Below are 52,107 nucleotides of genomic sequence, written 5' to 3'. Positions count from 1 at the left end.
AATGTCCGACGGACGGGGTATCAACATATCTGGCGTTGACTTTTGGCACGCTGTTGAGTTCTCAAGGAACGGACGCTTCCTTTGTACTCACCCTCGCGGGCTTTCCTCCGGGCGCTTCCCTTCGGTCTTGCGTTTCCGACTCTATCAGATCCTTTCGGCATCCGATTCCCGGTCGGCGGGATTTGTCTGGGGCTTCCGGCTTTCGCCTGTCGGCCTTTCGACATTCACCACGTTAGCCGATCCTCTCGGCAACTCATAATCGAGCTCCGCGGGCTTGAATTCGGGCATGCGGGCACGCCGAAATTCGCCCCGGTCGAGGGGAAGTAGCAGGTAGTGGGTTGGCCGCTCCGGCTGCTGGCGATTGCCGTACCCGGTTCAGCGGCTCGGGCCACATTACGCACCTTCCAGGGACGCGTCAACTTGAGCGGCGCCTGGGGACATGGGCCCGATAGGGGCTCACCGTCGGGTCGTTGGCGACCCAGAAACGCCAGGGGTGGACGCCTCCGTCGCCGGCCACACCCGTGCGGGGGCCGTTGCGTACCTGGTCGGAGGGCACAGCGGTGCCGGTGAGCATCCTCAGTGGGGTCTCGCCGGAGGCGCACGCGTCCGTGCCGCTGAGTGCGCGGTCCACGTCCAGGGCTGTGGCCAGGCGTGCCGGTCCTTTGGCCAGTTCCTTGTCATTTCGGGCCGAGAGTCGACGTTTACGCGCGAGCTCGGCGCCCTCGACGACCTCCCCCGCGCGGAGCAGGACGGCGCTCGCCGAGCCTTCCGGACCACAGACGAGGTTCATGCAGTGCCACATGCCGTAGGTGAAGTAGACGTACACGTGTCCGGCCGGACCGAACATCACGTCGTTGCGGGGTGTGCGGCCGCGATAGGCGTGTGAGCCGGGGTCGTTAGGGCCGTCGTATGCCTCGACCTCCGTGAGGCGCACCGCGATCGGGCCGTCCGGGGTGCTTCGTACGAGGATCCGGCCGAGAAGGTCGGGGGCGACTTCCAGCACAGGGCGGTCGAAGAACGACCTGGGCAGTGGCGTACGGTCCGGGGGCGCGATCATGTCGTACGAGCGTAGTCCAGACGTGTCTGTGCCAAGGGGTGGTCAAAGGATCCCCCGCTTGCCAGGGTGTGGCGCGGAACCGGTCGCGTCCGGATCGCGTTTGTAGGGATCAGGGATCCATACGTAAAGGGAGAGTCATGGGGTTCAAGAAGCTGCTCGCGAGTCTGGGCGCCGGCGGGGCTTCGGTCGAGACGGTGCTGACCGAGGTCAACGTCGTTCCGGGTGGTGTCGTCCAGGGCGAGGTGCGCATCCAGGGCGGGTCCGTGAACCAGGACATCGAGGGGCTGTCCGTGGGCCTGCAGGCGCGGGTCGAGGTGGAGAGCGGCGACGAGGAGTACAAGCAGAACATCGAGTTCACCAAGGTGCGGCTCGGTGGTGCCTTCCAGCTGCAGGCCGGTGCCGTGCACACCGTTCCGTTCGGGCTGGAGATCCCCTGGGAGACGCCGGTCACGATGATCGACGGGCAGGCGCTGCGCGGTATGCACATCGGTGTGACCACGGAGCTGGAGATCGCCCGTGCGGTGGACTCCGGTGACCTGGACCCCATCAACGTGCACCCGCTGCCGGCGCAGAAGGCGATCCTGGACGCGTTCATCCAGCTGGGCTTCCGCTTCAAGAACGCGGACATGGAGCGCGGTCACATCCGGGGCACGCGGCAGCGGCTGCCGTTCTACCAGGAGATCGAGTTCTACCCGCCGTCGCAGTACCGGGGCCTGAACCAGGTGGAGCTGAGCTTCGTGGCGGACGAGCAGGCCATGGACGTCATCCTGGAAATGGACAAGAAGCCGGGTCTGTTCAGCGAGGGTTCGGACACCTTCCGGTCCTTCCAGGTGGGTCTGCACGACTTCCACGGGACCGACTGGGCGGCATACCTCAACCAGTGGCTGTCCGAGGTCGGCAGCAAGCGCAACTGGTTCTAGGCTCGGTTCCTACTGAAGGAACCGATCAGGAGGTACCGAGGTGACCGAGCTCAAGCGGCGGCCGCTCCCCCATGACTTCCACCCGCCCGTGCCGTCGTTCACGGTGACGAGCGAGGACGTCGAGCCGAACGCGAGGCTCAAGGAGGCTCAGGTCCACGCGGCCGGCAACACCTCCCCGCAGCTGCGGTGGGAGGGGTTCCCGGCCGAGACCAAGAGCTTCGCCGTGACCTGCTACGACCCGGACGCCCCGACCGGCAGCGGTTTCTGGCACTGGGTCCTGTTCGACATCCCGGCCTCCGTGACCGAGTTGCCGGTGGGTGCGGGCAGCGGCAAGTTCGAGGGTCTGCCCGAGGGTGCGGTGCACGCGCGCAACGACTACGGGTCGAAGGACTTCGGCGGTGCCGCTCCGCCGCCCGGGGACGGGCCGCACCGGTACGTCTTCACGGTGTACGCGGTGGACCAGGAGAAGCTCGGTCCTGATTCCGACGCTTCTCCGGCCGTCGTCGGTTTCAATCTGCGGTTCCACGCGATCGCGCGTGCCCAGCTCATCGGTGAGTACGAGAACCCCGCCGAGGGCTGACGCGGCGCCGATTCAGCCCAGCGTTCATCGAACGTTTGCCCGCCTCCGGTCATGGAAGTGATCAGAGGCGGGCATTTTTTATTGCGTTGTCCATCTCGGCGCGCCCGTACAGAGTTGATCCGAGCCCGCCGGGGGGTGGGCAGGTGCACACGGGAGGTGGGCTGGATGCGGGACACGCTGGTGCTGAACGCGAGCTTCGAGCCGCTGTCGACGGTGACGCTGAACCGAGCTGTCGTTCTGGTACTGCAGGACAAGGCCGTCGTCGAGCAGGCCCACCCCGAACTGCGTATGCGGGGCGCCGCTGTGGACATACCCGCGCCCCGGGTGATCAGGCTGTGCAGATACGTACGGGTGCCGTTCCGAAGACAAGCGCCGTGGTCGAGGCGGGGTGTGCTGGTGCGGGACCGGCACCGGTGCGCGTACTGCGGGCGGCGGGCGACGACCGTGGACCATGTGGTGCCGCGGGCGCAGGGTGGCGCGGACTCGTGGCTGAACACGGTCGCCTCGTGCGCGGAGGACAACCACCGCAAGGCCGACCGGACTCCGGAGCAGGCGGGCATGCCGCTGCTGCGGCAGCCGTTCGAGCCGACGCCGCAGGACGCGATGCTGCTGGCGCTGGGGCAGGAGGACTTCGAGGCGCTGCCGGAGTGGCTGGCCCAGTCGGCCGCGTAGCGGGTATGTGAGAGGGGCTCGCCTTCCTGGGAAGGCGAGCCCCTCGTCGTATCACGGGTGTATCAGTCGATCGACGGCTTCTCGCGGCGGTCGTTGCCGTTGTTCTGCTGCGGGACGGAGGCTCCGCCGCCCGAACCGCCCGCCAGGGGGCCGAAGTTGCCCATGGCGCCGGACAGGCCCTTGAGGGCGTCGCCGATCTCGCTGGGGACGATCCAGAGCTTGTTGGCGTCGCCCTCGGCGATCTTCGGGAGCATCTGCAGGTACTGGTAGCTGAGCAGCTTCTGGTCGGGGTCGCCGGCGTGGATCGCCTCAAAGACCGTGCGGACGGCCTGGGCCTCGCCCTCGGCGCGCAGGGCGGCGGCCTTGGCCTCACCCTCGGCGCGCAGGATCTGGGACTGCTTCTCACCTTCGGCGGTGAGGATGGCCGCCTGGCGCGTACCTTCCGCGGTGAGGATCGCGGCGCGCTTGTCACGGTCGGCGCGCATCTGCTTCTCCATCGAGTCCTGGATGGAGGTCGGCGGCTCGATGGCCTTGAGCTCGACGCGGTTGACGCGGATGCCCCACTTGCCGGTGGCCTCGTCGAGCACGCCGCGCAGAGCCGCGTTGATCTCCTCGCGGGAGGTCAGGGTGCGCTCCAGGTCCATGCCGCCGATGATGTTGCGGAGCGTGGTGACGGTGAGCTGCTCGATCGCCTGGATGTAGCTGGCGACCTCGTAGGTGGCCGCGCGGGCGTCGGTGACCTGGTAGTAGATGACGGTGTCGATGTTCACGACCAGGTTGTCCTGGGTGATCACCGGCTGCGGCGGGAACGGTACGACCTGTTCACGCAGGTCGATGCGGTTGCGGATGGTGTCGATGAACGGGACCACGATGTTGAGGCCCGCGTTGAGTGTCCGTGTGTAGCGGCCGAAGCGCTCGACGATGGCGGCGCTGGCCTGTGGGATGACCTGGATCGTCTTGATCAGGGCGATGAAGACCAACACCACCAGAATGATCAATACGATGATGACCGGTTCCATCGTGGCTCCCCGTACCCTTCTCCGCCTCGGCGCCTTCGGCAGATCTTATGGCTGTTGAAGATCTTGCTGGACGAGTCTGACAGACCGTCGCACAACTCGTGGGGTGTTCGGTTCAGTTGAGTCCTGCGAGGTCACATGACGATTGCCGTTGCCCCGTCGATCTCCACGACGTCGACTTCCTCCCCCACTTCGTAGGCGAGGTCGGTGTCGAGCGAACGGGCCGACCAGATCTCCCCGGCGAGCTTGATGCGGCCGCCGGAGCCGTCGACGCGTTCCAGTACGACGGCCTGCTTGCCCTTCAACGCATCCACGCCTGTGGCGAGTTGGGGGCGTTGGGCGCTGTGCCGGGCCGCGATGGGCCGTACGACGGCGATGAGCGCGACCGAGACGACCACGAAAGCGAGTACCTGGACCACGATGTCGAAGCCGAGGCCCGCGGCGGCCGCGGCCGCGACGGCACCCACGGCGAACATGCCGAACTCCGGCATCGCCGTGATCACGAGCGGGATTCCGAGCGCCGCAGCGCCGACGAGCCACCACACCCACGCGTCGATGTCGTTCACATGGTCATGCTAGAGCCGCGGACGGTGCCGCGGACAGGGCGCAATGGGGGTCAGGACAGCGGCAGGCCCTGAGCGGTCCAGCGGTCGCCGACCTGCTCCACGACGAGCGGGAGGCCGAAGCAGAGGGAGAGGTTGCGCGAGGTCAGTTCGAGCTCCAGCGGGCCCGCGGCGAGGACCTTGCCCTGACGGAGCATGAGGACGTGGCTGAAGCCGGGGGCGATCTCCTCGACATGGTGGGTGACCATGATCATGGAGGGGGCGATCGGGTCGCGGGCGAGGCGGCCGAGGCGGCGGACCAGGTCCTCGCGGCCGCCGAGGTCGAGGCCGGCGGCGGGCTCGTCTAGCAGGAGCAGCTCGGGGTCGGTCATCAGGGCGCGGGCGATGAGGGTGCGCTTGCGCTCGCCCTCGGAGAGCGTGCCGAACTTGCGCTCCAGGTAGTCGCTCATGCCGAGGCGGTCGAGGAAGGCGCGGGCACGCTGTTCGTCGACCTCCTCGTAGTCCTCGTGCCAGTGCGCGGTCATGCCGTACGCGGCGGTCAGCACGGTCTCCAGGACGGTCTGGCGCTTGGGGAGCTTGTCGGCCATGGCGATGCCGGCCATGCCGATGCGGGGGCGCAGCTCGAAGACGTCGGTACCGGGCGTGCCGAGGGTCTCGCCGAGGATGGTGGCGGTGCCCTTGCTGGGGTAGAGGTAGCTGGAGGCGACGTTCAGGAGGGTGGTCTTGCCGGCGCCGTTGGGGCCGAGGATGACCCAGCGCTCGCCCTCCTTCACCGACCAGGAGACCTGGTCCACCAGAGCCCGGCCCTCGCGGACCACGGATACGTCCTGAAGCTCCAGAACATCGCTCATGAGCGCGTTGTCTCCCCTTGCAGTGTGGCCGGTCTCGGCTGTGGCGTACGCCTGTGGCTCGGTCCGCCGCGCCGGTGGGCGCAGCCCGTACGAAATCTACGCCACCGGTGGCGCGGTCCATTCCATCGGTCCGGTCCTTAGGGTGGGGGCATGCTCTCGGAACCGCGTTCAGGACGCCTCGCCGCTTGGGGAAATGCCCTATTGGCCGGACTTGTCTCGCCGGATGACGCTGCACTCGCCATCGTCGGCGACGACGCGGTGCACCGGGTGGAGGGGCTGCCGGGTGAGTCGGCGCCGGTCGGGCTCACCCTCGCGCTGGGGCGGCTGCGGACACTCGGGGCGATCGGGCTGCGGGTGGCGCTGCCCGCGCCGGGGCATCCGCTGGGGCTGAGCGGGCCGCCGGAGTTCAACGCGCGGGCGCTGGAGGCCGAGGAGGCGGTGATCTGCCACGGCGCCGCGTTCGGGCTGGTGCCCGAGTTGTACGAGGCCGGGCCCGCCGGTGATGTGCATGCCGAGGTGGTCTGGCACTGTCTGCCGGTGCGGGAGGCGCCGCCCGCGGATGTGCCGTCGCTGGGCGAGGCCGAGCGGGAGCTGGCGGAGGCCCTGCGGGACGCGACGGCGGTGCTCTCGCGGCTGGACGTCGCGGGGTCGGGTCCGGTGGCGGAGGCGGCGATCGGCGCGTACCGGGCGCGGGCCGAGCGGGGGAACGAGGTGCTGGCGCCGGGGTATCCGCCGCGGGCGGTGCGGGTGTTGGAGCTGGCCCAGCGGGTGGGGCTGCTGATTTCGCTGGCCCATGAGAACGGCCACGGGGGTGCGGTGAGCGCGTCGGAGATGGCGGCGCGGGGGGCCGCGCTGCGGCCGGTGGAGCGGACGGCACGGCGGGCGCAGGTCGCGGCGTACAACTCCGTCGTGGAGGAGCGGGAGCGGGGGCGGTGAGCGCCGGCCGGTGGTGACCGGCGCCGATGAGTGACCGGCCTCCCGGTGAGGTGTCGGGAGGCCGGAGGTCCACGGGGGTGGGCTCAGTGGTTGAGGCCCACGTTGCCGAAGGCCGGGTTCAGGGCGCCGATGACGTTCACGCTGTTGCCCACCACGTTCACCGGGACGTGCACCGGGGCCTGGACTACGTTGCCCGAGACGACGCCCGGGGAGCCCTTGGCCTCGCCGCCGGCCCAGGAGCCGTTCGTGGCGGAGGCCATTCCGGCACCGGCCGCCAGCAGGCCCCCGGCCACCATCGTCACGGCCGCTGCCTTCTTCAGGTTCTTCACTTTCAACCCCTCCTTGGCGATCACCGCGGCAGTCGCCGCGGCACGCACTGGAGAACGGCGGAGATCGCCGGAGGGTGCGCCGTCCGGGTGACATTCCCCCGACGGTATGAATCTCACCCTGTCACACCGTAACGAACGGCCCACAGCGCCGCCTGGGTCCGGTCCGCGAGGTCGAGTTTCATCAGGATGTTCGAGACGTGCGTCTTGACGGTCTTCTCGGACAGGACGAGGGCGCGGGCGATCTCGCGGTTGGAGCGGCCGTCCGCTATCAGGCCCAGCACCTCGCGCTCCCGCTCGGTGAGTGAACCTCCCCTGCCCTGGCCCGAGTTGGCGTCCTCCTGGGAGAGCAGCGCGCCGGCCACCTCCGGCTGGAGGAGGATGTGCCCGGCGTGCACCGAGCGGATGGCGCCGGCCAGCGCGTCGGGGTCCACGTCCTTGTAGACGTATCCGGCGGCGCCCGCGCGCAGGGCCGGAACCACCGTGCGCTGCTCGGTGAAGCTGGTGACGATGAGCACGCGCGCGGGGTTGTCGAGTTCGCGGAGTCTGCGCAGCGCGTCGATGCCGTCCATGCCCGGCATCTTGACGTCCATGAGGACCACGTCGGGCTTCAGTTCCTCGGCGCGGGCGACCCCTTCGGTGCCGTCGGCCGCCTCGCCCACGACCTCGATGTCGTCCTGCACCTCCAGGAAGGTGCGCAGTCCGCGGCGGACGACCTGGTGGTCGTCGACGAGCAGCACCCTGATTGCGTCAGCCACCGGGGACCTCCATCTCGATCGTGGTGCCCTTGCCGGGCGCGGACTCCACCGTGAGCGAGCCGCCCACCCCGCCGGCCCGGTCCCGCATGGAGACCAGTCCCAGATGCCGTCCCGCGCGGCGGATCGACTTCGGTTCGAAGCCGCTGCCGTCGTCGGTGACGCGCAGGACGGCTCCGCAGGCGTGGCGGCCGAGGGTGACGTCCACATGCTGGGCCCCGGAGTGCCGCAGGGCGTTGTGCAGGGCCTCCTGGGCGACGCGCAGCAGCGCCTCCTCCTGTGCGGCGGGCAGGGCACGGAAGCCGCTGGAGGCGAAGGACACGCGCGCGCTGTGGGCGCGGTCGAGGACCTGGATCTGGGTGCGCAGGGTGGCGACCAGGCCGTCCTCTTCGAGGGCGGCGGGGCGCAACTCCACCACGGCGGCGCGCAGTTCGTCGGCGGCCTCGGCGGCGAGCCGGGCCACCTGGTGCAGCTCGCCCTTGGCGCGGGAGGGGTCGCGGTCGACCAGGGCCGCGGCCGCCTGTGCCGTCAGGCGCAGGGAGAACAGCTTCTGGCTCACCGCGTCGTGCAGTTCGTGGGCGAGCCGGGAGCGCTCCTCGGAGATCGTCAGCTCGCGGCTGCGCTCGTACAGACGGGCGTTGGTGAGGGCGATCGCGGCGTGCTGGGCGAGGATGGCCAGCAGATCCTCGTCCTCCTGTGTGAAGCCGCAGCTTCCCTCGGGCTTGGCACAGCGCTTGTTCGCCAGGAACAGCGCGCCGATGATCTCGTCGCCGTCGCGGATCGGCAGGCCGATGAAGTCGGACATCTCGGGGTGGGCGGCCGGCCAGCCCTCGAAGCGGGGGTCCTTGCGCACATCGGCGAGGCGCTCCGGGCGGGCCTCCTGGAGCATCGCGGCGAGGATGCCGTGCTGACGCGGGAGCGGGCCGATGGCCTTCCACTGTTCGTCGCTGACCCCGTCGACGACGAACTGGGCGAAGCCGCCGTGGTCGTCCGGGACCCCGAGGGCGGCGTACTGCGCGTCGAGCAGCTCGCGGGCCGAGGCGACGATCGTCTTGAGGACGTCGCGCACCTCCAGGTGCCTGCTCATGGCCAGCAGCGCGGAACTCACCGCGGTGAGGCCGGACCGGGGGCCTTGACTCATGCCCTCACGGTACCGGCGGGGTGTGACAGTGCGGATCGGACCTGTGGCGGCCGGACCTGGGCCGGTGGTCCTGGTCCGCACGACGTAGGTCTGCGGCCCCGGACGTGCGGCTTAGGGCGAAGGACCGCGCCCGTTTGCGGCCCGCGTCCGAGGCGGCCGGAGCGGTGCCGTTCCTAGGTTGATGCCACCGCCGATCGGAGGTCGGCGCGGCAGAGGGGACGGTTGTCATGCCGGTAGCGATCATCACGGGGGCCTCGAAGGGGCTGGGACGGGCGCTCGCCGAGGCGCTGGCCGCGCGCGGTTGGGATCTGGTGCTCGACGCCCGGGGCGCCGACGCGCTCACGGCGGCGGCCACGGCCGTGGCCGGGTACGGCACGCGGGTCGAGGCGCTGCCCGGGGACGTCACGGACGCCGGGCACCGGGCGGGGCTGGTGGCGGCGGCGTGGCGGCTGGGCGGTGTCGATCTGCTGGTGAACAACGCGAGCGCGCTGGGCGCCGAGCCGCTGGTGCGGCTGGCGGAGCTGCCCCTGGAGGGGCTGCGGCGGGCGCTTGAGGTGAATGTGGTGGCGGCGCTGGGCCTGGTCCAGGAGGCGCTGCCGCTGCTGCGGGAGTCGCCGGCGGGCGCGGTGGTCGCGGTCAGCTCGGACGCGGCCGCCGAGGCGTACGAGACCTGGGGCGGCTACGGGGCGTCCAAGGCGGCCCTGGACCAGCTCGCGGCGGTGCTCGCCGAGGAGGAGCCACGGCTGCGGGTGTGGGCGGTCGACCCCGGGGACATGGCCACGGAGCTGTATGCGGCGGCCGTACCGGACGACGACGGTCCACGGCCGGAGCCGGCGCGTGTGGTGCCCGCGTTCCTGCGGCTGCTGGACGAGCGTCCGGCGAGCGGCCGCTATGGGGCACCCTCCCTGCTGGAGGGGCGATGACGCCGGCGCTGAGGGTGCCCGAGGAGCTGTCGGCGCGGGTGCCCGCCGAGCAGCGCGGGCCGGGTCTGGGGCGGGATGCCGTACGGCTGCTGGTGTCGCGCGGGACCGAGGTGTCGCACCACGTGTTCGCCGAGCTGCCGCGGCTGCTGCGGGCCGGGGACCTGCTGGTGGTGAACACCTCGCCCACGCTGGCCGCCGCGGTGGACGGGAGGATCGGGCACGCGCGCGTGGTGGTGCACTTCTCCACGCTCGGGGACGACGGGCGGTGGGCGGTCGAGCTGCGGGATCCGGACGGTAAGGGGACCACGCGCGCGCGTGCGAGCGGGCCCGCGGGTACAGGGGTGCGGCTTCCCGGGGGTGCGGGGCTGGTGCTGGAGGAGCCGCTGAGCCCTCGGGGGGTGCGGCTGTGGTGGGCGCGGGTGGCCGGGGCGGACGTCCTCGGGCTGCTGCGGGAGCACGGGCGGCCCATTCGCTACTCCTATACGGAGCGGGACCAGCCGTTGTCCGTGTACCAGACGGTGTTCGCGCTGCCGTCGGCCGACGGGGCGGGCAGTGCGGAGATGCCGAGTGCCGCCCGGCCCTTCACAGCGCGGCTGGTGACGGAGCTGGTGAGCCGGGGTGTGCGGTTCGCGCCGGTCACGCTGCACACCGGGGTGGCGTCGGCGGAGGCGCACGAGCCGCCGTATCCGGAGCGGTACGCGGTGTCCGAGGCGTCCGCGCGGCTGATCAATGACGTGCGGGCCGGGGACGGCCGGGTGGTCGCGGTCGGTACGACGGCGGTGCGGGCCGTGGAGTCGGCGGCCGGGGCGGACGGGACGGTGCGGGCGGTCGAGGGGTGGACCGATCTCGTGGTGACGCCCGGGCGCGGGGTGCGGGTGGTCGACGGGCTGCTGACCGGGCTGCACGAGCCGGAGGCCTCGCATCTGCTGATGCTGGAGGCGATCGCGGGGCGGGCGGTGGTCGACCGCGCGTACGAGGAGGCGCGGCGCGGGCTCTATCTGTGGCACGAGTTCGGCGACGTGCATCTCCTCCTGCCGGAGGAGGACCCTGACACAGGGCGTTGCTTTGGCAACTTTCGGTGAGGATTCATCGTCCGCGGTGTGAGCCCGCGCATAGGGTGCGGATCACGTACGAACGGACATAGGAGATATACCGACACGTCCCGAACGGGGCAGACGCTCCAGTCTGTCCCGTTTTGCCCTTCCCTGATCCACTATCCAGGGTCGTACGTCACACCTTTGCCAGCCGATTTTGCGGCCGCTAAGAATTGCTCCTGTCGCCGGACGCCGTGGGTTTCGCCCCACGGCGTTCGTACGGGCCGGACCGGTTCCCCCGTCGGACAGAAGGCGACTCCGCGCTATTCGAAGAGGTCGATCTGCCATGCTCAAGAACACCACCACTCGTCTCAGTCGTCGCCTGACCAAGCACCGCAAGATCGCGATCGCCGGCGTCGCCGCCCTCGGTACCGCCGCCATCGCCTTCTCGGCGGTTCCCAGCAGCGCCGAGACGATCACGGCCGGGGCTCCCTCCACCGAGGCCCGGGTGGCGTACAGCACCGAGCAGATCAAGGACGTCAAGGGCACGGTCACCGACCAGCTCGCCACCGAGACCGTCAAGATCCAGCAGATCGCGGCGCAGAAGAAGGCCGCCGCAGACGCGCTCGTCAAGAAGCAGGCCGAGACCGCCGCCAAGGCGAAGACCGCCGCCGCCGAGGCCGCCAAGAAGGCCGCCCAGGAGCGCGCCGCCGAGCAGACCGCGAGCCGGTCCGTCGAGCGCGCCGCGGCCAAGCCCGCGAAGTCCTACCCCAACAACCTGGACGGCTGGATCCGGGAGTCCCTGGACATCATGAAGGCCAAGGGCATCCCGGGCTCGTACAGCGGCCTGCACCGCAACATCATGCGGGAGTCCTCCGGCAACCCGATGGCCATCAACGGCTGGGACATCAACGCCATCAACGGCATCCCGTCGAAGGGCCTGCTCCAGGTCATCCCGCCGACCTTCAAGGCGTACCACGTGCCCGGCACCTCGTGGAACATCTACGACCCGGTCGCCAACATCACGGCCGCCTGCAACTACGCCGCCGACAAGTACGGTTCGATGGACAACGTCAACAGCGCGTACTGAGGCCGCGCGGACCTCTTCTCGCGTACGCCGAAGGGCGGCACCCCCAGCCGGGGTGCCGCCCTTCGGCGTCGTACGCGCGCGGTTACTTGCGCATGACCTCGGGCTCGTGGCGGCGCAGGAAGCGGGCCACGAAGAAGCCGCAGATCACGCCGAGGACGATCAGGGCGGCCATGTCCACGCCCCAGGCGCCGACGGTGTGGTCCCACAGGGGGTCGGTGCCCGCGCCGTCCTTCGGCGGGCTGATCTTGTTGAAGTCCAGCGTGGCGCCCGCGGCTGCGACCGCCCAGCGGGACGGCATCAGATACGAGAACTCGTTGACACCGATCGAGCCGTGCAGCGTGAACAGACAGCCCGTGAACACGACCTGGATGATCGCGAACATCACCAGCAGCGGCATGGTCTTCTCGGCCGTCTTCACCAGCGAGGAGATGATCAGGCCGAACATCATCGAGGTGAAGCCGAGCGCCATGATCGGCACGGACAGCTCGATGATCGTCGCGCTGCCGAAGACCAGGCCCTCCTTCGGGATCTCACGGCTGGTGAAGCCGATCACACCGACCAGCAGACCCTGGAACACGGTGATCATGCCGAGCACGAACACCTTGGACATCAGATACGCCGAACGGGACAGGCCGGTCGCGCGCTCCCGCTCGTAGATCACCCGTTCCTTGATCAGTTCACGGACCGAGTTCGCGGCACCCGCGAAGCAGGCGCCGACCGCGAGGATCAGCAGGACCGTGGTGGCCGTGCCGTTCGGGATGATCCGGCCGGTCTGATTCGCCGGGTTGGGCAGCAGCCCCTTGTCGGCGTCGATGAGCAGGCTCACCGCGCCGAGCACGGCCGGCAGGATCACCATCAGGGCGAGGAAGCCCTTGTCGGACGCGATCACCGACACATAGCGGCGCACCAGCGTGACGAACTGCGACATCCAGCCCTGCGGCTTCGGCGGCTTCATCGCCTGCATCGGAGGCATCTGTACGGCCTGCGGCGCAACGGCGTCGATGTCCGCGGCGTACATCTGGTAGTGCTGCGAGCCCTTCCAGCGGCCCGCCCAGTCGTAGTCGCGGTAGTTCTCGAAGGCGGAGAAGACATCGGCCCAGGTGTCGTAGCCGAAGAAGTTCAGCGCCTCCTCCGGCGGGCCGAAGTAGGCCACCGAGCCACCCGGCGCCATCACGAGCAGCTTGTCGCAGATCGCCAGCTCGGCCACGGAGTGGGTGACGACGAGGACCGTACGGCCGTCGTCGGCCAGGCCGCGCAGCAGCTGCATGACGTCGCGGTCCATGCCCGGGTCGAGGCCCGAGGTGGGCTCGTCGAGGAAGATCAGCGACGGCTTGGTGAGCAGCTCCAGGGCCACCGAGACACGCTTGCGCTGGCCGCCGGAGAGGGAGGTGACCTTCTTCTCCTTGTGGATGTCGAGCTTCAGCTCGCGCAGCACCTCGTCTATGCGGGACTCGCGCTCGGCGGGCGTGGTGTCGGCCGGGAAGCGCAGCTTGGCCGCGTACTTGAGGGCCTTCTTGACGGTCAGCTCCTTGTGCAGGATGTCGTCCTGCGGGACCAGACCGATGCGCTGGCGCAGCTCGGCGAACTGCTTGTACAGGTTGCGGTTGTCGTAGAGGACCTCGCCCTGGTTGGCGGGCCGGTAACCGGTGAGCGCCTTCAGCAGCGTCGACTTGCCGGAGCCGGACGGGCCGATGACCGCGATCAGCGACTTCTCCGGGACACCGAAGGAGACGTCCTTCAGGATCTGCTTGCCGCCGTCGACCGTGACGGTCAGATGGCGCGCGGAGAAGGAGACCTCACCGGTGTCGACGAACTCTTCCAGCCGGTCGCCGACGATACGGAACGTGGAGTGGCCGACGCCGACGATGTCGGTCGGGCCCAGCAGTTGCGAGCCGCCCTTGGCGATCGGCTGGCCGTTGACGTACGTGCCGTTGTGCGAGCCCAGGTCACGGATCTCCAGGCGGCCGTCGGGCGTCGCGTGGAACTCGGCGTGGTGCCGGGAGACCTGGAGGTCGGAGACGACCAGCTCGTTCTCCAGCGCACGGCCGATGCGCATCACGCGGCCCAGCGAGAACTGGTGGAACGTGGTCGGGCTGCGGTCGCCGTAGACCGGCGGCGCCCCCGCGCCACCACCGGGCACCTGCTGCGCTCCCTGCTGCTGCGGGATCGGCGCGGCCTGCTGCGGCTGCTGCCAACCGGCCTGCGGGGCCTGCTGCGGCGGCGGGGCCTGCTGGGCCCAGCCGGCACTCGCGCCCTGCGCGGCGTACGGCGCGGCCTGCTGCGGCTGCTGCTGAGCGGCGGCAGCGGCACCGGACAGGTTCAGCCGCGGTCCGTCGGTCGCGTTGCCGAGGTGCACGGCGGTTCCTGGGCCTATCTCCAGCTGACCGATCCGCTGCCCCTGCACGAACGTGCCGTTGGTGCTGCCGTGGTCCTCGATGACCCAACTGCGTCCGTTGAAGCTGACCGTGGCGTGACGCCAGGAGACCCTGGCGTCGTCGAACACGATGTCTCCCTGCGGATCGCGTCCGAGTGTGTAGGACCTGGACGAATCGAGCGTCCAGGTCCGTCCGTTTGATTCCAGTACGAGTTCCGGCACTCCATGCCCCACTGAGTTGTCCCCCGAGTTACCCCCATCACAGGGAGTCTAGGGATGTCGAACATCGTGGGGAACTATTTCAGGCTCGGCCCTCTGACCGAAAGTCGGGCCTTGTGATGAACGGCGCCGAGAGCTTCAACTACTCCCGTTGACGGGGTTGAAACCGACCCGGAGAGTGGTAATCCCACGCGAGGGGGACACGCGCGGCCGCCGGCCGCGCCGCGGATCGGGGGGTCTGCCATGAGCTCTGCCACGGGAGTCGAGACCGCTGGGCACGGCGCGAGGCTGCCGTGGGCAGACGTCCTGCTGTCCGCGATCGCCGCGGTGAGCTGGGCGTTGCTGGGAATGGCGGGCACGGCCGCGCTCGGTCTGCATCTTCTGCAGGCGGACGCGGCGGGCTCACTGGGCCCGATGACGGCGGCTGTTGTGGCGCTCGGGGCGGGTGGTTCGGTCACGCCGTCCGGCGATGTGTCCGCTTTCGGCCTGAAAGGCGCGGAGGCGCACACGGCCATCGAGATCACGCCACTCGGGGTGAGCCTGGTGGGCGCCCTGCTGCTGTCGTGGATGTTCCTACGGTCCTTGCGCACGGCGGGAGTTGTGATCGCACCGGCCGAACTCCTCGCGCGCGCGGGCGCCGTGATCGCGCTGTTCGTGGCGACGCTGGGCGGGCTGGCCTGGGCGGGGCACGACGTCATCACGATCGACGGCGGTTCACTCGGCCTCGACAAGGTGCCCGGGCTGGGCGGCGGTGGGGGCAAGGGCGGCGGGCTGAGCATCCCCGGGCTCGGGGACATCGGCGGACTGCTGCCCGACCGCATCGGCGACCTCGTCGACGCGAAGGCGGCGGTGGGCTTCACGGTGGACACCGCGCCCACCCTCCTGGGCGGACTCGGCTGGTCCGCCGGCATCCTCCTGATCGCCCTGCTGGCCTCGCGCCGTACTCCCCTGCCACGCGGCTGGGAGGCCGTGCACCGGGTCGTACGGCCCGCGGCCTCGGCGCTCGTCACCGTGCTGGTCGTGGCCGTGGCCGCCGGGCTCGCGGCGGCGGCGTACGCGGCGATCGGCGACGACCACCCGGGGCGCATCGCGGGCGCGGCACTCCTGGGCGCGCCCAACGGGGTGTGGCTCGGGATCCCCCTCGGCCTGTTCGTGCCGTGGGACGGCAGGGCGACCGGCGCGCTGGTCACGGTGCTGCCCCATCCCCTCGACGAGTTGCTGGGCGGAAAGTCCGACCAGCCGGTGACGCTGGGCCGGCTGGCGGACCTGGACGGGCGGGTGTGGCTGCTGGGGGTGGCGGCGGCCCTGATGATGCTGCTCGCGGGCGTGCTGACGGCGGTTCGCACGCCGGTGGAGGCGGGGGCCGCTACGAGCGCGGCGGCTTCGGGATCGGGTGCCGGCGGTTCCGGTGCCCTCGGTCTCGCCGGGCGGTGCGCGCTCCGGCTGGGGATCGCGACCGCGCTGGCGCTGCCCGTGCTCGCCTGGCTGACGGAGGTGTCCGTGGACGCCTCGCTGTCCGTGCTCGGCTTCGACGCGTTCGGCGCCGGCATCGAACTCCACGGCCGACTCGGCATGGCACTGCTCCTCGGGGCCGTCTGGGGCGCGGGCGCCGGAGCGGCCGGAGCGCTGCTGGCCCGGGCCACGGGCGCCGCGGGGCGACGGGCGGCGCCGCTGGCACTGGGTGACGCGGGGGACGGCACCGGGTTTCCGAAGCACGCCGGACACGCCGGACACGCGGGGAGCGGCGATGCGGTGGGCGCCGGGCAGTCCGGCCCGTACGTGCCCGGTACGCCGTACCGCCCGCCCAACCCCGACACGAACCCGTATCTCCAGGTGCCGGACGAGCTGCGGGAACCCGGGCGGAACGTGCCGAGCGCCCCACCCGCTCCCGGCGGCGGCCGGTTCCCCGACGGTGCTCCGCCGCCGTCCGCCGACGTGTACGGCGCGCCCACCATGGCGCGGCCGTTCGACCCGCCGCCGCGCTCACCACGGCACCGCGCCGGGCCTCGCCCCGGCGACCGGCCCCCGCACGGGTCCGCCTCCGACGACGGTCCACCGCCCCCACCTCCGCCTCCGCCTCCAGCTCCGCCTTCGCCTAGGGGGCCCAAGGGGCGTGGCTGAGGTGCGGGGCCGGGCCGACGAGCGGCGGGGGATCTGCTCGTGCCCGTGAAGTAAGGCGCTCGACACTGCTCCGTCACCCACTGTTCCCTGTCCGCCAGGCGGACCACATGGGCAGAAGGCACTGGGTGCCGGATACGGTGGATACACCATGAGCGCTTCGCAGACCTCCGAGGTCCCCACCCTCCTCGTCAAGATTTTCGGCAAGGACAGGCCGGGCATCACGGCCGGCCTCTTCGACACACTTGCCGCCTACTCGGTCGACGTGGTCGACATCGAGCAGGTCGTCACGCGCGGCCGGCTGGTGCTCTGCGCGCTCGTGACCCAGCCGCCGGCCGGGCAGGAGGGCGACCTCCGGGCCACCGTGCACAGCTGGGCCGAGTCGGTGAAGATGCAGGCGGAGATCATCTCCGGTCATGGCGACAACCGCCCGCGCGGCCACGGCCGCTCCCTGGTGACCGTGCTCGGCCACCCCCTCACCGCCGAGTCGACCGCCGCCATCGCCGCCAGGATCGCCAAGGCCGGCGGCAACATCGACCGTATCTTCCGGCTCGCCAAGTACCCGGTGACCGCAGTCGAGTTCGCGGTGTCCGGCGTGGAGACCGAGCCGCTGCGCACCACCCTGGTGTCCGACGCGAGCGCGCTCGGCGTCGACATCGCGGTCGTGTCGGCGGGGCTGCACCGGCGGGCCCAGCGCCTGGTGGTCATGGACGTGGACTCCACCCTCATCCAGGACGAGGTGATCGAGCTCTTCGCCGCGCACGCGGGCTGCGAGGACAAGGTCGCCGAGGTCACGGCGGCCGCGATGCGCGGAGAGCTGGACTTCGAGCAGTCGCTGCACGCGCGCGTGGCCCTGCTGGAGGGGCTGGACGCCTCCGTGGTGCAGAAGGTGCGCGGCGAGGTGCGGCTGACGCCCGGTGCGCGCACCCTGATCCGTACGCTCAAGCGGCTCGGCTACCAAGTGGGCGTGGTGTCCGGCGGATTCACCCAGGTGACGGACGATCTGAAGGAGCGCCTCGGGCTGGACTTCGCCCAGGCCAACACCCTGGAGATCGTCGACGGGAAGCTGACCGGCAGGGTCACCGGCGAGATCGTGGACCGGGCGGGCAAGGCGCGGCTGCTGCGCCGGTTCGCCGCCGAGGCCGGTGTGCCGCTGTCCCAGACGGTGGCGATCGGCGACGGCGCCAACGACCTGGACATGCTGAACGCGGCCGGACTGGGCGTGGCCTTCAACGCCAAGCCCGTCGTCCGCGAGGCCGCGCACACCGCGGTGAACTTCCCCTTCCTGGACACGGTGCTCTATCTGCTGGGCGTCACCCGGGAAGAGGTCGAGGCGGCGGACACGCACGACGAGGCCTGAGCCACCGGACCGGACGCGGCCGAGGGGCCCCGCACCAGCGCGGTGCGGGGCCCCTCGGCGCGTACCGTCACGCCGACGGGGTCACTCGGACGGCGCCCAGTAGTCGGTCAGCTCGCCGGCGCCCGGCTCCAGGCTCTTCCAGGAGCCGCCGTAGGACACGACGGCGAAGGCGGCGGCGGGGAAGCCGCGGCGGTTCATCCGTTCGCGGGCGCTGTCGTCGGACGAGCCGGACAGGATCTCGGCCAGGCCGTGCACCCCTGGGTTGTGACCGATCAGGATCACGTTCTGGGCGTCGTCCGGGACCTCGTTGAGCACGGCGATCAGCTCGCCGGGCGAGGCCTCGTAGAGCCGCTCCTCGTAGACGGTTTTCGGCCGGTGCGGGAACTCGTGGACGGCGAGCTTCCAGGTTTCGCGGGTACGGACCGCGGTGGAGCACAGGGCCAGATCGAACGGGATTCCGGTGTCGGTCAGCTTGCGTCCGGCGACTGCGGCGTCCGTGCGGCCCCGCTCAGCGAGGGGCCGCTCATGGTCGGTCACCTGTGGCCAGTCGGCTTTCGCATGCCGGAAGAGGACAATCCTGCGGGGTTCTGCGACGCTCATGGGCCCAGCTTCGCATGAAACAGGCCATGCGGCGCAGGGAGTTGACATGCGGATTTAGCGGCGCGGGACGGCCTGGGGCTAGCGCGCGATCAGCTGCTGCACACGCTCGATGAGATGGGTGACCGCGGGCTCGCCGGTGGCCGCGTGGGCGTCCGACGGGTTCAGTATCAGCAGGAGCAGGGAGACGAAGGCGAGCGCGGGCAGGACGAGGGCCCACCAGGGCAGCCGGATGTCGACGCGGCCCGGGGTCGCCGGGTGGGGCCGGGTCTGCGTACAGGCCGACATGATCGCCTCCGCTGGTCTGCGAGTGGTCCGTGACCGCGTCCCGCGGGCACAACTCGAAACTACGGAATCCGCCGCCGCCAACCCATCCGGTGATCCACCCACTTGACCCTGACACTCACCCCCTAGGGGATGGTGGTGCCAGCACCACCATCGGCCCCGGGAGCTGTGGTCAGGGGGACGCGATGGTCGCGACGATGGCGATGAGCACGAAGATGACGAGGAACGAGCCGAAGATGATCAGCATCTTCTTCTGGCCGTTCGGGGGGTTCGGGTCGAGCACAGGCATGCGGCCAGTCTCGCACCCTCCTCCCCCTCCGGGACCGCCGGGGTGAGCTCGGCGGGTGAACGCAAGCGGGTGAACTCAGCGCTTCGCTTCCTGCTCCACGGTCCGGTCGCGGCCCGCCAGGACGCCGACCACCATCTGCGGGAGCATCAGACCGGCCATGAGGGCGATCGGCAGGCCCCAGCCGCCGCTGTGCTGGTAGAGCACGCCGACCAGCAGCGGCCCGGGGATGGAGATCAGATAGCCGGTGCTCTGCGCGAAGGCGGAGAGCTGGGCGACGCCGACGCCGGTCCTGGCCCGCATACCGACCATCGTGAGGGCCAGCGGGAAGGCGCAGTTGGACACGCCGAGCAGCAGGGCCCAGGCCCAGGCACCGGCGGCCGGGGCGAAGTACAGGCCCGCGTAGCCGGCCAGGCCGCACCCGCCGAGCGCCAGCACGATCGGCCCCTGGTGGGGCAGCCGGGTGGCGAGCCGGGGGATGACGAAGGCCAGCGGCACGCCCATCACCATGGTGATGGCGAGGAGCACCCCCGCCGTGCTCGCCGAGACGCCCGCGTCACGGAAGATCTGCGGCATCCAGCCCATCGTGATGTAGGCGGCGGTGGCCTGGAGCCCGAAGAAGACGGCGAGCGCCCAAGCCGTACGGCTCCGGGTGATCCGCAGCGCGGGCGGCTGCTCCGCACGCGCGCGTGCCTCCCGTACCGGCTCCTCGGGTACGGGCGCCGCCTCCCGGTGCCGTACCAGCGCGACCCACGGCAGGGCCGCCGCCGCGGCGAGCACCGCCCACACGGCGAGCCCCGGCTGCCAGCCGCCGCCGAGCGCGTCGGTCAACGGCACGGTCACCGCGGCGGCGGCCGAGGTGCCGAGGGCGAGGGCCATCGAGTACAGGCCAGTCATGGAGCCCACCCGGTCCGGGAACCAGCGCTTGACGATGACCGGCATCAGGACGTTGCTGACCGCGATGCCCATGAGGGTGAGCGCGCTGGCGGCCAGGAATCCGGCCGTCGACCCGGTGTAGGGCCGTATGAGCAGGCCCGTAGTGATGGCGACCATGCCGGCGCACACCACGGCGGCCGGTCCGAAGCGGCGCGCGAGACGGGGTGCCATGACGCCGAAGACGGCGAAGCAGAGCGGGGGCACCGAGGTGAGGAGCCCGGCCACGCTGCCGCTCATGCCCAGCCCGTCGCGGACCTCTTCGAGGAGCGCGCCGAGGCTGGTGATGGCGGGGCGGAGGTTGAGCGCCGCGAGCACGATGCCGACGACGAGCAGCCGTGTCGCCCACGCGCGCGTGGCGGGGGCGGGGGTGCCGTCGGCGTCCGGGGCCGCGGAGCGTTCGGTGCCCGGGGCGGTGGTGCGTTCAGCGCCTGGGGCGGTGGTGCATTCGGTTGTCGACGTCCTCGTCCGGGTTTCCTCGCTCACCATGAGGTCCATCATAGAATCATGGGATGATTGGTTGTCCATCCCCGGGCCGTCTCCTCCCGGTCCTCTCGTGCGAAGGTGTGCCATGCCCCTGAGCCACCCCCGCCGCTCGGCGCTCTCCGAGCAGGTCATCGCCGAACTGCGGAACCAGATCACCTCGGGCGAATGGCCGGTCGGCTCGCGCATCCCGACCGAGCCGGAACTGGTCGAGCAGCTCGGTGTCGCCCGCAACACGGTCCGCGAGGCCGTCCGGGCGCTGGCGCACAACGGCCTCCTGGACATCCGCCAGGGCTCCGGCACCTATGTGGTCGCCACCAGCGAGCTTGCGGGCGTCATGCAGCGCCGTTTCTCCGGCGCCGACCCGCGGCACATCGCCGAGCTGCGCTCCACGCTGGAGTCGGCGGCGGCGAGGCTGGCCGCGGAGCGGCGCACCGAGAAGGACCTCAAGCAGCTCGACGCGCTCCTCGTGCGGCGTGAGGAGGTCTGGGCGTCGGGTGACGCGGAGGCCTTCGTGGCGGCGGACGCGACCTTCCATCTGGCGGTGGTGGCCGCCTCCCACAACGAGGTCATGACCGCGATGTACGCCGACCTGGGCGAGGTGCTGCGGGACTGGCTGCGCGCGGACGTCGGCGAGGTGCTGACGCCCGAGACGCACATGGACCACGCCCGGCTCGTCGACGCGATCCGGACGGGCGACGCGGAGGCGGCCGCGACGGAGGCCGCGAGCTATCCGTTCCTGTGCCGTCCGGGGCGGTTCAGCCCGCCTTCTGGTGGCTGATCCACACCGAGCCGACTTCCTTCCAGCACCGGCCGGAGAGCCGTACGGTCAGCGCGGGCCCGGTGTCGACCGGGTCGCCGTCGGTGTCGAGGTCCCACCAGCGGGCGCACTCGATGTGCAGGCTCACGCGATCGGTGTCGACATAGGGGTTGTGGCAGTAGGCCACGACATGGGAGCCGCGGACGGTCGTACGGCACTCCGACCCGAACAGCGACGGGGCCGGGGGTCTCTTGTCCTTCACGCGTGCGTGCGGCATCGCCTCGTACGGCAGGGACAGCACGAGAGCGACGGCGACGGTCAGTGAGGCCAGGCTGTGGGACAGGCGCACAAGGGGACCTCCTCGGCCGTGCTGGGGAGGGACTCAGCGAGGTGGACTCGCACTCCAGAGTGCGCCGTTGCCGCACGTCCGCGCCCGGCCGGTGAGCCGAACGGGTGACGCGCGAACGGGCCGGGGCCCGCACCCCCGAAGGGTGCGGGCCCCGGTATCGGCTCGGGCCTCGGCGGTGCCGGTCAGGCGCCGACGGCGTGCAGACCGCCGTCCACGTGGATGATCTCGCCGGTGGTCTTCGGGAACCAGTCGCTCAGCAGGGCGACGACACCGCGGCCGGCCGGCTCCGGGTCCTTGAGGTCCCACTCCAGGGGCGCGCGGTCGTCCCACACGGAGGCGAGCTCCGCGAAGCCGGGGATGGACTTGGCGGCCATGGAGCCGATCGGGCCCGCGGAGATGAGGTTGCAGCGGATGTTCTGCTTGCCCAGGTCGCGCGCCATGTAGCGGCTGGTGGCCTCCAGGGCGGCCTTGGCCGGGCCCATCCAGTCGTACTGCGGCCAGGCGTACTGGGCGTCGAAGGTGAGGCCGACGACGGAGCCGCCGTTCTGCATCAGCGGCAGGCAGGCCATGGTCAGCGACTTCAGGGAGAACGCCGAGACGTGCATGGCCGTGGCGACCGACTCGAACGGCGTGTTGAGGAAGTTGCCGCCGAGCGCGTCCTGCGGGGCGAAGCCGATGGAGTGCACGACGCCGTCGAGGCCGCCGAGCTCCTCGCCGACCACGTCGGCCAGGCGCGCGAGGTGCTCGTCGTTGGTGACGTCGAGCTCGATGACCTTGGTGGGCTTGGGGAGCTTCTTGGCGATGCGCTCGGTGAGCGTGGGCCGCGGGAACGCGGTCAGGATGATCTCGGCACCCTGCTCCTGGGCCAGCTTGGCGGTGTGGAAGGCGATGGAGGACTCCATCAGCACACCGGTGATCAGGACGCGCTTGCCCTCGAGAATTCCGCTCATGGTGATCAGTGACCCATTCCCAGTCCGCCGTCAACAGGGATGACGGCTCCAGTGATGTACGAGGCGTCGTCCGAGGCGAGGAACCGCACCGTTGCGGCGATCTCCTCCGGCTGGGCGTACCGGCCGAGCGGCACCTGCCCCATGATCGTGGCGCGCTGCTCGTCGGTGAGCGCCTTGGTCATGTCGGTGTCGACGAAGCCGGGCGTGACGACGTTGAACGTGATGTTGCGCGAGCCCAGCTCGCGGGCGAGGGAGCGTGCGAAGCCGACGAGTCCGGCCTTGGACGCGGCGTAGTTCGCCTGGCCGGGGCCGCCGTAGAGCGCGACGACCGACGAGATGAGGACGACACGGCCCTTCTTGGCGCGCAGCATGCCGCGGTTGGCACGCTTCACCACGCGGAAGGTGCCGGTGAGGTTGGTGTCTATGACCGAGGTGAAGTCCTCCTCGGTCATCCGCATCAGGAGCTGGTCCTTGGTGATGCCGGCGTTGGCGATGAGGACCTCGACGGGGCCGTGCTGGGCCTCGATCTCCTTGTAGGCCTGCTCCACCTGCTCGGCGTCGGTGATGTCGCACCTGACGGCGAGGCAGCCCAGGTCCGTCAGGGCGGCCGGCGGCTCACCCGAGCGGTACGTGATCGCGACCTTGTCGCCGGCGTCGGCGAATGCGCGGGCGATGGCGAGGCCGATGCCCCGGTTGCCTCCGGTGACGAGAACCGAGCGGCTCAACGGATCACCCTTTCGATAGCGGTCTGGCACACCGCCCGAACAGCTGGATGACAGGCGGCTTCATCGAAAACCTATCGGTAAGGGGCCTCCGGAGGTGAAGCGGGCACCGACAGTGGCATGGGGGCGTCGCTGTCGGATCCCTACAGTTTCGACCGGGCGGTGGCGCGCCCGGGCGAGGCCGGTGGATCGGTGGACGGGTCGCATCGCGCGTGCCCGGCCCGTCGGGCGTCCGCAGTCGGGCGTGAATGTCACTCCCCCGCCCGCGCGGGGACGTCATAATGCCACCTCGTGATCACTCTGAGGTAAGAGCGCGCGGTTGTTGCGGGGCGGCTCGGCGCAGCGCCGCGCGGATATCCACTACGGCCCCGTCATGGCCGCGCGACATACTTCACTGCGGTGCGTCCACCTCGTAAGACATCCGCTTGAGCAGAAGAGAACTCATCGACTTGGGGGAGCCTCCTGTGGCCCACGGAATCGATCCGACATTTCTGGCGCTACCCCTACGCGCCCTGGCCGACGCCGCGCTCGCACGCGCGCGTGCGCTCGGGGCCGAGCACGCGGACTTCCGGTTCGAGCGGGTGCGCAGCGCGTCCTGGCGGTTCAGGGACGCCAAGCCCGCCGGCTCGTCGGACACCACCGACCTCGGGTACGCCGTGCGGGTCGTGCACGGCGGCACCTGGGGCTTCGCGTCGGGCGTGGATCTGACCCTCGACGCCGCCGCCAAGGTCGCCTCGCAGGCCGTCGCGATGGCGCAGCTCTCCGCCCAGGTGATCCGGGCGGCCGGCTCCGACGAGCGGGTCGAGCTCGCCGACGAGCCGGTGCACGCCGACAGGACATGGGTCTCCTCGTACGAGATCGACCCGTTCTCGGTGCCCGACGAGGAGAAGTCGGCGCTGCTGACGGACTGGAGCTCGCGTCTGCTCGCGGCGAACGGCGTCGATCACGTCGACGCGTCGCTGCTCACCGTGCACGAGAACAAGTTCTACGCCGACACCGCGGGGACCGTCACCACGCAGCAGCGGGTGCGGCTGCATCCGCAGCTGACGGCGGTCTCGGTCGACGAGTCGAGCGGCGAGTTCGACTCGATGCGGACCATCGCGCCGCCGGTCGGACGCGGCTGGGAGTACCTCACCGGGACCGGCTGGGACTGGGAGGGCGAACTTGAGCAGATCCCGGAGCTGCTCGCGGAGAAGATGCGCGCGCCGAGCGTGCAGGCGGGCCTGTACGACCTGGTCGTCGACCCGTCCAACCTGTGGCTGACCATCCACGAGTCCATCGGCCACGCGACCGAGCTGGACCGGGCACTCGGCTACGAGGCCGCGTACGCCGGCACCTCCTTCGCCACCTTCGACCAGCTCGGCAAGCTCCGCTACGGCTCCGACCTGATGAACGTCACCGGTGACCGCACCGCCGAACACGGCCTCGCGACGGTCGGGTACGACGACGAGGGCGTCGAGGGACAGTCCTGGGACCTGGTGAAGGACGGCACGCTCGTCGGCTACCAGCTGGACCGCAGGATCGCGAAGCTGACCGGGTTCGACCGGTCCAACGGGTGCGCGTTCGCCGACTCCCCCGGGCACGTGCCCGTGCAGCGCATGGCCAATGTGTCGCTCCAGCCGGATCCGGCGGGGATGTCCACGGAGGACCTCATCGGGGGTGTCGACCGGGGCATCTATGTCGTCGGGGACCGGTCCTGGTCCATCGACATGCAGCGCTACAACTTCCAGTTCACCGGGCAGCGCTTCTTCAGGATCGAGAACGGGCGGATCACCGGTCAGCTGCGGGACGTCGCCTACCAGGCGACGACCACCGACTTCTGGGGCTCCATGGCGGCCGTCGGCGGCCCGCAGACCTATGTCCTGGGCGGTGCCTTCAACTGCGGCAAGGCCCAGCCGGGCCAGGTGGCCGCCGTGTCGCACGGGTGCCCCTCCGCTCTCTTCAAGGGCGTCAACATCCTCAACACCACCCAGGAGGCCGGTCGATGAGCGCGGGCAGCAGCAAGGCGTACAAGCCGCACGAGATCGTCGAGCGCGCTCTGGAGCTGTCCCGGGCGGACGGCTGCGTCGTCATCGCCGACGAGCACTCGACCGCGAATCTGCGCTGGGCCGGCAACGCGCTGACCACCAACGGCGTCACGCGCGGGCGCACCCTCACCGTCGTGGCGACCGTGGACGGCAAGGAGGGCACGGCCTCCGGTGTCGTCTCCCGCTCGGCCGTGACCGCGGAGGACCTGGAGCCGCTGGTCCGGGCCGCCGAGGCCGCCGCGCGTGGCGCCGGGCCCGCCGAGGACGCGCAGCCGCTGGTCACGGACGTACCCGAGTCGCCGGACTTCACGGACGGGCCGGCCGAGACCTCGTCGGCGGTGTTCGCGGACTTCGCCCCGGCGCTCGGCGAGGCCTTCGCACGCGCGCGTGCGGGCGAGCGTGAGCTGTACGGCTTCGCCAACCACGAGCTCGTCTCGACCTACCTCGGCACGTCCACGGGCCTGCGGCTGCGGCACGACCAGCCCAACGGCACGCTGGAGCTCAACGCCAAGTCCCCGGACCGTACGCGCTCGGCGTGGGCGGGGCGCTCCACGCGGGACTTCAAGGACGTCGACCCGGGCGCACTCGACGCCGAGCTGGCCGTTCGCCTCGGCTGGGCCGAGCGGCGCGTGGAACTGCCCGCGGGCCGCTACGAGACGCTGCTCCCGCCGACCGCCGTGGCCGACCTGCTGATCTACCAGCTGTGGTCGGCGTCGGGCCGGGACGCGGCCGAGGGGCGCACGGTGTTCTCCAAGCCGGGCGGCGGCACCCGCCTGGGCGAGAAGCTGACCGAGCTGCCGCTGACCCTGCGCAGCGACCCGAACGAGCCTGGTCTGGAGTCCGCGCCGTTCGTCGTCGCGCACTCCTCCGGCGGCGATCAGTCGGTGTTCGACAACGGGCTGCCGACGGGCGCTGTCGACTGGGTCGGGAACGGGGAGCTGAAGCATCTGACGACCACTCGGCACAGCGCGGGTCTGACCGGGCTGCCGGTGGCCCCGGCGGGCGGCAACCTGATCCTGGACGGGGGCGAGGACCGCTCCCTGGAGGAGATGGTCGCGGCGACCGAGCGCGGGCTGCTGCTGACCTGCCTGTGGTACATCCGCGAGGTCGATCCGGCGACGCTGCTGCTGACGGGCCTGACCCGGGACGGCGTCTATCTCGTCGAGAACGGCGAGGTCACCGGCGCGGCGAACAACTTCCGGTTCAACGAGTCCCCGGTGGACCTGCTGGGGCGGGCGACCGAGGCCGGGCGCACGGAAAAGACGCTGCCCCGGGAGTGGAGCGACTGGTTCACCAGGGCCGCGATGCCCGCGCTGCGGGTGCCGGACTTCAATATGAGCTCTGTCAGTCAGGGCGTATAACCTCGTAGGCATTCGCAGTCGGCTGTCACCCGGCTGCCCGAGGACCACCAAGGAGACACGAGAACCGTGACGGACATCGTCGACGAGCTGAAGTGGCGGGGGCTGATCGCCCTCTCCACGGACGAGGACGCATTGCGCAAGGCGTTCGCGGACGGTCCCGTCACGTTCTATTGCGGCTTCGACCCGACCGCGCCCAGCCTGCACCTCGGCAACCTCGTGCAGATCCTGACGATGCGCCGGATCCAACGGGCGGGCAACCGCCCGCTGGGCCTGGTCGGCGGTGCCACGGGGCTGATCGGCGACCCGAAGCCGACGGCGGAGCGGACGCTGAACGACCCCGAGGTGGTGGCGGGCTGGGTGGCGCGGCTGCGCGGCCAGATCGAGAAGTTCCTGGACTTCGACGGACCGAACGCCGCGACGATGGTCAACAACCTGGACTGGACCCAGGGACTGTCGGCCATCGACTTCCTGCGCGACATCGGCAAGCACTTCCGGGTCAACAAGATGATCTCGAAGGAGGCCGTCTCCCGGCGGCTGCACTCCGACGCGGGCATCAGCTACACCGAGTTCAGCTACCAGATCCTGCAGGGCATGGACTTCCTGGAGCTGTACCGGAGGTACGGCTGCACGCTGCAGACCGGTGGCAGCGACCAGTGGGGCAACCTCACGGCGGGCGCCGACCTGATCCACAAGGTCGAGCCGCACGTCCCGGTGCACGCGCTGGCCACGCCGCTGATCACCAAGGCGGACGGCACCAAGTTCGGCAAGACGGAGTCCGGCACGGTCTGGCTCGACCCGGAGCTCACCACGCCGTACGCGTTCTACCAGTTCTGGCTGAACGCGGACGACCGGGACGTGTCGAAGTTCCTGCGCATCTTCAGCTTCAGGTCCCGTACGGAGATCGAGGAGCTGGAGCAGCTGACCGAGGAGCGTCCGCAGGCGCGGGCGGCGCAGCGTGCGCTGGCCGAGGAGCTGACGACGCTGGTGCACGGTGCCGACCAGACGGCCGCCGTGGTCGCCGCGTCCAAGGCCCTGTTCGGTCAGGGCGAGCTGGCGGACCTCGACGCGAAGACGCTGGCCGCGGCCCTGTCCGAGCTGCCGAACATCCAGGTCACCGAGCTGGGCCCGGTCGTGGACCTGTTCGCCGAGGTCGGCCTGGTGGCCAGCAAGTCGGCCGCGCGCCGCACGGTCAAGGAGGGCGGTGCCTACGTGAACAACGCCAAGGTCACCGCCGAGGACGCGATCCCCGTCAAGGAGGATCTGCTGCACGGCCGCTGGCTGGTGCTGCGCCGGGGCAAGAAGAACCTGGCCGCGGTCGAGGTCACGGGCGCCTGACGCACGGAGAAGGGCGGCTTCCCGGATGGGGAGCCGCCCTTTCGTGTGCCGGTGCCGGGTCCGCGGTCAGGCCCGCTGCTCTTTCTTGCTGCCCCACAGCGCCATGTACGCCATGTCGCCGAGGCCGACGATGATGATCGCGGCGATGAGCTGGAAGAGGTGCCGGGTCCAGTCGATGCCCCGGGTCTGCGCGACGCCGAACGCCGCGGCGATCGCGTTGCCGGCGACGGCGCCCAGGATGCCGAAGATCGTGACCAGCCAGAGGGGGCTGTGCTGCTTTCCGGGGATGATCGCCTTGGCGATCAGGCCCAGCACGAATCCGACGATGATCGCCCACAACCAGCCCATGGCTGCCTCCTCGTACGGATCGAGATCGACGTGAGCACTACGGTCAGTCTCGGCTGGTCGGCCGTACGGCGCATGTCGGGTACGGCCGGGCGGATTACGGCCGTACGCCGCAGTGCGCAGGACGTTCGCCCAGGCAGGAGGCGACCCGGTCTCGAAGGCTGCGCAGGCGCGGCGTAACGTTGATGACGGCCCGGCCCGGTTTCCCGACCGTGCGGGGAACGGCTGTGGGCCGGGGAGGGTCCGATGCGGGCGGATGGTGGAATGTGATGCGGAAGCAGCACGGCGGAGGCAACGCCCAGGTGTTCCGGATCACCGGAGCCCGGACGGGCCTGGCCGAGGACGTGCGCGGCCGGCAGCGCCGGTACATCATCTCGATGACGGTCCGCACCATCTCGGTGATCCTCGCGGCGACGCTCTGGAACGTCGAACGGCACGTCGCGATCGTGGCGTTGGTTCTGGGAGCGCTCCTCCCCTATGTCGCCGTGGTGATCGCCAACGCGGGCCGGGAACGGCCGCAGTCCCTCCCGTCGACGTTTGTGGCCGGACCGACGCGGCCGATGATCGCCCCTGCCCGGGCCGAGGACACGCAGGCGGAACCCGTCCCGGAGGATGTGCTGACCGATCCGGCACCGGGGGTCCACGAGAAACGGGCCGATCCGGCGTGACGGCTGCTCGGGGCGGGGTAAACGGAATGCGACCCCGCACCAAGCTCAAGAAAAGCTCAGATCAATCATGCAGTTCCAGTGCCGGGCGACGGGTGACCCATGACATACTGCGTACGCGCTCCGCATCCCCCGTCGGAGCGACGGACCGACGCCGGGCAGCTCCCCCCGTGGCTGCTCGGCGTCGCCTTTTTCCCAGCGCTTTTGCTACAGCGTTTTTCCGCCATTCCCTGTGAGACGAACCCGTGAGTGACGAGACCCCGATCTGCTCCGCCAAGGGCTGCCGCACCGCCGCCGTGTGGGTGCTGGCGTGGAACAACCCGAAGATCCACACCCCGGACCGCCGCAAGACATGGCTGGCTTGCGAGGAGCACCGGGAGCATCTGTCGCAGTTCCTCGGAGTGCGGGGGTTCCTGAAGGACGTCGTCCTGCTGACCGAATGGGAATCGTCGGTCTAGCCCGGTCTAGCCCCCGATCGCCGACATCGGGCGGTCCGGCTGGAGGAACGTCGGGTCGTCCAGGCCGGATCCGGCCTTCTTGCCCCACATCGCCAGGCGCCAGATGCGGGCGATCTCCTCGTCGGGGGCGTCGGAACGCAGGGCCGCGCGCAGGTCCGTCTCCTCCGTGGCGAACAGGCACGTCCGTATCTGGCCGTCGGCCGTCAGCCGGGTCCGGTCGCACGCGGCGCAGAACGGGCGGGTGACGGAGGCGATGACGCCGACGCGGTACGGGCCGCCGTCGACCAGCCAGCGTTCGGCCGGGGCCGAGCCCCGCTCCTCCTGGCCCTCGGGCGTCAGCTCGAAGCGGGTGCGCAGGGAAGCCAGGATGTCCGAGGCCGTCACCATGCCCTCGCGCTTCCAGCCGTGCTGGGCGTCCAGGGGCATCTGCTCGATGAAGCGCAGCTCGTAGGCGTGCTCCATCGCCCAGGCCAGGAGGTCCGGGGCCTCGTCGTCGTTCAGGCCCGGCATCAGGACCGTGTTGATCTTCACCGGGGTGAGGTCCGCCTCGCGGGCGGCCTGCAGGCCCTCGATGACGTCCTTGTGGCGGTCGCGGCGGGAGAGCGCCTTGAAGACGTCCGGGCGGAGGGTGTCGAGGGAGACGTTGACCCGGTCCAGGCCCGCCGTCTTCAGGGCGCCGGCGACGCGCTTCAGGCCGATGCCGTTGGTGGTGAGGGACGTCTTGGGGCGCGGTTCCAGCGCGGCGACGCGCTCGACGATGCCGACCAGTCCGGGGCGCAGCAGGGGTTCGCCGCCGGTGAAGCGGACCTCCTTGATGCCCAGCGTGCGGACCGCGATGTCGATCAGGCGGACGATCTCGTCGTCCGTGAGCAGGTCGGGCTTGGCCAGCCACTGCAGGCCCTCCTCGGGCATGCAGTAGGTGCAGCGCAGATTGCACCGGTCGGTCAGCGAGACCCTCAGGTCGGTTGCCACTCGGCCGTAGGTGTCGATGAGCACGTGGGCCCCCTCCCGGATCCGCGTCGGTCGTCTTCCGTCACCTGCGAGCCTACGTGACACCACTGACACTGGCCGAGGCGCGATACCCCCAGGCACGACACGGCCGTGTCGTAGGACCCTACGATGCCCTCGACGCGGCCGTGTCGTGCGGTGCGCTCAGTGTGCCCCGGTGCCCGTCAGGGACCGCACCTCCAGCTCCGCGTACTTCGCGGAATCCGGCGCCTCCTTCGACAGGAGGGTGCCGACGACGCCGAGCAGGAAGCCGACCGGGATCGAGATGATGCCGGGGTTCTCCAGCGGGAACCAGTGGAAGTCCACGTCCGGGAACATCGACGTGGGCTTGCCGGAGACGACCGGCGAGAACAGGACGAGTCCGACGGCGGTGACCAGGCCGCCGTAGATCGACCACAGGGCGCCGGACGTGGTGAACCTCTTCCAGAAGAGGCTGTAGAGGATCGTCGGCAGGTTGGCGGAGGCGGCGACCGCGAAGGCCAGGGCGACCAGGCCGGCCACGTTCAGGTCACGGGCCAGGGCGCCGAGCAGGATCGAGACGGCGCCGATGCCGACGGTGGCGTACCGGGCCGCGTTGACCTCCTGCTTCTCGCTGGCCTGCCCCTTCTTGATGACATTGGCGTAGATGTCGTGGGCGAACGAGGAGGACGAGGCCAGGGTCAGGCCTGCGACGACCGCGAGGATCGTGGCGAAGGCGACCGCCGAGATGGAGGCGAGCAGGATGGCGCCCCAGTTGGAGTCCACCCCGCCCAGATGCAGGGCCAGCAGCGGCGCCGCCGTGTTGCCCGCCTTGTTGGAGGCGATGATCTCGTCCGGTTTGATCAGCGCCGCCGCGCCGAAGCCCAGGGCGAGGGTCATCAGATAGAAGGCGCCGATGAGGCCGATCGCCCAGATGACCGACTTACGGGCGGCCTTGGCGGTGGGCACGGTGTAGAAGCGAATCAGGATGTGCGGCAGGCCCGCGGTGCCCAGGACCAGGGCGATGCCGAGCGAGAGGAAGTCCAGCTTGGTGGTGCCGGTCGCGCCGTACTTCAGGCCGGGCTCCAGGAACGCGGCGCTCTTGCCGCTGTTGTCGGCCGCCTTGCCGAGCAGATCGGAGACGTTGAAGTGAAACTTCAGCAGGACCAGGAAGGTCAGCAGAATGGCGCCGATGATCAGCAGCACGGCCTTGACCATCTGGACCCAGGTGGTGCCCTTCATGCCGCCGATGGTCACGTACACGATCATCAGCACGCCGACCAGGGCGACGATGCCGACCTTTCCGCCGTCGCTGGTGATGCCCAGCAGCAGGGAGACCAGGACACCCGCGCCCGCCATCTGGGCCAGCAGATAGAAGATGGACACGACGATGGTGGACGTGCCGGCCGCCGTACGGACCGGGCGCTGGCGCATCCGGTAGGCGAGGACGTCGCCCATCGTGTAGCGGCCCGAGTTCCGCAGCGGTTCGGCGACCAGGAGCAGGGCGACGAGCCAGGCGACGAGGAAGCCGATGGAGTACAGGAAGCCGTCGTAGCCGAAGAGGGCGATGGCGCCCGCGATGCCGAGGAAGGACGCGGCCGACATGTAGTCGCCGGAGACGGCGAGACCGTTCTGGAAGCCGGTGAACTGCCGTCCGCCCGCGTAGAAGTCGGCGGCGTCCTTGGTCTGCCGGCCCGCCCAGACGGTGATGACCAGGGTCGCGGCGACGAACACCGCGAACAGGGTGATGATCAGCGGCCGGTGCTCACTGGCCTCGCCGGCCGCCAGCACGCTCTGCTGCGCGATGCTCATGCGCCGCCCTCCATCCGGGACTTGATGGCCGCTGCCTTGGGGTCGAGCTTCGCGGCGGCGTGGCGTGCGTACCACCAGGCGATGAGGAACGTGGTGAGGAACTGGGCGAGGCCCAGGACCAGGGCCACGTTGATGTTGCCGGCCACCTTGGTGCCCATGAAGCCGTCCGCGTAGTTGGAGAGCAGGACGTACAGCAGGTACCAGGCGATGAAGGCGACGGTGAGCGGGAAGGCGAAGGAGCGGTGGGAACGGCGCAGATCACCGAATTCCGCGCTCTGCTGCACCTCGGCGAACTCCTCGCTGGAGGGGAGTTGGTCTTGCGCTTTCGAGGGGGGCGGTGTCTCGGTGGCCACGGAATTCTCCTCGTGCTGCGGGTGGGTGCGACGGGGGAGTCCGATCGTGCTCGTGCTCCCTGTCGAAGGTCCACGGCGCCACGCGAGGACCGGTTCAAGTCCTATGAGTTCTTTCAGAACTCATCTTGACCAAGTCATTGCTGGCCCATGAGACAGGGAGATAGCTTCACCCTGCACCACCCGTCATGTACCCGCCCGAGCACCACCTGTGCCCGGGCGGTTTCGTTTCAGGATGATGTGGAGATCCCATGGCTCATCTGCGCTCCAGACGCCGGCTCGCTCTCGCCGTGCCGGTCGTGCTGTCGCTGACCGCCTCGCTGGGCTTTCTGCCGTCGGCGGCCTCGGCGGCCCCGTCGACGGCCGGGGCGTCCCAGGCGGTGGACGGCCCCCGTCTCGCGTACGTGGTCAACACCCTGACCGACCACAGGATGATCGGGGCTGTGCAGAAGGCGATAGCCGCGAACGGCGGCACCGTCGTCGCGACGTACGACAGGATCGGCGTGATCGTCGTCCACTCCGCGAACCCGGACTTCGGCAAGCAGATGCGCGCCGTGCGCGGGGTGCAGTCGGCCGGTGCCACCCGTACCGCACCGCTGAGCGCCGCGGGGACGACCGACGAGGGCGCGGTGCAGGTCCTGTCGAAGGCGGAGGCCGCGAAGGTCGCGCAGACCTCGACGGCCGGCGAGGAGCCCCTTGAGGCCGACCAGTGGGACCTGCGGGCGATAGGCGCCGACAAGGCCGCCACGATCGACCCCGGCAGCAGGAACGTCACTGTCGGCATCATCGACACCGGTGTCGACGACACACACCCGGACATCGCCCCGAACTTCTCGCCGTCCCAGTCGGCGAACTGTGTGAGCGGCAAGGCCGACACGACGTACGGCGCCTGGCGGCCGGTGGACGCCGACCACTACCACGGCACGCATGTGGCGGGCGAGATAGCCGCGGCCCGCAACGGCATCGGCGTCGCGGGTGTCGCCCCCGGGGTGAAGGTCGCGAGCATCACCGTCGCCCAGCCCGACTCCACGCAGCTGTTCTACCCGGAGAGCGTCGTCTGCGCCTTCGTGTTCGCCGCCGACCACGGCGTGGAGATCACCAACAACAGCTACTACGTTGACCCGTGGCTGTACAACTGCATGGACGACCCCGATCAACGTGCCATCGTCGACGCGGTCAACAGGGCCCAGATGTACGCCCAGCACAAGGGCACGCTCAATGTCGCCTCGGCGGGCAACTCCAACGACGACCTGGACTCGGACGCCCTCGTCGACGAGTCCAGCCCCGACGACTCGACCACCACGACCCGGACGGTCGACCCGCACGAGTGCTTCGACGTGCCGACCCAGCTGCCCGGTGTGGTCACCGTGAGCGCGGTGGGCGTCAAGGGCACCAAGTCGTACTACTCCAGCTACGGCAAGGGCGTCGTCGACGTCGCGGGACCGGGCGGCGACAAGTACCAGATCCCGGACACGCCGTCGAAGAACGGCCGGATCCTGTCCACACTGCCCAACAACCAGTACGGCTTCCTCCAGGGCACCTCGATGGCCTCCCCGCACGTGGCCGCCGTGGCCGCCCTGCTGAAGTCCACCCACCCGCACGCCTCCCCGGCCCAGTTGCAGGCCCTCCTCAAGGCGCAGGCGGACAACCCGGGCTGCCCGACCGACCCGTACGACGGTGACGGCGACGGGGTCGTGGACGCCACCTGCGTCGGCGGCGAGCGCGTCAACGGCTTCTACGGGTTCGGCGTGGTCAACGCGCTGCGCGCGGTCAAGTAGGGCCCGGCTCGCAGGACTTCCCGCACGGCACCACTCGTACCACGAACGAACTGGAGACACAGACACCATGACAGCGCCCCAGTCGCGCTACCGCCGTGCCATGGCGATCCCGGTCGGGATGGCCATGGCGACGGCCCTCGCGTTCCTGCCGAACGTCACGGCGTCCGCGGCCGACGCCACGACGGCGGTGGCCGATGACGCGCCCTCGCTCAGCTATGTCGTCAACGTCGGCCTCGGGCACGGCACTTCCGCGCATGTGAAGAAGGCCATCGCCGAGGCCGGCGGCACGGTCGTGATCTCGTACGACCGGATCGGCGTGATCGTCGTCCACTCGGCGAACCCGGACTTCGCCAAGACCATCCGCACGGTGCCCGGGGTCGACTCGGCCGGTGCCACGCGCAACGCGCCGCTGCCCGCGCAGTCGACCACCGACGTCGGCACCCCGAAGGTGCTGAGCGCCGAGGAGGTCGCGAACGCGCAGGCGGCCGACGGGCAGGACCCGTTGGAGCCGCTGCAGTGGGACCTGCCCGCCATCAAGGCGGACAAGGCACACGAGAAGACCCTCGGCAGCCGGGACGTCACCGTCGCCGTCATCGACACCGGCGTCGACGACACGCACCCCGACATCGCGCCCAACTTCGACCGGGACGCCTCCGCCAACTGCGTGTCGGGCAAGCCGGACACCACCGACGGCTCCTGGCGGCCCAGCGCTGCGGAGAGCCCGCACGGCACGCATGTGGCGGGCGAGATCGCGGGTGCCAAGAACGGCGTCGGCATCACCGGTGTCGCGCCCGGCGTCAAGGTCGCCGGCATCAAGGTGTCCACCACCGCCGGCTACTTCTACACGGAGGCCGTGGTCTGCGGCTTCATGTGGGCGGCCGACCACGACGTGGACGTGACCAACAACAGCTATTACACCGACCCGTGGTACTTCAACTGCAAGGACGACCCGGACCAGAAGGCGCTCGTCGACGCCATCACCCGGGCCTCCCGCTATGCGGAGAAGAAGGGCACGGTCAACGTCGCGGCGGCGGGCAACGAGAGCTACGACCTCGCGTCCGACTCGATCACCGACCCGGTCTCGCCGAACGACGGCACCCCGTCGGACCGGGTGATCGACCCGCACAAGTGCTACGACATACCGACCCAGCTGCCGGGTGTCGTCACGGTCGCGGCGACCGGCGCCAAGGGCATCAAGTCGTCGTTCTCCAACTACGGCCTCGGGGTCATCGACATCGCCGCGCCCGGCGGTGACTCGACGGCCTACCAGAAGCCGGAGCCCCCGGCGACCAGTGGTCTGATCCTGGGCCCGCTGCCGGGCGGCAGGTGGGGCTACATGGCGGGTACGTCGATGGCGACCCCGCATGTCGTGGGTGTGGCCGCATTGATCAAGTCAACCCATCCGCATGCCCCGGCGGCGCTGGTGAAGGCACTGCTGTACGCCGAGGCGGACGCCACGCCGTGCACGGACCCGTACGACATCAACGGCGACGGCAAGGTCGACGCGGTGTGCGAGGGCGTGAAGAACCACAACGGCTTCTACGGTTGGGGCACGGCGGACGCACTGGCCGCGGTGACCAAGTAGGGCCTTGATCCAGGTGAGCGGGCCGGGCCGGTGTCCGGCCCGCTCACCCGTGCGGCATGATCTGCGCCATGGAGCTGTACCAAGACCCGATGGCCTGGGAACCCGAACCGGTCCGTCCCAAGCACCAGTTGGTGCTCCGCTTCCTGGCCACGGTCGCGTACCCCCCGCGTCGTGGGCCTTCCTCTTCGCCGTGGGGCTGGTGGCCGAGGTGATCGCCGCGTTCAGCGACTCCGAGCGGTGGTTCAGCAGGTTCATGGACCGGGTGCTGGAACGGACGATGAGGCTGCCCTCCTGGTGCGTCACCTGGCCCGAGCTGCGACACGAGGGCGACAGCGACTACTACCGCGCGCGGGTCGACAGGTGCGTCTCCCACTGGACCGAGCTCGCTTCGAAGCCGGTGGAGCCCAAGAAGCCACGACCGCCGGTCGAGTGCGAGATACCACTGCGCGACTACCGGGGCGTGGGCGGCCGGTACGTTGCCGAAGTGGCGCTCGCGCAGGGCTGGGAACTGCGCTTCTCGGCCGTGAGCGAGGCGGTACGTCTGCAGTGGACTGCCGCCACCAAGGTTGATTGAATCAATACTGCATAGTGCAGTCATGACTGCAATCAAGTCCGCCTGGGACGGATTGGGCGGCGATCCCGCTCTGCTCTCGCGTGTGTCGACCGTCGTACGCCGGGGCGCGCTCGAAGCGAGGCTGCCCGTCAGGGAGTTGGCGCGCTCCTGTGTGGGCGCCTGTGCGCTGGCCGCCGCCGAGCTGGGTGCGCGACGGGCCGGGCTCGCCGAGGTGCCGGAGGTCCGGGTCGACGACGCGGCGGTCGCGGCCGCCTTCCACAGTGAGCGGCTGCTGCGGGTGGACGGGCGGGCGCCGGTCGTCTTCGCGCCGCTGTCGCGGTTCTGGCGGACCGCGGACGGCTGGGTGCGCACCCACGCCAACTATCCGCACCACCAGGCACGGCTGCTGGGCGCACTGGGGCTGCCGCAGGACGCCCCGGCCCCGGTGGCGGACATCGCCGCCCGGCTCGCAGGGCGGTCCGCCCTGGAGGTGGAGGAGACGGTGTACCGCGCGGGCGGCCTCGCCGTCGCCCTGCGCACGCCCGAGGAGTGGGCCGCGCACGAGCAGTCCGCCGCGCTGGGACGGCGGCCGCTGGTGGAACGCGAGCGGCTGGACCAGGCACCCGCGCGCATGCTCGCGCCGGTCGAGGGCACCCCCCTGCTGCCGGCCGCCGGACTACGGGTGCTGGACCTGACCCGGGTCCTCGCGGGCCCCGTCGCCACCCGCACGCTCGCCCTGCTCGGCGCGGACGTGCTGCGCGTGGACGCCCCGCGGCTGCCCGAACTCCCCGACCAGCACGCGGACACGGACATCGGGAAGCGTTCGGCGACGCTGGACCTCGCCACCGAGTGCACGGTCTTCGAGGAGCTGCTGGCCGAGGCGGACGTCGTGGTCACCGGCTACCGGCCGGGCTCCCTGGACCGCTTCGGGCTGTCCCCGGAGTCGCTCACCGAGCGGCGGCCCGGGCTGGTCGTGGCGCAGGTGTCGGCATGGGGCGCGTACGGGCCGTGGGGCGGGCGGCGGGGCTTCGACAGCCTGGTGCAGGTCGCGACCGGCATCGCCGCGATCGAGGGAGCGGCCGGGCAGCCCGGCGCCCTGCCCGCGCAGGCCCTGGACCACGGCACGGGCTATCTGCTGGCGGCCGCGGTGCTGCGGGCGCTGACGGAGCAGTCGTACGACGGCGGCAGCCGGTTCGTGCGGCTGGCGCTGGCCCGGACCGGGGTCTGGCTGACGCACGGGATCGAGCACGGCCCGGCGGGCGACACAGCCCACGACGCACGACCCCGGCTCGCCGAACGGGACAGCGTGCTGGGACGGCTGCGGTACGCCCCGCCACCGGTGTCCTTCGCCGGCGGACCGGCCGACTGGGCGCGGCCGCCGGGCGTCTGGGGGGCGGACGCGCCCCGGTGGTTCTGAGCGCCCCGGTGGTTCTGAGCGCAGGGGTGGCCGGAAACGTATCAGTGGGCGGAACGCCCATCCCCCGGTTGCTTTCCTTTGCTTGCCCCGTTTTGTGACCACTGGCGAGGATCCAGGGGTGACGTTGATACGACCGACCGCGAAGGCGGACGGCGAGAGCCCGGCCGGCCGCCGGACCGCAGTGCTCCGGGCCGCCGCCGTCCTGGCCCTCGTGACGCTCGCCGCGCCGATATCCCTGCTGGGGCCGTCCGCCGCGCTGCACGGCACCGGTGAGGCGTCCGCGCCCGGCGTGGGCGGCATAGCCCTGCTGCGCACGGCGCTGTTCACCGCCCTGTGCATACCGGTGGGCGAGCTGTCGGTGAACCGGCTGGCCCAGCGGCTGCCCGGCGCTCCCCCGGACACACCGCGCAGCTGGTCCCCGTACGCGGCCGCGACGGGTTTCGTCGCCGCGCTCGGCCTCGCCTCGGTCGTGGCGACCGGAAACCTGGTACCGCACAGCCTGTCCCAGATCGACGTCGGGGGACTGTACTCCACGCGCGACGGCGCACTCGCGCTGATCGAGGTCAACGCGTTCTTCGTCGCCGGTCTGTGCGCCCTCTCGCGCCGGCCCGGCACCCAGGTCTGGCCCCTGGCCGCGGTCGTCCTCGCGGAGGCCCTGCGCGCGCACCCCACGACGGAGCACGGCCCGCTGGTCGGCTCGGGCCTGACGCTCGTGCACCTGACGTGTGCGGCCCTGTGGGCGGGCGCCCTGCTGCACGTGCTGCGGACGCTGCGGCTCTGGCCCGGTCGCGGTGGCGAGGCGGGCGCCGCGCTGCTGGGGCTCTACGCGCGCGTGGCCGCCGTGCTGCTCGCGGCGATCACCGCCACCGGCGTGTGGAGCGCCCTGCGCCGGATGCCGGCGGACACGGTGCTGCACCAGCTGACGGCGACCGCCTACGGTCGCGCCCTGCTCGCCAAGGTGATCCTCGTGGCCGTGGTCGCCCTGCTCGCCCTGTGGGCGCGGATCCGGCTGCGCCGGGCGCCCGACCCGCTGACCGCGTGCGTGCCCGCACGGGCCGAGGTCGTCGCGCTCGGCGTCGTCGTCACGGTGTCGGGGCTGCTGACGGCGCTGCCGCTGCCGATCCGCTGGTGACCGGCCGCCGGCTCAGTTGGTGACGAGGACCTTGAGCGCGGTGCGCTCGTCCATCGCCTTGTAGCCGTCCGGTACGCCCTCCAGGCCGACCGTCAGGTCGAAGACCGGCGACGGGTCGACGGTGCCGTCCAGGACGTCGGGCAGCAGCTCGGGGATGTACGCGCGAACCGGTGCGACACCGCCGCGCAGCCCGATGTTGCGGTCGAACATGACGCCGAGGTCGAGGCCGGTGCCGCTGCCGTGCGGCACGCCGACGAAGCCGATCGCGCCTCCGTCACGGGTGATGTCGACCGCCGTGCGCATCGACTGCTCGGTGCCGACGGCCTCGACGACGGCGTGCGCGCCCTGGCCGCGGGTTAGTTCACGGACCGCCTCGACGGCCGCGTCACCGCGCTCGGCGACGACGTCCGTGGCGCCGAAGCGGCGGGCGATGTCGGTACGGACCTGGTGGCGGCCGAGCGCGATGATCCGTTCGGCGCCGAGGCGCTTGGCGGCCAGCACGGCGCACAGGCCGACGGCGCCGTCCCCGACGACGGCGACGGTGGCGCCGGGCCGGGCACCCGCGCCGACGGCGGCGTGGTGGCCGGTGCCGAGCACGTCGGACAGGGTCAGCAGGGCGGACAGCAGGTGGTCGTCGGAGGCCGCGTCCTTGGGCAGCCGGACGAGGGTGCCGTCGGCGAACGGGACGCGCACGGCCTCGCCCTGGCCGCCGTCGTAGCCGACGGAGCCCCAGAAGCCGCCGTGCTCGCAGGACGTCGTCAGGCCCTCGCGGCAGTAGTCGCAGACGCCGTCGGACCACATGAAGGGGGCGACCACGAGGTCACCGCGGCGCACCGTGCTCACCTCGGAACCGGTCTCCTCGACGACGCCGAGGAACTCGTGGCCGATCCGCTGTCCCGGCTGCCGGGCCGCCTCGCCACGGTACGCCCACAGGTCGCTGCCGCAGATGCAGGCACGGAGCACGCGCACCACGGCGTCGGTGGGCAGCTGCACCACGGGCTCGGGAACGTCCTCCACGCGCATGTCGTACGGGGCGTGGATGGTGGTGGCGCGCATGGCGAGGGGTCCTTCTCTGATCCGCGGTTCCGGGTGCGCTCAGGGGGTGGTCGAGCGCACTTCACGGTACGCCGCCGCCGGCGCGCGCCGCTCGCCGAGGGTCCCCCGGACCAGCAGGAACTGTGCCAGGGCATAGGTGAGCATGATCCAGAGGTCGGGCCGGGGCGGCTGCGGCCAGTCGGCGATGCCCGTCGCGATGAGCGTGTCGGAGAGCATGAAGAGCGCACCGCCGAGGCCGGCGACGAGGCCGAGCCGGACGGCCGCGCCGTACGCCATGGCGGTCAGCAGGGCGCTGTAGCAGGCGACGGGGACACGGAGGACGGCCGGCAGGTCCGGCCACAGGAGGGCGGCCGTGACGACGAGGACGACGGCATAGGCGGGGGCCAGAAGTCCGCCACGCGCGCGTGAGGGGCCGTAACCGCGGAAGAGGGCCAGGTAGCAGACGTGTCCCGCCGCGAAGCAGGCCATGCCGGCCATGAAGGCGGGCTGCGCGTCCGACAGGAGCAGGACGTCTCCGCCCCAGCCGCACAGCAGGGCGGCGACCAGGAGGCGAGGGGCGCCGCAGAGGGCCGCGTGGGCGGCGAGCAGGAGCATCAGCAGAGGCTTGGCCACCGTGTGCCCGATGTCGGACCCCACGGCGAGGGACACGAGGTCGGCGACGGTGGCCAGGGCGAAGGCGGCGAGCAGGGCACGGGACTGTCTCACGCGGTCACGGTCTCCTCGGCCGCGTCCGCCACCGGCGCCGGCTGCCAGCCCGGCCCGCCGAACACCCGTCCCGCGCGCTCCCGCCAACTGCCCGCCGCCTTGAGGTCCTTGGCGATAGCGACGTACTCGTGCGTGGCGACCTTGATCGGGTTGAACGTGTTGATGTTCTTGGTCAACCCGTACACGGGTCGCTCGACCTCGGGCACGAACGACCCGAAGAGCCGGTCCCAGACGATGAGGATCCCGCCGAAGTTGCGGTCCAGATAGCCGCCCTGGGAGGCGTGGTGCACCCGGTGGTGCGAGGGCGTGTTGAACACGAATTCGTACCAGCGGGGCAGTTTGTCGATCCGCTCCGTGTGGATCCAGAACTGGTAGACGAGGCTCACCGAGGAGCAGAAGGCGACGGCGGCCGGGTGCACGCCTGCGGCGACCAGCGGGACGTAGAACGGCCAGGAGGTGAGGCTCGTCCAGGGCTGGCGCAGCGCGGTGCTGAGGTTGAACTTCCTGCTGGAGTGGTGCACGACGTGACAGGCCCACAGGATGCGGATGACGTGGTGGCCGCGGTGGGACCAGTAGTAGAAGAAGTCCTGCGCGAGCAGCATCAGCGGCACCGTCCACCACAGGACGGGCACGCGCAGCGGGGTGAGCGCGTAGAGGGCCGAGTAGATCGCGACGATCGGGATCTTCCACATGGCGTCGAAGAACAGGCTGCCGAGTCCCATGGAGAGGCTGGCCGCGGTGTCCTTCGGCGCGTATCCGGCCGTCTCCTCGTCGGGATGGAGGCGGAGGCTGATCATCTCGACGACGGTGAGCAGTACGAAGGCCGGTATGGACCACAGCACTACATCGGGGAGGTTCGGCATGCGTGCACCGTAGGGCCGCCCGTGGGCCGCGCCTAGAGGTTGCTACCCACAAGTATTACCGGGGGTACGCGCTTGCTTGTTATCGATCTCCACCAAAGGGATCCGCAGGGCGGCCCATCCGCGGGACGGTCTAGACGCCGGCCGCCCCCAGCAGGCTTCCGGCGGCGTAGGTGACCCCCATGGCCAGCGCCCCGCCCGCCACGTTCCGCAGGACCGCACGCCTCGGGTCGGCCGCGCCGAGGCGGGCGCTGCTCCAGCCGGTGATGACGAGCGCGGCCAGCACGGACACCACGGTGACCGCGAGCCGTACCTGGGCCGGCGGCAGGACGATGGCGAGCAGCGGCAGCAGGGCGCCGACGGTGAAGGCCAGAAAGCTCGCCCAGGCCGCGTGCCAGGGATTGGTCAAATCGTCCGGGTCGATACCGAGCTCCACGCGCGCGTGGGCCCTCAGCGCGTCCCGTTCCGTCAGCTGGACCGCCGCCTCCCGCGCGACGTCCCGGGTGAGCCCGCGCTCCTCCAGCAGCCCGGTCAGCTCCTCCAGTTCGGCGTCCGGCTGCTCCCTCAGCTCCCGCTTCTCCATGGCCAGCGCCGCCAGTTCCGAGTCGCGCTGGGTGGACACGGACACATACTCGCCCGCCGCCATCGACATCGACCCGGCGAGCAGCCCGGCCAGGCCCGCCGTGAGCAGGGCGGCCCGGTCGTCCGTCGCCCCGGCCACACCGACGACGAGGCCCGCGGTGGACACGATGCCGTCGTTCGCGCCCAGTACCCCGGCCCGCAGCCAGTTCAGCCGGGAGCCGAGGGCCCCGCTGTGCGCCTCGTCATGGGTTGGTTCGGTCATATGACCGAGGATCGCACCTTGGGTGTCACCAGACCCGTACCGACGCTCCCCGCGCGAACACCGGGCTCGTCGCGTCCGCCGGCGGCTCTGCCAGGGGCTCGGCCAGCTCCTCGACCGTGGGGCCCGCCTTCGCCGCGATCGCATCGAGGAGGTCGAGGTCGAAGCCGTACACCCGGGCGGCGTTGCCGCCGAGCATCGCGGCGACCTCGTCCCGTGGCACGCCCGCGAACGCGAAGCGCAGTCCTTCCCGGGAGTAGGGGTAGGTGCCCTCGTCGTGCGGGTAGTCGCTGCCCCACATGATCTTGTCGAGGCCGATGCGGTCGCGCAGCGGCACCTCGTGCGGGCGCATGAAGCTCGCGCCGACGAAGCAGTTGTCGCGCCACACCCGGGACGGTGCGGCGCCCATGCCGGCCGCGAGGCCCGCACCGAACTTGGCCTCGGCCGTGGCCGCCCGCGCCGCCGCCGCGACCATGCGGCCGTGGTAGTAGTCCAGCATGTCGAGCACACCGGGGATCCAGCCCGAACCCTGCTCGGTCAGGACCAGCTTCAGCCCCGGGTGACGGCGGAAGGCGCCGCCGAAGACGAGGTGCCACAGCGCGCGGTGGGAGAACCAGGTCGTCTCGACCATGAAGACCGCGCGGGCGGCCGGTTCGTCGCCGAGCGGCGGGGAGGCCGAGCCCGCGTGGTGGTTGACGGGGACGCCGAGTTCCGCGCAGACGGCCCAGATCGGGTCGTACGCCTTCGAGTACAGCTCGGGCAGGCCGGAGCCGGGCGGTGTGCCGGGCAGCATCGGGCCGCCCCTGAGGCCCGCCGCCACCGCCCACCGGATCTCCTTCACGGCCTCCTCGACATCGCCCAGGAGGATCTGGAAGACGCCCGCCCGGCGGCCCGGCGCGGCCGCGCAGAAGTCCGCCAGCCAGCGGTTGTGGGCGCGCAGTCCCGCCCAGCGCAGCTCGAACTCCGCCGCGGTCGGTGCCGGGGCCATCAGCGAGCCGGAGGGGAAGAACGGCGGGATGGTGTTCGGGAAGACGACCTCGGCGACGATGCCGTCCCGTTCCAGTTCCGCGAGGCGGCGCTCGGAGTTCCAGTTCCTGTCGGCCGTGTCGGCGAGCAGGTCCTCGTAGGGGTTGACGTAGGTGGCCGCCCACGCGTCGAACGCGTCGTGGTGGCACTTGTCCAAGTAGGGCCGGTAGTCGAGCAGATCGGCGCCCGCGTGGCAGTCGGCCGAGATCACCGTGTAGCGGTCGTCGCTCATGGCGTCACCCCCAGGACCGGGAAGTCGTTGTCGGTCAGCCAGTGGCGGCCCGCCGCGCGCGAGCGTGCCCAGGACGCCTCGACGGCCGCCTGGTCGTCCGGCTGGCCGAGGTCGGCGGGCGTGGGGCCGATGCGGCGGGCCAGCGGGGTGAGCCGCTCGACGTCGAAGCCGAAGACGTCGGCCGCCGCCAGGCCCAGCATGCGGCGCGTCTCGGTGACCGGGATGTCGTGGAAGGTGCGCCGCAGCCACGCGCGCGTGTCGGGCCAGGTGCCCTCGGGATGCGGGAAGTCGCTGCCCCACAGGATGTTGTCGACGCCGATCTCATAGCGCTGGGCGAGTTCGCGGCGCTTGGTGTTGGTCGCGCAGATGAAGACCTGGCGGTCGAGGTACTCGTGCGGCGGGCGTTTCAGCTCCTCGAAGGGGGAGAGCTTCTTGCCGCCGTGCGCGCCGAGGTAGAGCCGGTCCATGAACCACAGCAGGTTGGGCAGCCACCAGCAGCCCGACTCGGCGACCCCGAACCGCAGGCCGGGGTGCCGCTCGAACACGCCCGACCACAGCAGGAACCAGAGCGGCCGCGCGGGCCACCAGGTGACCTCGGCGACATAGATGCCCAGGTGGTCGCCGTACTCGTGGCGCGGGGCCGCGCCGGAGTGGGTGAGCACGGGCATCCCGCACTCGGCGGCCGCCGCCCACACGGGGTCGTAACGGCGGTCGTGGTAGGGCTTCTTGTCGACCCACATGGAGGGGATCATCAGGGCGCCGAGGCCCGACTCCCTGGCCCGGTGGACCTCGGCGACGACGTCGGGGACCTCGCCGGTGATCGGCAACAGGGCGACTCCGCAGTGCCGTTCGGGGTGCTGCGACACGAAGTCCGCCAGCCAGCGGTTGTGCGCCCGCGCGCCCGCCATGCCCAGCTCCGGGTCCTGGTCGCCGGACAGCCCCAGGCCGACCCCGAAGGGTGCGGCCGTGCCGCTGTCCACGGCGTCGGCGTCCGGGAAGACCACCTCGGCGGCCACCCCGTCCCCGTCGAGCTCCTTCAGGCGCTGCGCGGAGTCCCAACCGCCGCGCAGCCCCTCCTGGTTGTCCTGAAACCACTTGCTCGCGAACGCCTCGTTGCGGATGCCGAGCCGGGTCATCTCCTCGCGGCGCCGGTCGCGGCCCGCGAGGAACTCGTCGAAGTCCCGGTGGAAGCGGGAGTCCAGATAGGGCCGGTACTCCTCGGTGGGCAGCCCGGCGTGGCAGTCGGAGGAGATGATCAGGTACGGGTCCTGGCCGGTCACGTCGGCCTCCTCAGTCTCGGTCCAGGATGAAGCTCTCCAGGTACGACGGGTTCGCGCGGTCGAGCATCGACCGCGCCCGGGCCCGGATCTGCGCGTCGCTGTGCTCGCTCGCGGGCAGCAGCCAGAAGCGGTCCGCTCGGATGCCGTCCACGACGAGGTCCGCGACCTCCTCGACCGGCGTGAAGCGCACCTCCCGGCCCGCCTCGCGCATCGCGGCCTCCCACTGGCCGAGGCTGCGGTACGGGGTCCTGCGGGGCCGCTGCTTGGCGTACCGGGCGGGCCGGTTGCGGTGCGACTCCCACAGCCCGGTGCGCAGCATGTGCGGCCCGGGGAAGAGCACCGAGGCGCCCACGCGCGCGTGCTCCGCCCTCAGGTGGGCGTACAGGGACTCGGTCAGGGTGACGACGGCCGCCTTGGTGACGGCGTACACGGAGGCGGTGGGCAGCGGGGCGATGCCGCCGTCGCCGGAGGACGTGTTGACGACGTGACCGGGCTCGCCCGAGGCGAGCATCCGCGGCAGGAACGCCTGGATGCCGTGGAAGACGCCCCACACGTTGACCGCGAACGCCCACTGCCAGTCGTTCGGTTCGTGCTCCCACATGCGTCCCTCGGCGCCCGAGCCGACCCCGGCGTTGTTGCACAGGACGTGGACGGCTCCGTAGGCGTCGTACGCCGACTCCGCGAGATCCAGGACCTGTTCGCGCTCGCCGACGTCGACCACGCGCGCGTGCACGTCGGCGCCGTCGGCGCGCAGGTCCGCCGCGGCCTTCTCCAGTGCGCTCTCCTCGACGTCGGCGAGGACCACCTTGAGCCCCTCGGTGGCGAACCGCCGGGCCATCGCAAGGCCGATCCCGCTCGCCGCTCCGGTGACGACGGCGACCTGTCCCGCCCTCAGTTCCATCAGGCGCTCCCCTCGGGAGGCGCGTCGAGAACCTGCCGCGGGTCGTCGTAGCGCTGGTGGACGTACGGCAACAGGGCCTGTGCGTCGACCCGTTCGGCGACCCGGCCGCTCTGGTCGCTGGTCTTCTCGCCGAGGGTGATCTCCAGGAGGCGGCGGACGGGCAGGTCCGCGACCGGGTCGTACATGGACTCCCGCAGGACGACGTCCCCGGTGATCGCCTCCAGCCTGCGGACCTTCTCGTGGCGCACGCAGTGCACGAGCACCGGGTCGGCGTCGAAGCCCGAACCGTCCACGGCGGGAAGGAACTTGAAGTAGAAGTCGGTCCTGCGGGAGGGCTCCGGCAGGGGCAGGGGGCCGGTCACCGCCCCGCGCACCTCCACGAAGGCGATGCCGTGCCGGGCGAGCGCGGCGCGGACGACGAGACCGTCGCGCTCCACGCTCACCTCGCCGAGCTTCTTGGGCTCCCCGAAGACCTCGCGGCCGCCGATGAGGGCGCGTTCCCGGGTCATCGGCATGACGAGCGGGTACCAGCCCTCGACCGAGTCATGGGCGGCGGCGACCGCGAACGAACCGGCGCCCAGCGGGTGTCCGGGCAGGTCGACCTTGCTGATGTTCACCCGGACGAGTGGCCGCGCCGTCGGTTTGAGCGGGGGCGGCAGGACCGCGGCGACCGCGTTCGGGTCGGTCTCCCAGACGGCCACCACACCGGTGGACCAGATGTCGGGGAGCTTCGCGCTCGCGGTGCGCGCGGCGGTGACCTCCGCCTCGGTCCGTGCGCCGTACCGTACGCGTGCCATACGCCGTACCGCCCTTCCGTCGACCGTCATCCGCCCGGGCGCCAGCACGCTTGCACCGGGCGGTGAAAAGGTCCATAGCGGCGGGCCCGGGCATTCGCGCCATTCACGGCACGCACGCGGTGTGCGAGCGGGCTTCCATGGCGAGGCGTCAGGAGAGCGGCCGGGGACGGGGCTGTCAGTCGCGGCCCGTATCCTCAGTGACCATGCTCGATGACCGGACGACCGCAGCGTCCTCCCCCACCCGGTGGCCGGCCGCGTATCCGAAGGGATACGCGGTCGTTGACGTGGAGACCACCGGCCTGGCCCGGGACGACCGGATAATCTCCGCGGCCGTCTACCGGCTGGACGCGCGCGGCGAGGTCGAGGACCACTGGTACACGCTGGTCAATCCGGAGCGCGATCCGGGCCCGGTGTGGATCCACGGTCTGACGAGTGATGTGCTGCAGGGTGCGCCGCTCTTCGACGACATCGCCGAGGAGTTCGGCGCCCGTCTCGACGGCCGGGTGCTCGTCGCGCACAACGCCGTCTTCGACTGGCAGATGATCGCACGCGAGTACGCGCGCGCGAAGCGTGAGGCGCCGGTGCGGCAGCGGCTGTGCACCATCGCGCTCTCCAAGGAACTGGGTCTGCCGCTGCCCAACCACAAGCTGGAGTCCCTCGCCGCGCACTTCGGTGTCGTGCAGCAGCGGGCGCACCACGCGCTGGACGACGCGCGGGTGCTCGCGGAGGCGTTCCGGCCCAGTCTGCGGGCCGCGGCGCAGGGTGGTGTGCGGCTGCCGCTGCTGGAGTGCCGGCCGCTGACCGAGTGGAACGACCGGCCTACGGCCCTGATCGGCCGTCAGGCGGGCGGGGGCCACGGCGGCTACCGGCCGACGAGTTGGCGTCCGTCCCGCAAGCGGCCCGCGTGCCCCCACCCCAACCCCGGACGGTACGAAGACGGCAAGCGCCTCAAGCAGGGCATGCGGGTCGCGTTCTCCGGGGACACCTCCGTCGACCGCGAACTGCTGGAGGACCGGGCGGTCGAGGCCGGGCTGCATGTCTCGACGAGCATCTCCCGGCTGACCAGCCTGCTCGTCACCAACGACCCCGACTCGGGCACGTCGAAGGTGGTCAAGGCGCGCCAGTTCGGGACACCGGTGGTGGACGAGGCGGCGTTCGGGCAGCTCCTCAGGGACGTCGAGCCCGCGTCTGGGCAGTGACCGTGGAACGACCGTACGGATGGGTGATTGCCGTGCGACTCACCCGGAGCCCGCTCGCCCGAGCGACGGCGACCGCTCACCCTGTGACCCATGGCGAAATGCGAAGTTTGCGGCAATGACTACGGAATGACCTTCGAGGTCCATGCCCAGGGCGCGGTGCACGTCTTCGACTGCTTCTCCTGCGCGATCCACCGCATGGCCCCGGTGTGCGAGCACTGCAAGGTCTCGATCATCGGCCAGGGCGCCGAGGCCGACGGCCACTTCTACTGCGGCGCCCACTGCGCCCGCGAGGCGGGGAAGGTGGGGATCGTCGACCGCGTGTGAGCCGGTACCCGCCCGATTGCACCCCACGACCGAGTTGTACCGTCGTGGGGTGCACCGCTACCGCTTCCTGCTCACCCGCCAGTGGGTGGTCCTCACCCTCGTCGCGATCGCACTGATCCCTGCGATGATCAAGCTCGGCTTCTGGCAGGAGCACCGGTACCAGGAGCGCAGCGCGCGCAACCAGCTGGTCTCCGACGCGCTGAACGCCGATCCGGTACCCGTGGAGCGGCTGACCTCGCCCGGGCACACCGTGACCAGCGGCGAGCGGTACCACACCGTGACCGCCAAGGGCCGCTTCGACACCGGTCACGAGGTCGTCGTGCGCCGGCGCACCAACTCCGACGACGCGATCGGTTACCACGTCCTGACCCCGTTCGTCCTGACGGACGGCAAGGTGCTGCTGGTCAACCGGGGGTGGATCCCCGCGAACGGCACGAGCCAGAGCGCGTTCCCCGAGATCCCCGCTCCGCCCCGCGGCGAGCTCACCGTCACCGGCCGGCTGATGCCCGACGAGACGACCGCGGCGAGCGGCATCAAGGACCTCAAGGGGCTGCCGGACCGGCAGATCATGCTGATCAGCAGCGCGCAGGAGGCCCGGCGCCTCGACGCCCAGGTGCTCGGCGGCTACATCGCGCAGACGGCGCCGGAGCCGAAGGGCGACACCCCGGAGCCGATCGGCCCGCCCGGCAAGGAGGACGCCCCGCTGAACTACGCGTACATGATCCAGTGGTGGCTGTTCGCCGCGGGCGTCCCGGTGGGCTGGTGGGTCCTGGTACGACGTGAGCTGCGCGACCGGATCGAGGCGGCGCGGCGGCCGAGCGAGGACCCGGAGCCGGCCGCGGTGTGAGCCGTCCCGTATGACGCCTTCCTACGGGGCGGGCGTGCCGTCGGGGCCGAGAGGGCACGCCCGCCGTCGGTGAGGTGTGCGGGGGTCAGCAGCAGCGGCCGGGGGACTCGTACTCACGCCGCGTGGTGCGCATCCGCTCGTACTCCCGGCGGGTCGGCAGCGGTGCGTGCGGGTGGTGGCGGCGGTGCCGCTCGCAGTAGCGGTCGTACTCCGCCTCGCCGGTCAGTTCCCGTGCGTACCGGAGCGCGGTGTCCAGTGCCTTGCGCACGGTCCTCATGATCCCGCCCCCACCAGCGCGTCGTCACTGCGCCCTTCCGGCACGTCGATGCGCGACTCCACGTACGGTGCCTCCGTCGTGGGCAGTGGCTCGCCGGCCCGCAGGGCGCGGGCGCACACCACCGCGCAGTTGACGAGGACGATCAGGACCAGCAGCAGGAAGATCGCCATGAGTACGCCGTCGACCGTGTTGTTGAGGACGATGGTGTGCATGTCGTCCACGTCCGTGGCACTCGGCAGGAGCTTGCCGGCGTCGATGGCGTCCGCGTAGAGGTCGCGCTGGGCGAAGAAGCCGATCTTCGGGTCGGCGGAGAAGATCTTCTGCCAGCCGGCGGTGAAGGTGACGGCCACGTCCCAGACCAGGGGGATGCCGGTCACCCAGGCCCAGCGCGACCTGCCGGACTTGATGAGCATGGTCGTGGTGACGGCCAGGGCGACCGCGGCCAGCAGCTGGTTGGCGATGCCGAACAGCGGGAAGAGCTGCTTGATGCCGCCGAGCGGGTCGGTGACACCGGCGTAGAGGAAGTAGCCCCAGGCGCCCACGACCAGGGCGCTGGTGATCCAGATGCCCGGCTTCCAGGTGACCCGGCCGATCGGCTTCCAGACGTTGCCCAGCATGTCCTGCAGCATGAAGCGGCCCACCCGGGTGCCCGCGTCCACCGTGGTGAGGATGAACAACGCCTCGAACATGATGGCGAAGTGGTACCAGAAGGCCTTCATCCCGCCGCCGAACACCCCGGAGAAGATCTCCGACATGCCCACGGCGAGGGTGGGTGCGCCGCCGGAGCGCCCGACCAGCGTCTGCTCCTCGACCGCCTTGGCCGCGGCCGTCAACTGGTCCGGGGTGATGGTGAATCCGAGGCCCCGCACCGCCTGCGACGCGCTCTCCACGGTCGGGCCGAGCAGCGCGGCCGGGGAGTTCATCGCGTAGTACAGGCCCGGTTCGAGCACACAGGCGGCGATCAGGGCCATGACGGCGACGAAGGACTCCGTGAGCATGGAGCCGTAGCCGATCAGCCGGACCTGGGACTCCTTCTGGATCAGCTTGGGCGTGGTGCCGGAGGAGACCAGCGCGTGGAAGCCGGACAGGGCGCCGCAGGCGATGGTGATGAACAGGAAGGGGAACAGCGCCCCGGCGAACACCGGCCCGGCTCCGGTGTGCGCGAACTCCGTCACGTCGGCGGCCTTGAGGGTGGGCGCGGCGACGACGACGCCGACGGCCATCAGGGCGATCGTGCCGACCTTCATGAAGGTCGACAGATAGTCGCGCGGGGCCAGGAGCATCCACACGGGGAGCACGGAGGCGACGAAGCCGTAGCCGACCAGGCAGAAGACCAGGGTGGTGGGGCTCCAGACGAAGCGGTCGGCGAGCGAGGAGTTCTGGATCCAGCCGCCGCCGAGGATGGCGAGCAGCAGCAGTCCGACACCGATGACGCTGGTCTCCACGACCCTGCCCGGCCTCAGATAGCGCAGGTAGAAGCCCATGAAGAGGGCGATGGGGATGGTCATGGCGACCGAGAAGGTGCCCCAGGCGGATTCGGCCAGTGCGTTGACGACGACCATCGCCAGCACCGCAAGCAGGATGATCATGATGGCGAAGACGCCGATCAGCGCGGCGGCACCGCCCACCCTGCCGATCTCGTCCCGGGCCATCTGGCCGAGGCTCTTGCCGTCCCGGCGCATGGAGAGGAACAGGACGATCATGTCCTGGACCGCGCCGCCGAAGATCACGCCCGCGATGATCCAGACGGTGCCCGGCAGATAGCCCATCTGCGCGGCCAGCACCGGGCCCACCAGCGGCCCGGCGCCGGCGATGGCCGCGAAGTGGTGGCCGAACAACACCCGCCGGTCGGTGGGGTGGTAGTCGATCCCGTCCTCCAGCCGCTCGGCCGGAGTGGCGCGGGTGTCGTCGAGCCGGAGGACCCGGCGGGCGATGAACCGTGAGTAGAAGCGGTAGGCGATGGCGTACGAGCCGAGCGCCGCGACGACCAGCCACACGGCGGAGATCCTCTCCCCGCGGGCCAGCGCGATGACTCCCCACGCGACCGCGCCGATCAGGGAGACGACGGTCCACAACACGAAGGACCGCATTCGTGACTTTTCCGGCACTTCGCGGCCGGATTCGGGCAGGACGGACGGGGGCATGGCGGCTCCTCACCGGGAACGGTGTGACGAGGTGTGACAGGAAGTGCCCGCCGACCAGCGAGGATCAGCGCGGATCAGCGCGGGTCAGCGCGGGTCAGCGGCGATGTCGGCCCGTCAGCGCAAACGCGGCGAGCAGGCAGAGGCCGCACCCCGGCACCCAGGCGAGCTGGTACCAGTAGAAGAACGGCGTCCCCGCCAGCCGCGGCTCCGCGCCGGCGTACCAGGGGACCCACAGCAGGCCCGCCGCGGGCGCGAGGAGCAGTACGGCGATCGCGACGCGCCGTAGCCGGTGACGACCGGTCCGTGCCATGACCTGCGCTCCTCTCCCGCTCGCTGTCGGTCTGTGCAAGAGTTGCCCACCCGCCGGAACCGGTTGACAGCGAATTTCCAGAAGATTTCGCGCCGGTCGTATGTCATCCGGACCGGCCTCTCGCGCAACTCTCGCCCGAGGGCACAGGCACACCAAGGACGGTGACCCATGGCCGACGGCGCCATGACCGCGACGTTCCTCGCCGTGATCGGCGGAGCGTCGCT

Annotated in this window: 53 protein-coding genes and 1 pseudogene (1 of these 54 cut by a window edge); 24 read left to right on the top strand and 30 right to left on the bottom strand. The window is 70.8% G+C overall.

Features of this window, described 5'->3' with window-relative positions; all coding sequences use genetic code 11:
- Positions 1 to 415 precede the first annotated feature (415 nt).
- On the bottom strand, positions 416 to 1,057 hold the full coding sequence (locus tag AB0I54_RS20370) for a DNA-3-methyladenine glycosylase (protein ID WP_363297422.1): 642 nt from the start codon (positions 1,055 to 1,057) through the stop codon (positions 416 to 418).
- 137 nt (positions 1,058 to 1,194) lie between these two features.
- Between AB0I54_RS20370 and AB0I54_RS20365 the strand changes: the two genes are divergently transcribed.
- The 3 genes from AB0I54_RS20365 to AB0I54_RS20355 all read left to right on the top strand — a co-directional run bounded on the left by AB0I54_RS20365 (position 1,195) and on the right by AB0I54_RS20355 (position 3,229).
- Positions 1,195 to 1,977 carry a sporulation protein gene (locus tag AB0I54_RS20365; RefSeq protein ID WP_363297421.1) on the top strand — a complete coding sequence of 261 codons (783 nt, stop codon included), beginning with the start codon at positions 1,195 to 1,197 and terminating at the stop codon, positions 1,975 to 1,977.
- 40 nt (positions 1,978 to 2,017) lie between these two features.
- Positions 2,018 to 2,557 (top strand): YbhB/YbcL family Raf kinase inhibitor-like protein, encoded by a 540-nt coding sequence (locus AB0I54_RS20360; protein WP_363297420.1) that lies wholly within the window; start codon positions 2,018 to 2,020, stop codon positions 2,555 to 2,557.
- Between the two features lie 165 nt (positions 2,558 to 2,722).
- Entirely contained in the window at positions 2,723 to 3,229 is a 507-nt protein-coding gene (locus tag AB0I54_RS20355; protein WP_363297419.1) for an HNH endonuclease, read from the top strand.
- A 62-nt stretch (positions 3,230 to 3,291) separates the two neighbouring features.
- Here the strand turns inward: AB0I54_RS20355 and AB0I54_RS20350 are convergent, their stop codons facing one another.
- The 3 genes from AB0I54_RS20350 to AB0I54_RS20340 form a co-directional block, all read right to left on the bottom strand.
- Complete coding sequence (locus AB0I54_RS20350) at positions 3,292 to 4,248, bottom strand: SPFH domain-containing protein (RefSeq protein WP_363297418.1); 957 nt, start codon at positions 4,246 to 4,248, stop codon at positions 3,292 to 3,294.
- Positions 4,249 to 4,379: 131 nt separating this feature from the next.
- Positions 4,380 to 4,811, bottom strand: a complete 432-nt coding sequence (locus AB0I54_RS20345) for an NfeD family protein (RefSeq protein ID WP_363297417.1) — start codon at positions 4,809 to 4,811, stop codon at positions 4,380 to 4,382.
- Between the two features lie 50 nt (positions 4,812 to 4,861).
- The gene (locus tag AB0I54_RS20340; protein ID WP_363297416.1) at positions 4,862 to 5,659 is read right to left on the bottom strand and encodes an ABC transporter ATP-binding protein; all 798 of its coding nucleotides are present in this window, start codon (positions 5,657 to 5,659) and stop codon (positions 4,862 to 4,864) included.
- 150 nt (positions 5,660 to 5,809) lie between these two features.
- Here AB0I54_RS20340 and AB0I54_RS20335 point away from each other — a divergent pair, with 150 nt between their 5' ends.
- Positions 5,810 to 6,595 (top strand): hypothetical protein, encoded by a 786-nt coding sequence (locus tag AB0I54_RS20335; protein ID WP_363297415.1) that lies wholly within the window; start codon positions 5,810 to 5,812, stop codon positions 6,593 to 6,595.
- A gap of 83 nt (positions 6,596 to 6,678) precedes the next feature.
- On the opposite strand, the gene AB0I54_RS20330 is transcribed toward AB0I54_RS20335, so the two are convergent.
- The 3 genes from AB0I54_RS20330 to AB0I54_RS20320 form a co-directional block, all read right to left on the bottom strand.
- Entirely contained in the window at positions 6,679 to 6,924 is a 246-nt protein-coding gene (locus AB0I54_RS20330) for a chaplin (RefSeq protein WP_263207162.1), read from the bottom strand.
- 113 nt (positions 6,925 to 7,037) lie between these two features.
- Entirely contained in the window at positions 7,038 to 7,679 is a 642-nt protein-coding gene (locus AB0I54_RS20325; RefSeq protein WP_363297414.1) for a response regulator transcription factor, read from the bottom strand.
- Positions 7,672 to 8,817, bottom strand: a complete 1,146-nt coding sequence (locus AB0I54_RS20320; RefSeq protein ID WP_363297413.1) for a GAF domain-containing sensor histidine kinase — start codon at positions 8,815 to 8,817, stop codon at positions 7,672 to 7,674. Before AB0I54_RS20320 ends, AB0I54_RS20325 begins: the two co-directional genes overlap by 8 nt.
- A gap of 227 nt (positions 8,818 to 9,044) precedes the next feature.
- Between AB0I54_RS20320 and AB0I54_RS20315 the strand changes: the two genes are divergently transcribed.
- From AB0I54_RS20315 to AB0I54_RS20305, 3 genes are all read left to right on the top strand, one after another.
- The gene (locus AB0I54_RS20315; protein WP_363297412.1) at positions 9,045 to 9,740 is read left to right on the top strand and encodes an SDR family oxidoreductase; all 696 of its coding nucleotides are present in this window, start codon (positions 9,045 to 9,047) and stop codon (positions 9,738 to 9,740) included.
- Positions 9,737 to 10,822: an S-adenosylmethionine:tRNA ribosyltransferase-isomerase gene (locus AB0I54_RS20310; RefSeq protein WP_363297411.1), complete on the top strand. Its 1,086-nt coding sequence runs from the start codon at positions 9,737 to 9,739 to the stop codon at positions 10,820 to 10,822. The genes AB0I54_RS20315 and AB0I54_RS20310 overlap by 4 nt, the downstream gene beginning before the upstream one ends.
- A 298-nt stretch (positions 10,823 to 11,120) precedes the next feature.
- Positions 11,121 to 11,864, top strand: coding sequence for a transglycosylase SLT domain-containing protein (locus tag AB0I54_RS20305; protein WP_363297410.1), 744 nt, complete (start codon positions 11,121 to 11,123; stop codon positions 11,862 to 11,864).
- Positions 11,865 to 11,946: 82 nt separating this feature from the next.
- Here the strand turns inward: AB0I54_RS20305 and AB0I54_RS20300 are convergent, their stop codons facing one another.
- A complete protein-coding gene (locus tag AB0I54_RS20300; protein WP_363297409.1) occupies positions 11,947 to 14,472 on the bottom strand; it encodes an FHA domain-containing protein in 2,526 nt (841 codons plus the stop codon).
- A 228-nt stretch (positions 14,473 to 14,700) separates the two neighbouring features.
- Between AB0I54_RS20300 and AB0I54_RS20295 the strand changes: the two genes are divergently transcribed.
- Entirely contained in the window at positions 14,701 to 16,578 is a 1,878-nt protein-coding gene (locus tag AB0I54_RS20295) for a streptophobe family protein (RefSeq protein ID WP_363297408.1), read from the top strand.
- 148 nt (positions 16,579 to 16,726) lie between these two features.
- A complete protein-coding gene (serB, locus tag AB0I54_RS20290; protein ID WP_363297407.1) occupies positions 16,727 to 17,935 on the top strand; it encodes a phosphoserine phosphatase SerB in 1,209 nt (402 codons plus the stop codon).
- An 81-nt stretch (positions 17,936 to 18,016) separates the two neighbouring features.
- Here serB and AB0I54_RS20285 read toward each other — a convergent pair whose 3' ends face one another.
- The 4 genes from AB0I54_RS20285 to AB0I54_RS20270 all read right to left on the bottom strand — a co-directional run bounded on the left by AB0I54_RS20285 (position 18,017) and on the right by AB0I54_RS20270 (position 20,525).
- Positions 18,017 to 18,535 carry a histidine phosphatase family protein gene (locus AB0I54_RS20285; RefSeq protein WP_363297406.1) on the bottom strand — a complete coding sequence of 173 codons (519 nt, stop codon included), beginning with the start codon at positions 18,533 to 18,535 and terminating at the stop codon, positions 18,017 to 18,019.
- 78 nt (positions 18,536 to 18,613) lie between these two features.
- On the bottom strand, positions 18,614 to 18,820 hold the full coding sequence (locus AB0I54_RS20280) for a hypothetical protein (RefSeq protein ID WP_363297404.1): 207 nt from the start codon (positions 18,818 to 18,820) through the stop codon (positions 18,614 to 18,616).
- Between the two features lie 169 nt (positions 18,821 to 18,989).
- Complete coding sequence (locus AB0I54_RS20275) at positions 18,990 to 19,106, bottom strand: SGM_5486 family transporter-associated protein (RefSeq protein WP_363297403.1); 117 nt, start codon at positions 19,104 to 19,106, stop codon at positions 18,990 to 18,992.
- Positions 19,107 to 19,181: 75 nt separating this feature from the next.
- Positions 19,182 to 20,525: a CynX/NimT family MFS transporter gene (locus tag AB0I54_RS20270; protein ID WP_363297401.1), complete on the bottom strand. Its 1,344-nt coding sequence runs from the start codon at positions 20,523 to 20,525 to the stop codon at positions 19,182 to 19,184.
- A gap of 82 nt (positions 20,526 to 20,607) precedes the next feature.
- Here AB0I54_RS20270 and AB0I54_RS20265 point away from each other — a divergent pair, with 82 nt between their 5' ends.
- The gene (locus AB0I54_RS20265) at positions 20,608 to 21,300 is read left to right on the top strand and encodes a FadR/GntR family transcriptional regulator (RefSeq protein ID WP_363297400.1); all 693 of its coding nucleotides are present in this window, start codon (positions 20,608 to 20,610) and stop codon (positions 21,298 to 21,300) included.
- Here the strand turns inward: AB0I54_RS20265 and AB0I54_RS20260 are convergent.
- The 3 genes from AB0I54_RS20260 to fabG form a co-directional block, all read right to left on the bottom strand.
- Positions 21,278 to 21,628 carry a hypothetical protein gene (locus tag AB0I54_RS20260; protein ID WP_363297399.1) on the bottom strand — a complete coding sequence of 117 codons (351 nt, stop codon included), beginning with the start codon at positions 21,626 to 21,628 and terminating at the stop codon, positions 21,278 to 21,280. The genes AB0I54_RS20265 and AB0I54_RS20260 overlap by 23 nt on opposite strands.
- 182 nt (positions 21,629 to 21,810) lie before the next feature.
- Positions 21,811 to 22,578, bottom strand: coding sequence for an enoyl-ACP reductase FabI (gene fabI / locus AB0I54_RS20255; RefSeq protein WP_363297398.1), 768 nt, complete (start codon positions 22,576 to 22,578; stop codon positions 21,811 to 21,813).
- 5 nt (positions 22,579 to 22,583) lie between these two features.
- On the bottom strand, positions 22,584 to 23,303 hold the full coding sequence (fabG, locus tag AB0I54_RS20250; protein WP_363297397.1) for a 3-oxoacyl-[acyl-carrier-protein] reductase: 720 nt from the start codon (positions 23,301 to 23,303) through the stop codon (positions 22,584 to 22,586).
- 461 nt (positions 23,304 to 23,764) lie between these two features.
- On the opposite strand from fabG, the gene AB0I54_RS20245 reads away from it, so the two are divergent.
- The 3 genes from AB0I54_RS20245 (at position 23,765) to tyrS (ending at position 28,023) form a co-directional block, all read left to right on the top strand.
- Positions 23,765 to 25,288 carry a TldD/PmbA family protein gene (locus AB0I54_RS20245; protein WP_363297396.1) on the top strand — a complete coding sequence of 508 codons (1,524 nt, stop codon included), beginning with the start codon at positions 23,765 to 23,767 and terminating at the stop codon, positions 25,286 to 25,288.
- Positions 25,285 to 26,688: a metallopeptidase TldD-related protein gene (locus tag AB0I54_RS20240; RefSeq protein WP_363297395.1), complete on the top strand. Its 1,404-nt coding sequence runs from the start codon at positions 25,285 to 25,287 to the stop codon at positions 26,686 to 26,688. The genes AB0I54_RS20245 and AB0I54_RS20240 overlap by 4 nt, the downstream gene beginning before the upstream one ends.
- Before the next feature lie 66 nt (positions 26,689 to 26,754).
- Positions 26,755 to 28,023 (top strand): tyrosine--tRNA ligase, encoded by a 1,269-nt coding sequence (gene tyrS, locus AB0I54_RS20235; RefSeq protein ID WP_363297394.1) that lies wholly within the window; start codon positions 26,755 to 26,757, stop codon positions 28,021 to 28,023.
- A gap of 66 nt (positions 28,024 to 28,089) precedes the next feature.
- Here tyrS and AB0I54_RS20230 read toward each other — a convergent pair whose 3' ends face one another.
- Positions 28,090 to 28,371 carry a GlsB/YeaQ/YmgE family stress response membrane protein gene (locus AB0I54_RS20230; protein ID WP_363297393.1) on the bottom strand — a complete coding sequence of 94 codons (282 nt, stop codon included), beginning with the start codon at positions 28,369 to 28,371 and terminating at the stop codon, positions 28,090 to 28,092.
- 266 nt (positions 28,372 to 28,637) lie between these two features.
- Here AB0I54_RS20230 and AB0I54_RS20225 point away from each other — a divergent pair, with 266 nt between their 5' ends.
- Positions 28,638 to 29,036 carry a DUF3099 domain-containing protein gene (locus AB0I54_RS20225; protein WP_363297392.1) on the top strand — a complete coding sequence of 133 codons (399 nt, stop codon included), beginning with the start codon at positions 28,638 to 28,640 and terminating at the stop codon, positions 29,034 to 29,036.
- Between the two features lie 242 nt (positions 29,037 to 29,278).
- Complete coding sequence (locus tag AB0I54_RS20220) at positions 29,279 to 29,491, top strand: hypothetical protein (RefSeq protein WP_363297391.1); 213 nt, start codon at positions 29,279 to 29,281, stop codon at positions 29,489 to 29,491.
- Positions 29,492 to 29,497: 6 nt separating this feature from the next.
- Here AB0I54_RS20220 and moaA read toward each other — a convergent pair whose 3' ends face one another.
- The 3 genes from moaA to AB0I54_RS20205 all read right to left on the bottom strand — a co-directional run bounded on the left by moaA (position 29,498) and on the right by AB0I54_RS20205 (position 32,622).
- Positions 29,498 to 30,487 carry a GTP 3',8-cyclase MoaA gene (gene moaA, locus AB0I54_RS20215; protein ID WP_363297389.1) on the bottom strand — a complete coding sequence of 330 codons (990 nt, stop codon included), beginning with the start codon at positions 30,485 to 30,487 and terminating at the stop codon, positions 29,498 to 29,500.
- A gap of 156 nt (positions 30,488 to 30,643) precedes the next feature.
- On the bottom strand, positions 30,644 to 32,269 hold the full coding sequence (locus AB0I54_RS20210) for a cation acetate symporter (protein WP_363297388.1): 1,626 nt from the start codon (positions 32,267 to 32,269) through the stop codon (positions 30,644 to 30,646).
- The gene (locus AB0I54_RS20205; protein WP_363297387.1) at positions 32,266 to 32,622 is read right to left on the bottom strand and encodes a DUF485 domain-containing protein; all 357 of its coding nucleotides are present in this window, start codon (positions 32,620 to 32,622) and stop codon (positions 32,266 to 32,268) included. Before AB0I54_RS20205 ends, AB0I54_RS20210 begins: the two co-directional genes overlap by 4 nt.
- Positions 32,623 to 32,870: 248 nt before the next feature.
- Here AB0I54_RS20205 and AB0I54_RS20200 point away from each other — a divergent pair, with 248 nt between their 5' ends.
- The 5 genes from AB0I54_RS20200 (at position 32,871) to AB0I54_RS20180 (ending at position 39,084) form a co-directional block, all read left to right on the top strand.
- The gene (locus AB0I54_RS20200) at positions 32,871 to 34,397 is read left to right on the top strand and encodes a S8 family serine peptidase (protein ID WP_363297385.1); all 1,527 of its coding nucleotides are present in this window, start codon (positions 32,871 to 32,873) and stop codon (positions 34,395 to 34,397) included.
- Positions 34,398 to 34,464: 67 nt separating this feature from the next.
- Positions 34,465 to 35,982, top strand: coding sequence for a S8 family serine peptidase (locus AB0I54_RS20195; RefSeq protein ID WP_363297384.1), 1,518 nt, complete (start codon positions 34,465 to 34,467; stop codon positions 35,980 to 35,982).
- A 199-nt stretch (positions 35,983 to 36,181) separates the two neighbouring features.
- Entirely contained in the window at positions 36,182 to 36,556 is a 375-nt protein-coding gene (locus tag AB0I54_RS20190; protein WP_363297383.1) for a hypothetical protein, read from the top strand.
- A 22-nt stretch (positions 36,557 to 36,578) separates the two neighbouring features.
- Complete coding sequence (locus AB0I54_RS20185; RefSeq protein ID WP_363297382.1) at positions 36,579 to 37,952, top strand: CoA transferase; 1,374 nt, start codon at positions 36,579 to 36,581, stop codon at positions 37,950 to 37,952.
- Between the two features lie 127 nt (positions 37,953 to 38,079).
- Complete coding sequence (locus tag AB0I54_RS20180; protein WP_363297444.1) at positions 38,080 to 39,084, top strand: CopD family protein; 1,005 nt, start codon at positions 38,080 to 38,082, stop codon at positions 39,082 to 39,084.
- A gap of 12 nt (positions 39,085 to 39,096) precedes the next feature.
- Here the strand turns inward: AB0I54_RS20180 and AB0I54_RS20175 are convergent, their stop codons facing one another.
- The 8 genes from AB0I54_RS20175 to AB0I54_RS20140 all read right to left on the bottom strand — a co-directional run bounded on the left by AB0I54_RS20175 (position 39,097) and on the right by AB0I54_RS20140 (position 46,782).
- A complete protein-coding gene (locus AB0I54_RS20175) occupies positions 39,097 to 40,140 on the bottom strand; it encodes a zinc-dependent alcohol dehydrogenase family protein (RefSeq protein ID WP_363297381.1) in 1,044 nt (347 codons plus the stop codon).
- Between the two features lie 39 nt (positions 40,141 to 40,179).
- Positions 40,180 to 40,845 carry a lysoplasmalogenase gene (locus AB0I54_RS20170; protein ID WP_363297380.1) on the bottom strand — a complete coding sequence of 222 codons (666 nt, stop codon included), beginning with the start codon at positions 40,843 to 40,845 and terminating at the stop codon, positions 40,180 to 40,182.
- The gene (locus tag AB0I54_RS20165) at positions 40,842 to 41,708 is read right to left on the bottom strand and encodes a sterol desaturase family protein (RefSeq protein WP_363297379.1); all 867 of its coding nucleotides are present in this window, start codon (positions 41,706 to 41,708) and stop codon (positions 40,842 to 40,844) included. The genes AB0I54_RS20170 and AB0I54_RS20165 overlap by 4 nt, the downstream gene beginning before the upstream one ends.
- A gap of 130 nt (positions 41,709 to 41,838) precedes the next feature.
- Entirely contained in the window at positions 41,839 to 42,549 is a 711-nt protein-coding gene (locus AB0I54_RS20160) for a VIT family protein (RefSeq protein ID WP_363297378.1), read from the bottom strand.
- Positions 42,550 to 42,574: 25 nt separating this feature from the next.
- Positions 42,575 to 43,804, bottom strand: coding sequence for an amidohydrolase family protein (locus tag AB0I54_RS20155; protein ID WP_363297377.1), 1,230 nt, complete (start codon positions 43,802 to 43,804; stop codon positions 42,575 to 42,577).
- The gene (locus tag AB0I54_RS20150; protein WP_363297376.1) at positions 43,801 to 45,084 is read right to left on the bottom strand and encodes an amidohydrolase family protein; all 1,284 of its coding nucleotides are present in this window, start codon (positions 45,082 to 45,084) and stop codon (positions 43,801 to 43,803) included. The genes AB0I54_RS20155 and AB0I54_RS20150 overlap by 4 nt, the downstream gene beginning before the upstream one ends.
- 10 nt (positions 45,085 to 45,094) lie before the next feature.
- Positions 45,095 to 45,985, bottom strand: a complete 891-nt coding sequence (locus AB0I54_RS20145) for an SDR family NAD(P)-dependent oxidoreductase (protein WP_363297375.1) — start codon at positions 45,983 to 45,985, stop codon at positions 45,095 to 45,097.
- Positions 45,985 to 46,782 carry an acetoacetate decarboxylase family protein gene (locus AB0I54_RS20140; RefSeq protein ID WP_363297374.1) on the bottom strand — a complete coding sequence of 266 codons (798 nt, stop codon included), beginning with the start codon at positions 46,780 to 46,782 and terminating at the stop codon, positions 45,985 to 45,987. The genes AB0I54_RS20145 and AB0I54_RS20140 overlap by 1 nt, the downstream gene beginning before the upstream one ends.
- 203 nt (positions 46,783 to 46,985) lie before the next feature.
- On the opposite strand from AB0I54_RS20140, the gene AB0I54_RS20135 reads away from it, so the two are divergent.
- From AB0I54_RS20135 to AB0I54_RS20125, 3 genes are all read left to right on the top strand, one after another.
- Positions 46,986 to 47,981 carry a DEDDh family exonuclease gene (locus AB0I54_RS20135; protein ID WP_363297373.1) on the top strand — a complete coding sequence of 332 codons (996 nt, stop codon included), beginning with the start codon at positions 46,986 to 46,988 and terminating at the stop codon, positions 47,979 to 47,981.
- 90 nt (positions 47,982 to 48,071) lie between these two features.
- Positions 48,072 to 48,305 carry a hypothetical protein gene (locus AB0I54_RS20130; protein WP_363297372.1) on the top strand — a complete coding sequence of 78 codons (234 nt, stop codon included), beginning with the start codon at positions 48,072 to 48,074 and terminating at the stop codon, positions 48,303 to 48,305.
- A 49-nt stretch (positions 48,306 to 48,354) separates the two neighbouring features.
- Complete coding sequence (locus AB0I54_RS20125) at positions 48,355 to 49,152, top strand: SURF1 family protein (protein WP_363297371.1); 798 nt, start codon at positions 48,355 to 48,357, stop codon at positions 49,150 to 49,152.
- An 85-nt stretch (positions 49,153 to 49,237) separates the two neighbouring features.
- On the opposite strand, the gene AB0I54_RS20120 is transcribed toward AB0I54_RS20125, so the two are convergent.
- The 3 genes from AB0I54_RS20120 to AB0I54_RS20110 all read right to left on the bottom strand — a co-directional run bounded on the left by AB0I54_RS20120 (position 49,238) and on the right by AB0I54_RS20110 (position 51,883).
- Entirely contained in the window at positions 49,238 to 49,429 is a 192-nt protein-coding gene (locus AB0I54_RS20120; RefSeq protein ID WP_363297370.1) for a YbdD/YjiX family protein, read from the bottom strand.
- Entirely contained in the window at positions 49,426 to 51,573 is a 2,148-nt protein-coding gene (locus AB0I54_RS20115) for a carbon starvation CstA family protein (RefSeq protein ID WP_363297369.1), read from the bottom strand. Before AB0I54_RS20115 ends, AB0I54_RS20120 begins: the two co-directional genes overlap by 4 nt.
- 94 nt (positions 51,574 to 51,667) lie before the next feature.
- Complete coding sequence (locus AB0I54_RS20110) at positions 51,668 to 51,883, bottom strand: DUF3311 domain-containing protein (RefSeq protein WP_363297368.1); 216 nt, start codon at positions 51,881 to 51,883, stop codon at positions 51,668 to 51,670.
- A gap of 168 nt (positions 51,884 to 52,051) precedes the next feature.
- Between AB0I54_RS20110 and AB0I54_RS20105 the strand changes: the two are divergent.
- Positions 52,052 to 52,107 (top strand): annotated as a pseudogene (locus tag AB0I54_RS20105) (sodium:solute symporter); it runs 1,487 nt beyond the window's last position.

This window comes from Streptomyces sp. NPDC050625, from assembly GCF_040654755.1.
In the GTDB taxonomy this organism is placed as follows: domain Bacteria; phylum Actinomycetota; class Actinomycetes; order Streptomycetales; family Streptomycetaceae; genus Streptomyces.
This window is presented reverse-complemented; position numbering and strand designations above follow the sequence as displayed.

What these genes read in the sequence shown, in the direction of transcription:
- AB0I54_RS20140 (WP_363297374.1), bottom strand. Translation starts at nt 46,782, where the DNA reads ATGGCACGCGTACGGTACGGCGCACGGACCGAGGCGGAGGTCACCGCC.
- AB0I54_RS20230 (WP_363297393.1), bottom strand. Translation starts at nt 28,371, where the DNA reads ATGGGCTGGTTGTGGGCGATCATCGTCGGATTCGTGCTGGGCCTGATC.
- AB0I54_RS20365 (WP_363297421.1), top strand. Translation starts at nt 1,195, where the DNA reads ATGGGGTTCAAGAAGCTGCTCGCGAGTCTGGGCGCCGGCGGGGCTTCG.
- AB0I54_RS20165 (WP_363297379.1), bottom strand. Translation starts at nt 41,708, where the DNA reads ATGCCGAACCTCCCCGATGTAGTGCTGTGGTCCATACCGGCCTTCGTA.
- AB0I54_RS20145 (WP_363297375.1), bottom strand. Translation starts at nt 45,985, where the DNA reads ATGGAACTGAGGGCGGGACAGGTCGCCGTCGTCACCGGAGCGGCGAGC.
- AB0I54_RS20135 (WP_363297373.1), top strand. Translation starts at nt 46,986, where the DNA reads ATGCTCGATGACCGGACGACCGCAGCGTCCTCCCCCACCCGGTGGCCG.
- AB0I54_RS20270 (WP_363297401.1), bottom strand. Translation starts at nt 20,525, where the DNA reads ATGGTGAGCGAGGAAACCCGGACGAGGACGTCGACAACCGAATGCACC.
- AB0I54_RS20370 (WP_363297422.1), bottom strand. Translation starts at nt 1,057, where the DNA reads ATGATCGCGCCCCCGGACCGTACGCCACTGCCCAGGTCGTTCTTCGAC.
- AB0I54_RS20225 (WP_363297392.1), top strand. Translation starts at nt 28,638, where the DNA reads ATGCGGAAGCAGCACGGCGGAGGCAACGCCCAGGTGTTCCGGATCACC.
- serB (WP_363297407.1), top strand. Translation starts at nt 16,727, where the DNA reads ATGAGCGCTTCGCAGACCTCCGAGGTCCCCACCCTCCTCGTCAAGATT.
- AB0I54_RS20355 (WP_363297419.1), top strand. Translation starts at nt 2,723, where the DNA reads ATGCGGGACACGCTGGTGCTGAACGCGAGCTTCGAGCCGCTGTCGACG.
- AB0I54_RS20305 (WP_363297410.1), top strand. Translation starts at nt 11,121, where the DNA reads ATGCTCAAGAACACCACCACTCGTCTCAGTCGTCGCCTGACCAAGCAC.
- AB0I54_RS20175 (WP_363297381.1), bottom strand. Translation starts at nt 40,140, where the DNA reads ATGCGCGCCACCACCATCCACGCCCCGTACGACATGCGCGTGGAGGAC.
- AB0I54_RS20340 (WP_363297416.1), bottom strand. Translation starts at nt 5,659, where the DNA reads ATGAGCGATGTTCTGGAGCTTCAGGACGTATCCGTGGTCCGCGAGGGC.
- AB0I54_RS20275 (WP_363297403.1), bottom strand. Translation starts at nt 19,106, where the DNA reads ATGCCTGTGCTCGACCCGAACCCCCCGAACGGCCAGAAGAAGATGCTG.
- AB0I54_RS20315 (WP_363297412.1), top strand. Translation starts at nt 9,045, where the DNA reads ATGCCGGTAGCGATCATCACGGGGGCCTCGAAGGGGCTGGGACGGGCG.
- fabI (WP_363297398.1), bottom strand. Translation starts at nt 22,578, where the DNA reads ATGAGCGGAATTCTCGAGGGCAAGCGCGTCCTGATCACCGGTGTGCTG.
- AB0I54_RS20240 (WP_363297395.1), top strand. Translation starts at nt 25,285, where the DNA reads ATGAGCGCGGGCAGCAGCAAGGCGTACAAGCCGCACGAGATCGTCGAG.
- AB0I54_RS20115 (WP_363297369.1), bottom strand. Translation starts at nt 51,573, where the DNA reads ATGCCCCCGTCCGTCCTGCCCGAATCCGGCCGCGAAGTGCCGGAAAAG.
- AB0I54_RS20120 (WP_363297370.1), bottom strand. Translation starts at nt 49,429, where the DNA reads ATGAGGACCGTGCGCAAGGCACTGGACACCGCGCTCCGGTACGCACGG.
- AB0I54_RS20185 (WP_363297382.1), top strand. Translation starts at nt 36,579, where the DNA reads ATGACTGCAATCAAGTCCGCCTGGGACGGATTGGGCGGCGATCCCGCT.
- AB0I54_RS20130 (WP_363297372.1), top strand. Translation starts at nt 48,072, where the DNA reads ATGGCGAAATGCGAAGTTTGCGGCAATGACTACGGAATGACCTTCGAG.
- AB0I54_RS20155 (WP_363297377.1), bottom strand. Translation starts at nt 43,804, where the DNA reads ATGAGCGACGACCGCTACACGGTGATCTCGGCCGACTGCCACGCGGGC.
- AB0I54_RS20350 (WP_363297418.1), bottom strand. Translation starts at nt 4,248, where the DNA reads ATGGAACCGGTCATCATCGTATTGATCATTCTGGTGGTGTTGGTCTTC.
- AB0I54_RS20280 (WP_363297404.1), bottom strand. Translation starts at nt 18,820, where the DNA reads ATGTCGGCCTGTACGCAGACCCGGCCCCACCCGGCGACCCCGGGCCGC.
- AB0I54_RS20265 (WP_363297400.1), top strand. Translation starts at nt 20,608, where the DNA reads ATGCCCCTGAGCCACCCCCGCCGCTCGGCGCTCTCCGAGCAGGTCATC.
- AB0I54_RS20320 (WP_363297413.1), bottom strand. Translation starts at nt 8,817, where the DNA reads ATGAGTCAAGGCCCCCGGTCCGGCCTCACCGCGGTGAGTTCCGCGCTG.
- AB0I54_RS20335 (WP_363297415.1), top strand. Translation starts at nt 5,810, where the DNA reads ATGCTCTCGGAACCGCGTTCAGGACGCCTCGCCGCTTGGGGAAATGCC.
- AB0I54_RS20310 (WP_363297411.1), top strand. Translation starts at nt 9,737, where the DNA reads ATGACGCCGGCGCTGAGGGTGCCCGAGGAGCTGTCGGCGCGGGTGCCC.
- AB0I54_RS20110 (WP_363297368.1), bottom strand. Translation starts at nt 51,883, where the DNA reads ATGGCACGGACCGGTCGTCACCGGCTACGGCGCGTCGCGATCGCCGTA.
- AB0I54_RS20200 (WP_363297385.1), top strand. Translation starts at nt 32,871, where the DNA reads ATGGCTCATCTGCGCTCCAGACGCCGGCTCGCTCTCGCCGTGCCGGTC.
- AB0I54_RS20295 (WP_363297408.1), top strand. Translation starts at nt 14,701, where the DNA reads ATGAGCTCTGCCACGGGAGTCGAGACCGCTGGGCACGGCGCGAGGCTG.
- AB0I54_RS20210 (WP_363297388.1), bottom strand. Translation starts at nt 32,269, where the DNA reads ATGAGCATCGCGCAGCAGAGCGTGCTGGCGGCCGGCGAGGCCAGTGAG.
- AB0I54_RS20285 (WP_363297406.1), bottom strand. Translation starts at nt 18,535, where the DNA reads ATGAGCGTCGCAGAACCCCGCAGGATTGTCCTCTTCCGGCATGCGAAA.
- AB0I54_RS20160 (WP_363297378.1), bottom strand. Translation starts at nt 42,549, where the DNA reads ATGACCGAACCAACCCATGACGAGGCGCACAGCGGGGCCCTCGGCTCC.
- AB0I54_RS20195 (WP_363297384.1), top strand. Translation starts at nt 34,465, where the DNA reads ATGACAGCGCCCCAGTCGCGCTACCGCCGTGCCATGGCGATCCCGGTC.